The 51,750-nt window shown below is 59.1% G+C and carries 39 protein-coding genes and 1 tRNA gene; 11 read left to right on the forward strand and 29 right to left on the reverse strand.

All coding sequences use genetic code 11. From position 1 onward, the window contains the following. Nucleotides 1-4: 4 nt before the first annotated feature. From AB9K37_RS03015 to AB9K37_RS03055, 9 genes are all read right to left on the reverse strand, one after another. On the reverse strand, nucleotides 5-1,021 hold the full coding sequence (locus AB9K37_RS03015) for a DUF6538 domain-containing protein (RefSeq protein WP_369835488.1): 1,017 nt from the start codon (nucleotides 1,019-1,021) through the stop codon (nucleotides 5-7). A gap of 389 nt (nucleotides 1,022-1,410) precedes the next feature. Continuing rightward, a complete protein-coding gene (locus AB9K37_RS03020) occupies nucleotides 1,411-4,518 on the reverse strand; it encodes a type III restriction-modification system endonuclease (protein WP_369835489.1) in 3,108 nt (1,035 codons plus the stop codon). 8 nt (nucleotides 4,519-4,526) lie between these two features. Next, on the reverse strand, nucleotides 4,527-6,452 hold the full coding sequence (locus AB9K37_RS03025; protein ID WP_369835490.1) for a site-specific DNA-methyltransferase: 1,926 nt from the start codon (nucleotides 6,450-6,452) through the stop codon (nucleotides 4,527-4,529). Nucleotides 6,453-6,462: 10 nt separating this feature from the next. Continuing rightward, complete coding sequence (locus AB9K37_RS03030) at nucleotides 6,463-7,209, reverse strand: DUF4391 domain-containing protein (protein ID WP_369835491.1); 747 nt, start codon at nucleotides 7,207-7,209, stop codon at nucleotides 6,463-6,465. Nucleotides 7,210-7,212: 3 nt separating this feature from the next. Further along, on the reverse strand, nucleotides 7,213-10,476 hold the full coding sequence (locus AB9K37_RS03035; protein WP_369835492.1) for a helicase-related protein: 3,264 nt from the start codon (nucleotides 10,474-10,476) through the stop codon (nucleotides 7,213-7,215). A gap of 888 nt (nucleotides 10,477-11,364) precedes the next feature. Beyond that, on the reverse strand, nucleotides 11,365-11,571 hold the full coding sequence (locus AB9K37_RS03040) for a hypothetical protein (protein ID WP_369835493.1): 207 nt from the start codon (nucleotides 11,569-11,571) through the stop codon (nucleotides 11,365-11,367). A 17-nt stretch (nucleotides 11,572-11,588) separates the two neighbouring features. Next, the gene (locus tag AB9K37_RS03045; protein ID WP_369835494.1) at nucleotides 11,589-11,927 is read right to left on the reverse strand and encodes a hypothetical protein; all 339 of its coding nucleotides are present in this window, start codon (nucleotides 11,925-11,927) and stop codon (nucleotides 11,589-11,591) included. A 1,164-nt stretch (nucleotides 11,928-13,091) separates the two neighbouring features. Further along, nucleotides 13,092-13,454, reverse strand: coding sequence for a hypothetical protein (locus AB9K37_RS03050; protein WP_369835495.1), 363 nt, complete (start codon nucleotides 13,452-13,454; stop codon nucleotides 13,092-13,094). Nucleotides 13,455-13,884: 430 nt separating this feature from the next. Further along, complete coding sequence (locus AB9K37_RS03055) at nucleotides 13,885-14,046, reverse strand: ribbon-helix-helix protein, CopG family (protein ID WP_369835496.1); 162 nt, start codon at nucleotides 14,044-14,046, stop codon at nucleotides 13,885-13,887. 125 nt (nucleotides 14,047-14,171) lie between these two features. On the opposite strand from AB9K37_RS03055, the gene AB9K37_RS03060 reads away from it, so the two are divergent. The 3 genes from AB9K37_RS03060 to AB9K37_RS03070 all read left to right on the forward strand — a co-directional run bounded on the left by AB9K37_RS03060 (nucleotide 14,172) and on the right by AB9K37_RS03070 (nucleotide 17,881). Further along, a complete protein-coding gene (locus AB9K37_RS03060) occupies nucleotides 14,172-14,693 on the forward strand; it encodes a hypothetical protein (protein WP_369835497.1) in 522 nt (173 codons plus the stop codon). A gap of 121 nt (nucleotides 14,694-14,814) precedes the next feature. Then, nucleotides 14,815-15,762, forward strand: coding sequence for a hypothetical protein (locus AB9K37_RS03065; RefSeq protein WP_369835498.1), 948 nt, complete (start codon nucleotides 14,815-14,817; stop codon nucleotides 15,760-15,762). A gap of 76 nt (nucleotides 15,763-15,838) precedes the next feature. Continuing rightward, the gene (locus AB9K37_RS03070) at nucleotides 15,839-17,881 is read left to right on the forward strand and encodes an AAA family ATPase (protein WP_369835499.1); all 2,043 of its coding nucleotides are present in this window, start codon (nucleotides 15,839-15,841) and stop codon (nucleotides 17,879-17,881) included. Nucleotides 17,882-17,920: 39 nt separating this feature from the next. On the opposite strand, the gene AB9K37_RS03075 is transcribed toward AB9K37_RS03070, so the two are convergent. The 5 genes from AB9K37_RS03075 to AB9K37_RS03095 form a co-directional block, all read right to left on the reverse strand. Next, nucleotides 17,921-18,700, reverse strand: a complete 780-nt coding sequence (locus AB9K37_RS03075; protein ID WP_369835500.1) for a hypothetical protein — start codon at nucleotides 18,698-18,700, stop codon at nucleotides 17,921-17,923. Between the two features lie 284 nt (nucleotides 18,701-18,984). Then, nucleotides 18,985-20,964, reverse strand: a complete 1,980-nt coding sequence (locus AB9K37_RS03080) for a hypothetical protein (RefSeq protein WP_369835521.1) — start codon at nucleotides 20,962-20,964, stop codon at nucleotides 18,985-18,987. After that, on the reverse strand, nucleotides 20,891-21,118 hold the full coding sequence (locus AB9K37_RS03085; protein ID WP_369835523.1) for a hypothetical protein: 228 nt from the start codon (nucleotides 21,116-21,118) through the stop codon (nucleotides 20,891-20,893). The genes AB9K37_RS03080 and AB9K37_RS03085 overlap by 74 nt, the downstream gene beginning before the upstream one ends. A 60-nt stretch (nucleotides 21,119-21,178) precedes the next feature. Beyond that, nucleotides 21,179-21,253: transfer RNA gene (locus AB9K37_RS03090), tRNA-Gln, on the reverse strand. Between the two features lie 86 nt (nucleotides 21,254-21,339). Next, nucleotides 21,340-21,873 (reverse strand): SH3 domain-containing protein, encoded by a 534-nt coding sequence (locus AB9K37_RS03095; RefSeq protein ID WP_369835501.1) that lies wholly within the window; start codon nucleotides 21,871-21,873, stop codon nucleotides 21,340-21,342. Nucleotides 21,874-21,971: 98 nt separating this feature from the next. Between AB9K37_RS03095 and AB9K37_RS03100 the strand changes: the two genes are divergently transcribed. Next, complete coding sequence (locus AB9K37_RS03100) at nucleotides 21,972-22,958, forward strand: 2-hydroxyacid dehydrogenase (RefSeq protein ID WP_369835502.1); 987 nt, start codon at nucleotides 21,972-21,974, stop codon at nucleotides 22,956-22,958. A gap of 78 nt (nucleotides 22,959-23,036) precedes the next feature. Here AB9K37_RS03100 and panB read toward each other — a convergent pair whose 3' ends face one another. After that, on the reverse strand, nucleotides 23,037-23,846 hold the full coding sequence (gene panB / locus AB9K37_RS03105; protein ID WP_369835503.1) for a 3-methyl-2-oxobutanoate hydroxymethyltransferase: 810 nt from the start codon (nucleotides 23,844-23,846) through the stop codon (nucleotides 23,037-23,039). Continuing rightward, the gene (panC, locus tag AB9K37_RS03110) at nucleotides 23,843-24,688 is read right to left on the reverse strand and encodes a pantoate--beta-alanine ligase (protein WP_369835504.1); all 846 of its coding nucleotides are present in this window, start codon (nucleotides 24,686-24,688) and stop codon (nucleotides 23,843-23,845) included. The genes panB and panC overlap by 4 nt, the downstream gene beginning before the upstream one ends. Before the next feature lie 178 nt (nucleotides 24,689-24,866). Here panC and AB9K37_RS03115 point away from each other — a divergent pair, with 178 nt between their 5' ends. Next, nucleotides 24,867-27,368: an FAD-dependent oxidoreductase gene (locus AB9K37_RS03115; protein ID WP_369835505.1), complete on the forward strand. Its 2,502-nt coding sequence runs from the start codon at nucleotides 24,867-24,869 to the stop codon at nucleotides 27,366-27,368. A 73-nt stretch (nucleotides 27,369-27,441) separates the two neighbouring features. Here AB9K37_RS03115 and AB9K37_RS03120 read toward each other — a convergent pair whose 3' ends face one another. The 10 genes from AB9K37_RS03120 to xdhA all read right to left on the reverse strand — a co-directional run bounded on the left by AB9K37_RS03120 (nucleotide 27,442) and on the right by xdhA (nucleotide 38,796). Then, on the reverse strand, nucleotides 27,442-27,873 hold the full coding sequence (locus AB9K37_RS03120; RefSeq protein WP_369835506.1) for an EF-hand domain-containing protein: 432 nt from the start codon (nucleotides 27,871-27,873) through the stop codon (nucleotides 27,442-27,444). 65 nt (nucleotides 27,874-27,938) lie between these two features. Further along, entirely contained in the window at nucleotides 27,939-28,280 is a 342-nt protein-coding gene (locus AB9K37_RS03125; protein WP_072707643.1) for a carboxymuconolactone decarboxylase family protein, read from the reverse strand. A 68-nt stretch (nucleotides 28,281-28,348) separates the two neighbouring features. Beyond that, nucleotides 28,349-29,479, reverse strand: a complete 1,131-nt coding sequence (locus tag AB9K37_RS03130) for an NAD(P)/FAD-dependent oxidoreductase (RefSeq protein WP_369835507.1) — start codon at nucleotides 29,477-29,479, stop codon at nucleotides 28,349-28,351. A gap of 121 nt (nucleotides 29,480-29,600) precedes the next feature. Next, nucleotides 29,601-30,683 carry a BMP family ABC transporter substrate-binding protein gene (locus AB9K37_RS03135; protein ID WP_369835508.1) on the reverse strand — a complete coding sequence of 361 codons (1,083 nt, stop codon included), beginning with the start codon at nucleotides 30,681-30,683 and terminating at the stop codon, nucleotides 29,601-29,603. Nucleotides 30,684-30,718: 35 nt separating this feature from the next. Continuing rightward, a complete protein-coding gene (locus AB9K37_RS03140) occupies nucleotides 30,719-31,639 on the reverse strand; it encodes an ABC transporter permease (RefSeq protein WP_369835509.1) in 921 nt (306 codons plus the stop codon). Next, nucleotides 31,639-32,721 carry an ABC transporter permease gene (locus AB9K37_RS03145; protein WP_369835510.1) on the reverse strand — a complete coding sequence of 361 codons (1,083 nt, stop codon included), beginning with the start codon at nucleotides 32,719-32,721 and terminating at the stop codon, nucleotides 31,639-31,641. The genes AB9K37_RS03140 and AB9K37_RS03145 overlap by 1 nt, the downstream gene beginning before the upstream one ends. Further along, the gene (locus AB9K37_RS03150; protein WP_369835511.1) at nucleotides 32,714-34,234 is read right to left on the reverse strand and encodes an ABC transporter ATP-binding protein; all 1,521 of its coding nucleotides are present in this window, start codon (nucleotides 34,232-34,234) and stop codon (nucleotides 32,714-32,716) included. Before AB9K37_RS03150 ends, AB9K37_RS03145 begins: the two co-directional genes overlap by 8 nt. Then, nucleotides 34,216-35,133, reverse strand: a complete 918-nt coding sequence (gene xdhC / locus AB9K37_RS03155; RefSeq protein ID WP_369835512.1) for a xanthine dehydrogenase accessory protein XdhC — start codon at nucleotides 35,131-35,133, stop codon at nucleotides 34,216-34,218. Before xdhC ends, AB9K37_RS03150 begins: the two co-directional genes overlap by 19 nt. Continuing rightward, complete coding sequence (gene xdhB / locus AB9K37_RS03160; protein ID WP_369835513.1) at nucleotides 35,126-37,438, reverse strand: xanthine dehydrogenase molybdopterin binding subunit; 2,313 nt, start codon at nucleotides 37,436-37,438, stop codon at nucleotides 35,126-35,128. The genes xdhC and xdhB overlap by 8 nt, the downstream gene beginning before the upstream one ends. Continuing rightward, nucleotides 37,435-38,796 carry a xanthine dehydrogenase small subunit gene (xdhA, locus tag AB9K37_RS03165; protein ID WP_369835514.1) on the reverse strand — a complete coding sequence of 454 codons (1,362 nt, stop codon included), beginning with the start codon at nucleotides 38,794-38,796 and terminating at the stop codon, nucleotides 37,435-37,437. The genes xdhB and xdhA overlap by 4 nt, the downstream gene beginning before the upstream one ends. A 276-nt stretch (nucleotides 38,797-39,072) precedes the next feature. Here xdhA and dnaE point away from each other — a divergent pair, with 276 nt between their 5' ends. Then, on the forward strand, nucleotides 39,073-42,588 hold the full coding sequence (dnaE, locus tag AB9K37_RS03170; protein WP_369835515.1) for a DNA polymerase III subunit alpha: 3,516 nt from the start codon (nucleotides 39,073-39,075) through the stop codon (nucleotides 42,586-42,588). 102 nt (nucleotides 42,589-42,690) lie between these two features. Here dnaE and AB9K37_RS03175 read toward each other — a convergent pair whose 3' ends face one another. Further along, entirely contained in the window at nucleotides 42,691-42,897 is a 207-nt protein-coding gene (locus AB9K37_RS03175) for a SlyX family protein (RefSeq protein WP_369835516.1), read from the reverse strand. Nucleotides 42,898-43,005: 108 nt separating this feature from the next. On the opposite strand from AB9K37_RS03175, the gene hisS reads away from it, so the two are divergent. The 3 genes from hisS to hisG are packed head-to-tail and all read left to right on the forward strand — an operon-like array spanning nucleotide 43,006 to nucleotide 46,279. Next, on the forward strand, nucleotides 43,006-44,502 hold the full coding sequence (hisS, locus tag AB9K37_RS03180; protein ID WP_369835517.1) for a histidine--tRNA ligase: 1,497 nt from the start codon (nucleotides 43,006-43,008) through the stop codon (nucleotides 44,500-44,502). Continuing rightward, nucleotides 44,499-45,584 carry an ATP phosphoribosyltransferase regulatory subunit gene (locus AB9K37_RS03185; RefSeq protein WP_369835518.1) on the forward strand — a complete coding sequence of 362 codons (1,086 nt, stop codon included), beginning with the start codon at nucleotides 44,499-44,501 and terminating at the stop codon, nucleotides 45,582-45,584. Before hisS ends, AB9K37_RS03185 begins: the two co-directional genes overlap by 4 nt. Next, nucleotides 45,581-46,279 (forward strand): ATP phosphoribosyltransferase, encoded by a 699-nt coding sequence (gene hisG / locus AB9K37_RS03190; protein WP_369835519.1) that lies wholly within the window; start codon nucleotides 45,581-45,583, stop codon nucleotides 46,277-46,279. The genes AB9K37_RS03185 and hisG overlap by 4 nt, the downstream gene beginning before the upstream one ends. A gap of 33 nt (nucleotides 46,280-46,312) precedes the next feature. Here the strand turns inward: hisG and AB9K37_RS03195 are convergent, their stop codons facing one another. Then, a complete protein-coding gene (locus tag AB9K37_RS03195) occupies nucleotides 46,313-46,744 on the reverse strand; it encodes a DUF1489 family protein (protein ID WP_072707615.1) in 432 nt (143 codons plus the stop codon). Nucleotides 46,745-47,116: 372 nt separating this feature from the next. On the opposite strand from AB9K37_RS03195, the gene AB9K37_RS03200 reads away from it, so the two are divergent. Next, entirely contained in the window at nucleotides 47,117-49,378 is a 2,262-nt protein-coding gene (locus AB9K37_RS03200) for an adenosylcobalamin-dependent ribonucleoside-diphosphate reductase (RefSeq protein ID WP_369835520.1), read from the forward strand. 303 nt (nucleotides 49,379-49,681) lie between these two features. Here the strand turns inward: AB9K37_RS03200 and AB9K37_RS03205 are convergent, their stop codons facing one another. After that, the gene (locus AB9K37_RS03205) at nucleotides 49,682-51,454 is read right to left on the reverse strand and encodes a TniQ family protein (RefSeq protein ID WP_369835522.1); all 1,773 of its coding nucleotides are present in this window, start codon (nucleotides 51,452-51,454) and stop codon (nucleotides 49,682-49,684) included. On the opposite strand from AB9K37_RS03205, the gene AB9K37_RS03210 reads away from it, so the two are divergent. After that, on the forward strand, nucleotides 51,387-51,539 hold the full coding sequence (locus AB9K37_RS03210; protein WP_369835524.1) for a hypothetical protein: 153 nt from the start codon (nucleotides 51,387-51,389) through the stop codon (nucleotides 51,537-51,539). The two genes, AB9K37_RS03205 and AB9K37_RS03210, sit on opposite strands and share 68 nt — an antisense overlap. Nucleotides 51,540-51,750: the final 211 nt, after the last annotated feature.

Here is a 51,750-nt window from a genome sequence, read left to right on the forward strand (position 1 = left end):
AACCTCACAGAATTGGCCTGACGGCCAATGCGCCTTGGACCGGGCTTGCTATATGAGGGCCGCACGCTCCAAGGCGCTCGCCCCAAACTGGCCGACTTTTGCTCCGCCACAATGGCCGAATTTTACTCCGCCGTTGACAATTTATCCCGGACCTCGATTTGCGGGGTCGGTGTCTGGTCTGGGAAAGTCTCTGCTTTTGTGGAGAAAACGGAACTGGCGAAAATGCTATCGCAGAGGCTTGTTCGCTTTCTTTGGCAGCCTCGAGCAGTTCCTTGAAACGCGTCTCGAAAGAACTGTGCGTTTGTAGATGCGCTACCGCTTTCGACATGAGCTCGAGTTGACGAAGTTCTGTCGCGGTAATGCCGTCAACGTCTTCTAGACCAAGGAGCTGTTCTGCCAGTGCTGCAAGCGAATTAACGCGTCGATTTCCAAACCGACCAAAACCCGGCGTGTACTTGAAGTACTCTTGCTTCAGCAGGTCGAGATGGACTTGTCCTTCCTCCAGTTCGGCTCTGCCAAAATTGCATTGACGGAGTTCGTCATCAAGGTCGATGTCAAAATGCACATCTTCGCCGTGCTGTGCTAGTAGGCGAAAGGCGTGGCCGCGCAGACGATCCAGTGCGCGATTATGCAGGTAATGAGTCTTTGCCAGGAGGGATGCGTCATCGCGCGGAGCTGTGCTACCATGAGAGATGGCGCGCAGCTGGTGCAGGAGTTCATTCTGGTATTGCGTGCGCGCTTTTACCCACTGGATTTTCTGTTCCGTCGTCAGGTGTCGTTGTTCGAGCGTTGTAAAGAGCCTCTCACTCGTAAAGTTCAACAAATGCGCCAGAGATCTCGCTTGCCTTGGGCAAGACGTTCCGAGCGACACCTGAAAGTATGCATTACCCAACTGAAATTTCTGATTCCTTTGCAAAATTTTCTGCTGGCATCGGACAATTGTGCGTAAAGCCGCCGACGGCACACGGCGTCGCCAAGAATAACTTGCACCACGACGGAGTAGATTTGGGGCGAGAGACATTTTGTTTGCTCCTGTTGGAGCGGAACGGGTCTGTGTGACAGTCCTGTGATACACCTGCGTGTACATCACATAAGACGGTCGGTGCAAAACCGTTTCAGAACAAAATGTTACGAAATTTTGTGGCTGGGGTGGTAGGATACCCACCGACACTTGCCAAAATTCGAAACCGCAATCTTTTCAGACGGTTATACGCAGACTACACATTCCTCAGTGATGATATGTGTGAACTCTTGTGTAAACAGGACTACATCGCCAAGCTGCAGACGTCCAGATGATATCCCGCCTCTTCAACAGGGCCTCGCGGAGGGTGAAGGCCTTCCGATGGCGCCGCCCTTCGGTACAGTGGTCGGGCAGCAAGCTGCCCGACATCCGACATCGAGATGCCGGCATCACGAGACCAGGTCCATCAAAGTCGCGTAGTCTGTAACGACATCATACTTCGCCCTGTCTCCGGCTATATCTTTCGATATCTCTGCGAAGAACTTTCGGGCGCATTCGATCTTGGTCTTCTCGATCTCGCGTAACTTCATGCTGGACATCGAGCCCTTGGTCTCCGCAACGAAGTAGATGTGCCGGACACTCCCGTTTCTGAATGAAATCGCCCAGTCAGGATTGTAGTCGCCGACCGGGGTCGGGATGAGGAATCCGCGAGGAAGCTTGGCGTAGACAATGACTTCGTTGCTCACGTCCAGTTCCTCTACGAATTTGCGCTCCACGTCGGAATCCGTGATCGCGTAGTCGTAGACATGGTTCTTCAGCTTTGCCGACGCACGCGAAAAATCTTGTCCCGTCTGGTTCGCCGTGAAGATGTCGACTTCGTACCGTTCATCCACTTCATCATAGGCCAGGCGTTCAATCACCATGGCAGCCTTTTGTTCGGCGATGATGCGAGACGCCTCGGAAATGAAGTGCTCCGGGTTCTGGGCGAACTGCCCAAAGACCGCCGGTGTCATCTGCCGAAGAACACGGGCGGTTGTATCTCTGGTCAGCTGGGCACCTTCAGCCACCTTGCCCACCAGATCGTATTTCACCAAGGAGTGGACGGATTTGCCCTCTTCGGTCTCCGTCTTGGTGACCGAGAAGCCAGTGCCACCCCGCAGTTGGCCATCCGTCAGCCCATCATTCTGAACACCGGTCTGCACGGTGTAACGCAATGGCGTCACCTTGAGGCGGTCGAGTGCGCTGACGCATTTCGTAGTGAGCTCTTCGCTGTCGAAATCCACCTTGTAGACAGCCTTGCGGTTGATCCGCGACCACAGATCCTGAAAGGCCTTCTTGTCAAAGTTGTCCTTGTTGAAAGGATTTGATTTCGGCTTCCGACCGTCATCGACCTTCGGCAACTGAGATTCGCTGAAGACGCTGTCGATAAGTTTGAAAATCTGTTCGGCGTGAGGCCTCAGTTCTTCCGGCAGCTCGACAAGGGACCCAGACGATTTCGCGTCGTGGTATTCGCTTGATACCTGGTCTGCATCGTCCGTGTAGTCGTTCTTGACCAAGTACCGATAAATCTGTTTTGCCATGGCTGGCGTGACTTCGATGGGCCCTTCATAAGTCTCAATCTGTTTTCCAGTGAAGAAGGCCTGCGTTGCCTGACGCGGACGCATGGACAGGGTCTCTGCGATCTCCTTCTGCAGCCCTCCCACGAAATCCTTGTAGCTCTCGCTGGCGACAACCGTGAGCACGTTCACGTCGTGGACCACGGACGGGTGGTCCATGCGATCTCCATGTTGATCGACGCTCAACCGCAGGCCGCGCCCGACTTCCTGCCGACGGGAGATCATGTTTTCGCTGTGTTTCAACATGCACATCACAAACACGTTCGGATTGTCCCAGCCTTCGCGCAGGGCAGAATGCGAAAAGATGAAGCGCGTTGGCTCGTCGAAGGAGAGCAGCCGTTCCTTGTCCTTGAGGATCAGATCGTAGGCATCCACATCATCGGAATCGACCGACCTCGCCCCAACCGCCGGGTTCTTAAGACGGTTCGTCTTCTTGTCGATGGAGAAATACCCGTTGTGCGTGGTCGCGGGATCGATGCCGCGGAGGTATTTGCGATAGTCCTCGTCGTCGATCTCAAGGCTCGTCAGGTAGTCGTCCTTCAGCAGCTGATACTCTTCTTCGAATACCCGGGCATACTCGCCCTTCTCGTCACCCTGACCGTAGTCCCGGTACTTCACCACTTCATCTATGAAGAAAAGCGACAGGACCTTGATACCACGGGCGTAGAGCTGCTTTTCCTTGTCCAGGTGTGCCTTGATCGTCTCCCGAATCTGGATGCGGCGGATATCGCGCTCGGACACATCCCCACTGGCTTCGCCGGACTGCAGTTTTTCGCCGTTCGTGAACTCGACAAAATCGTTGTGGGCATCGATCTGGCTGACGGTAAATCCCCGATACTGATCTAGCTCACCCGACAAGGTGTATAGGTCACCCCCAAACTCGACACGGCGCCACTGTCTTTTGATTTCGCCGGACTTCAGTTTGACTTCCAGCTCGATCCGCGCAACTGGCGCCTTGCCAGAGCCGCGTATCTCGACCCCTTCGAGGAACAGGTATGCATTCGTGCCTGCCAGCCCGCGCGTCTGGATCCCACGAACGGCAATCTTCTTCACCAGCTTCTGATTGTATGCATCCAACGCATCCAGACGATGGACCCGATTGTGTTGCGTCCGATGAGTTGCCGAATAGCGCAGGATGAAGAGAGGGTTGAACTGCGGCAGGGCCGCCATCGTGGCCTTGCCCTCCATCTTTTGCGGCTCGTCCAGGATCAGAATGGGACGGTTCGCAGCGATCACGTCGATTGGCTTGCGCGACTGAAAGTCGTCGAGTTCTTCGTAGATGCGCCGATTATCCTTTCCACGCGCGTTGAACGCCTGGATGTTGATGATCATCACGTTGATCCCGGCATCCGAGGAGAAGCTCTCCAACTCGTGCAGGCGTTTCGAGTTATAGATAAAGAACCGCGCCTTCTTACCGTAGCTCTCCGTGAAATGCTCTGCGGTGATCTGCAGGGATTTCTGGACCCCCTCCCGGATGGCGATCGACGGCACCATGATGATGAACTTCGACCAGCCGTACCGCTTGTTCATCTCGAAGATCGTCTTGATGTAGCAGTAGGTCTTGCCCGTGCCGGTCTCCATCTCGACATCCAGATGTACTTTGGTCGCGGCGAGGGCTTCCTTCTTGTACGCGGCCTTGACCGGGATACGCGCGCCCTTGTTGTCGAAGGTCGTGAAATCCGTCAGCGTCTCCGTCGCGGGCAGGTTCTGCCGTCGCTGGACTTTCTGGATATTCTCCAAGATCTGTAGATCGGTCAGCGCCAGATCCGCGTTCTTGAACCCTTCGTATTCCGACGCCGCGCGAAGCTGCTGCCCCTTCTTCTCAACACCTGGGTCGATGCGAAAAGACAGCCCGGTCGACATGGGTTGCCCCTCGAAGCAATCGACCACATCGTTGACCGCGTTCGTCTGGTAAGGCTGAACCTTGAACTTGAGCTTCATGGTCTGCCTCAGATTGCTTTGACGTCTGTGGTGGGAGACATTTGGCGGAAGATCTGCTCGACGTTGATCTTCACCGCGTCAGAGACAAAGCCGTTGTCGCGGAAGACGACCCGCAGGGGTTCGTGGCCCGCCAGCGTTTTCACCATCTCCTCGGTGATGCCCTTGTCGAAGCAGGCGATCAGGGCGTTGTCATCGACGAAGAAGACGGTCTTGCCCATCACCTCCTCGCGGCGGATGGGCAGCGTCAGATCCACGCCCCAATCGACCAGCACCTGGAACAGCAGGTCCTCGGGGGTGCGGTCCGGCTTCACGTTGTCAACCATGTCGAGCAGGTCGGCCTGGTTCAGCTCGTCCGGGCGGTAATAGACGTCCTTCATGTTCGAGGTGTCGACCTTGAGCACCCGGAAACCGACATCGCGGTTCCAGTCGGGATGGCAGTCGCCGGCGAGGATTTTCTTGCCAGCACGGCGAATGCGTTCTTTCGCTATTTCTGCGACGGTTCCCGGAACGCCCAGTTCTTTGCAAAACTTCGCAGCGACCTTGGAGCTGAGAGCCCCCTCATCCAGGGGTTGATCTATCTGAATTTGAATGAACGATCTGCGGCCACCATCCTTGGCATTTTGCGCAAAAACTGCATGGGCAGTTGAGCTTGATCCCGCGAAGAAATCCAAGATCAACCCATCTTTTTCTTCAAAAGTAACAAGCTCAACAAGTCGCCGGATCAACTCGGAAGGCTTAGCAAATGGAAACACCTGGGAGTTACCGAAAATATCAACAATCTCATTGGTACCATGCTGCCCATAAACGCCATCTATAATGGAAAAGAACTTTGAGGCTCGCACATCTCCACCGCTCTCTTTCAAGTATTGCTTTGACGAAATAGACCAACTTCCTCCTTTGGCCCTCTGGAAGTAAACCTCTCCAGCATCAAGAGCGCTCTGCATACGCTCCCGGCTCCACCTCCACTGCCGTTTCGGCCAAATGTCTGAACCATCTGGCGCCTTAACTGAAAAGTTCAGGTTCGGCCTATCTTCAAAGCTCTTCATCGCCTCAAGGGGGTGAGTACGAAAAGGACCCTTTTCTTCGAAAAATTCGTCTTGGTTGGTGTAGTACCTTTCAACTTGCGCGTCTGTCAAAGGCACATACATGTTGGCAACAGATTCAATATCCCGAGCATACATCAGTATATACTCATGAATGGAGACCAGGTGTTTTTCCTTGGCTCCACCTCCGTATCTCTTCTTCCATATTATGTTGTCGATAAAGTTATCAGCCCCGAAAACTTCGTCGCAAACCTTGCGCAGGTTATGAATTTCATTATCGTCGGCACTTATCAGGATCAGACCATCAGAGGACATCAAAGATCGAGCAATTCTCAAACGCGGGTATATCATTGATAGCCAGTCGGAGTGGAAACGCCCATTATTATCCGTGTTTGCAACCAATCGGTTTCCCGCCTCATCAATCTGCATCGATCGCCGAAGGAACTCACTCGAACCCTGAGAGAAATCATCTTCATACACGAAATCCGATCCTGTATTATACGGAGGATCAATGTAGATCATTTTGACCGCCCCTAAGAGTCCATCCTGTATCAACTTCAAGGCCGTAAGATTATCGCCTTCGATAAATAGATTCTTAGTGTCATCGAATCGAAAGCTCTCTGCTTCCTTTGGGCGAACAGTTTTTGCTTCCGGTCCTTGCCCTGTTGCCATCGCTTCCCGTTTCCCAGGCCAATCCAACCGATACCGCTCTTGCGGTCCTTCGACGATATGGTCGCTCAGCTCCTGACGCAGCGCATCGAAATCCACCGCCAGACGCAGCCCGCCTGTCGCCTCGTCCCGTGCCTCGGTCACACAACCGGGGAACAGATCGCGGATCTTCGCGATGTTGTCTTGGCTCAGGTCGGGGCTGTGCATCTTCAGTTTGTCCATGCTCGGTCTCTCACTCATCTGTCTGGGCAACCCGGCCACCCGCCGTCAGCCGCGCCAGTTCCTGTTTGGCTGCGCGCAATTCGGCGTTGATGCCGACGCGCCTGTTGAATTGTTTTTCACGCCCCAGCCGCGCTTTGATCCGCGCGACCTCCCGCGTCTGCCGCTCGATCGCCTCGGTCTGTGCGATGCGCTCTTCCAGCGTGACCCGTGCCTCCGGCTCCGGCCCGGCAAAGCCCGTCTGGGCCTTCTCGCCGTAGCCCGGCACCAGCTGCGCCGTCCGCCCCGCGACCAAGGGTTCGAGAAGCCGCTCGTACAGCGCACCCATGGTCAGCGCAACCGGCAGGGGCTCGCGCGCCGTATCCTCCAGCTGCCAGGCCGACTGGAAATATTCGCGCACCATCCAGCGCGTCCCGTCCGCCCCGCCGGCCTTCTTGTAGGCCCCCGCCGTGCGGATGCGCCCGCCATGGACCAGCTCGAAGATCAGCGGAAAGGGAATGGCCTTGTCGATGGACCGCAGCACCAGCATATCCGGCGTCGCGGTGCGCAAGGTGATGCGAAAGACCTGCACCTCTGCCACCTGCTTGGTCGCCGGCAGGTTCACCGTCTCGGGCGCCAGCTTGTGCGACCAGACGATCTGATCCACCTCACGCACAAAGAGATCCTTGAGCTGCGTGTTGGCCCCGGCGTGTTCGTAGATCTTGTTCTTCGGGATCACCCGGCCAAAGGCCGCCGCCCTTGGCCAGTCGTACAGCGTCATGACTCATCCTCCCTCGATCACAAGGAAAGCGATCAGCTCGAAATCGTCCAGTCCCTTGATCGTGTGGGTAAGCGCCGTGGTGCGGCCGCCACCGAACAGGCTGTCGATGTCCTTGTCTTCCTTCACCTCGATCATGGACCGGATGGCCCCGGAGAGCAGGTCGGAATAGCGGCTCATGTCGCGCCCGTCCCCTGTGCGAGCGTTGAAGACCTGGCAGACATCGCGGATCGGTTCCATCCGCCCCTTGCAGCTGCTGCGGATCAGGTCGAGCAGGCGCTTCACCTCGGTATGATCCGCGACGATCTGTTCGTTGTCGTCGATGTAGACGAGGTAATAGGGGTGCAGGCGGTTCTGCTGATTGACGTTGACGCTGTCGTGGATGTTCTTCAGCGCAAAGATCACGCCGGGATGCAGGCCGCGTTCAGGCTGGGCGGGCACCACCGCGTGCATGCCGAAAGGCACGTTGTGCAGATCGCCATGCTCCTTGACGTAGTTGAGCAGATCCATGCGGAAGTCATTCAGCCCGAGGTCGGTGATGGAGATGCCGGCCTTTACATCCTCCAGCTCGATCACTTCGTCCTGCAGGCGCTTCAGCTGCTCCTTGCGGTAGGCGATGTCGCTGGATTTGGCGGTCAGAACGTTGTCGTCCCCGGTCGCGGTGATGTCCGAGATCACCATGCGGTTCTCTACCCGCTCCTTGAGATTGATATACTCGTCGAGCGTGATGTCCGGCCAGTAGTTCACCAGCTGGATCTGGCTGTTGGGCGACCCGATCCGGTCGACCCGCCCGAACCGTTGGATGATCCGCACCGGGTTCCAGTGGATGTCGTAATTGATCAGGAAATCGCAATCCTGAAGGTTCTGACCTTCCGAGATACAGTCCGTACCGACAAGGATGTCGATTTCGTCCTTCTCATCCGGGAGGACGACCGCCTTCTCCTTGGATCGCGGGGAAAACAGCGTCAGGACGCTCTGGAAATCATGGGATTTCTTCAGGGTGGTCTTCGGGGAGTCCGAGCCTGTCACCTTGCCCACATGCAGGTCCAGCCCGCGGGCGAAGGGCCCCAGATTTTCGTAAAGGTAATTCGCTGTGTCGGCGAAGGCGGTGAAGATGAGAACCTTGCGGTTGCCCGGGTTGAGGGGGGCATTCACCTTCTGTCGGATAAGGTCGAGCAGGTGCTGTAGCTTTGCGTCATCTGCCGGCGCCACCTTGTCCATCGAGGCAATCAGTTCCTCAATGATCAACAGATCCCCAGAGAGGTCATTCTTCCATGATGGCAGGTCCATATCGGCAAGGCTGATCTGGACCTTCTTGCCAACCGTGAATTCGTCGAGGCCTGACAGATCGTCGTCTTCAGGATCGAAATCGGTGTCCGCCAGATAGTCGCGTACGCCTTCACCGCGCCCGGTCTTCTCGAATTCAGAAATAGCGTCGAGGGTGCGCGAGATATTCCCCGCCAAGGCCCTCAGGGTCAGGCGGAAGGCTGCCACGGAGCTTTCCAGCCGTTTCAGAAGGTTGGTCGTCATCAGGGCCTGCAAGCTCTGCTCACGGTCCGCCTGCCGCAGTTTCCCGCGCCCGCCCTCGGTCTGGGTATCGTAGATCTCTTCGTACTTCCTGAGGCGGCTGGTCAGGATGTAGCTAATCGGGGCATAAACCGCGAGCTTCAGAACCGACAGCTGGGTGAAGATATCGTTGAACCCCATCACATCGGGCCGGTCGGTGATGGGGCAATGGAACGACAGGGGTTTCCGCCGCTGTGGAAACTTCCCGATGTCCTTGGTGTCGTAGAAGGTCTCGATGTGCTTGCGCGACCGTGCAATGGTGACCGCGTCCAGCAGCTCGAAGAAATCAAAATCAAGCCCACGCAGGATGGACGCTGCAGTACGCTCTTCCGGCGGGAGGGTGGACCAGTCGTTGAAGGCCTTCTGCGCGCGACGGAAAATCTCCTCAATACTGGCCTCGGTTTTCAGGCTTTTGCTCAGCGCATCGGACTGCCCTTCATACGCCAAGGCAAGCTGGTTGCGCAGGTCCGTGAAGCGGTTGTTCACCGGTGTCGCGGACAGCATCAGAACCTTGGTCTTCACTCCCGCGCGGATGACCTTATTCATGAGTTTCTGGTATCTGGTCTCGCGGTCCTTATAGACGTCGTTGTTCCGGAAGTTGTGGGATTCATCGATAACCACCAAGTCGAAGTTGCCCCAGTTCAGACGGTTCAGAGGTATCCCGAAGGACTCGCCGGAAGTACGGGACAGGTCTGTGTGGCATAGGACCTGGTAGTTGAACCGATCCCTCTCGAAGATGTTCGTCGTAAGGTTCGAATTGTAATTCCGCCAATTGTCGGCAAGCTTCTTCGGGCAAAGCACCAGGACAGAACGGTTCCTCAACTCGTAATATTTGATCACCGCCAGCGCGGTGAAGGTCTTACCGAGGCCAACCGAGTCTGCCAGAATGCAACCGTTGTAGGTCTCGAGCTTGTTGATAATCCCGGTCGCGGCGTCGCGCTGGTAATTGAACAGCTTCTTCCAGACCAAGCTATCCTGATAGCCAGTCAGATCGTTGGGCAAGACGTCCTCATCAACGGCATCAAGGAAGTCATGAAAGATATTGTATAGCATCATGAAGTAGATGCGCTCGGGCGAATTCTCCTGATAGACTGACTCGATGTGCTCGCAAATGGCAGCGGTCACATCCTCCACCTTGTCCGCATCGGACCAGATTTGGTCGAACAGTTGCAAGTAGACCCGCGCCATCGCAGGCTCGTCGGTCCGCGTGACGAAATTCGAAACGGCATCCCCTTGCTGGTAGCCAAGATCAACAGCCGTAAAGCCGCTGATCGGCATATACGCGACCTCCGCGTCAGCGCCCGAAACATGCACGAATTGCTGCATTGGGGCCTTGGTCGTATTGGACTTGAACCGCGCCTTCTTACGGATCCAGTCCGCACACTCCCGGGCGACAGCACGCTGGGTCATCTTGTTCCGCAGCTGGATCTCGAACTCGGTCCCGTACAGCCCGCTTTCGCGCCGCGCCTTGGGAATGAAGAACTCCCGGCGCTCCTTGCGCAACCGGTCTGTTACCTCGGTGGGCACAAACGTTGGTGCCGTGAAGATGAATTCAAGGCTTTCAACCCTGGATAGCTCGGCCTTCAGAGCTTCGAACGCGTAGATCGAGAAGCACGATGCTGCAATCCGCAGACGAGTACCACGTCCGACGGAAGCTTTAAGGTCATCCCCTAACAAATGTGAGGTGTTATCGATGATCTGCAAAGGTGCCTCCCAGTCCAGAATTCTTTAAGCACAAATGATCGGGTCGGCGGGAGGCTCCATGCTTGTAGGTACTTTCGCCACATAAGAAATCCCAATCAGAAGCCACCGTGTCGACCACATGCATCAGGATTAACCTTAAAGTAGCTTGCCTATCCAACTTCATTTCCGCTCCGCGTCCTCATTCACCAAACCAACTCCTCGACTGACTGGGCAACACCAATCATTCAGCCGGATCCGCGAACTGCGAGCTAGCCAACGCCCACCGTGAACGGCAACACATCCTGCGATTGCACCCTTAACGGCTTCACGTCGAACGGTATCGGCAGCGTTTTGCGAGAGCAACATGGTTTCTCTGCTTTATCAATATATTGCGAGACACGCATAGCATGAGCGCCTTTCCAAGATTGGAAAGTGCAGCTCTTGGAAAGCGAAATGAAGATATTCAGGATTCGCATTGGCCGGACTCGACAATGCAACGCCCGGCCAATGCGACCCCACCAGAGTGGGGAATGCCAAGATCACTTTCGCGATCTGTAGCTATGCCCAAGCATTCCCACCTCTGTGGGAAAATGGGCGAACCCCAATACAGCCAGTGCCGTACCACGGTACATCCCCATCCGAAGTGGGGAATTTGAACACCGCACTTGCGGCGGATCTCACGTCTTCGACCATCGCAACCCGATGACCCCGGCGCCTTGATCTCAACCTCTCATGCCCATCTGGATGGGACTTCATAACAAGAAGCCGAGAAGGACAAAGGCGCTCCAACAAAGCCCACATATGCCCTTGTTCGGTCAACGCAATAGTAGCAAGGAACATTTTCACAAAAAATCTCGTCGACCGAAGGAAATGTCATGAGGCCCCTGTATAGGGGCACCGTGCCGGCAGTCAGATCGTGAAGCGCATGTCGTCATTCCCGCCGTCCTCGGCATTTTGCGAAAGCTGCCTTTCGATTTCGGCCTGCCATATGGCATCTGGATGACCTCGAGCGATGGGAATCCAGATTTCGCGCCCAGACACGTGGACCATGATCCCCTCGACATCACCCGCGTCGGTTCGCCACGCCAGACTGTGCTCACCGAGCCTGGCCCACACCAGTCGTCCGACTTCCCTCAGCCACCGTCCCCTGCTCCAGCGGGCGGCTGAAATAGCAGATCCAGCCGCTGCTCGAGCCCGTGCTGGCGGTCGATCAACTCCTCCAGCAGGTATGCGATGCGTGCCTCGACCAGCGCCAAGTCGGAGCGAGACGGGACGTCTGCGATCCTCGGAACTGCCTCCGTCAGGCTCCCCGCCGCTGACGTCATTGCACGTTCGATCTGGGAGATCTCCATCAGGAATTGGTCGAGCCGATCCGCCAGCGGATGGCCGTCCCGATCCAACATGCGGCGCAGAAGGTCGATCAACGTCTCGATCCGAGAGAGGAGAAGCGGGTCTTGGGTTTTGTCGCTCATTGAGGCTTTCCAGCTTTGTTGCGATGGCGCGCAGGGCACCAGTCGGGATTGTCAGAAGGGCGTTAACCAGCGACAGAGACTGGACTGCCAGTCGGGCACGCGTGAACATTCGGTCGAGTAGGCGTTCCAAGCGCTCGCGCGGTGGCAGAGCGCGACTTGGCCCCGCCAGAATGTTCGCGGGAGTTGGCGGATCGATCCATGTCCAGGTACCGAGCTGCCGGTTGGATGCCCACCGCCGGGCGATGGCGTCCTCGAGCCGTCGGGGTGCCTTCATGATCTCCGTTTGACGCGCCACCACTGCGTCAAACGGATCCACGGCATCATCTTCGCCACCACGCAAAACAGCTCCGGTGAAGGTCACATGTCGGCCTTCTCCATGCAGCGGTCCGCATGTGATCCCGCGCCGGCTTTCACTGGTCACTTTCCAGCCGTAATCAGCCAACCCAGCATTCAGCCGCGCGACGATCCCGGCGCGGTCGCCATGCGTTTCGCGCGCAGCTGTCCGACACAGCCGCCACGCCTGAAACCATGGCGCGCCCAGATCAAAATCCGGGGACACCCCGGCTCGGCGGGCACGAAGGATTTCTGCTGTTTCCGCGACCACCCAATCGGGGGCAGACAGCCACTGGCGGCGCATGGGATCGCGAGGGTCAGCCCATCCGAAGTGGTCATTGATGACATCGATGACCGAGTCCCAATCAGCCCTACTCCCGGACGTCGGCGGATGAGGGTTCCAGGCATGGAGCCGCGCACCGGGCTCCCCAACAGCGCGCGGGAAAACAATGCTCACCTCTGCCCTCCCGGTATGCGTCTGAGCCGAAACCAGCACCGGCGGTCTTGCCCGGTTCGGAAGCCCACTGAACGCAAACTCGATGCACAGCCTGGCAGCGACGTGCAGGCGCTCGTGGACATCATGGTCCCAACACCGAAACCGCTCGACGCAGACATCGTCAGGAGACAGGCTGAGGGTGGCGACTGCGTAACGACACCGAAATGGGAGAGCATCGGTGTATCGAACGACCAACTCAGGCTCACCCAGAAGCACTTCGGGGGCCGGATCACGGATCACCAGATGCTGCTGCCCACCAATCGGTTTCCAGACCTCCGGACCTGTCAGATAATCGATGGCAGTCCGAGCGCTGTTCTTTCCATGGGGTGACCATGTCAGCAGCATGAGCTTGCTTCGCCACTGTCGTGTAGCCCCGTTATGGTCACCATGAATGCTTCGAGCAATGCAGCGACGTCGTGGAGACCTGACGCCACTCCTGCCGCATCGATGTCGCTGACTTGCGTTTCTCGATCCGCGATTTCGGACAGCAAAGCGTGGCAGGCAGTCAACAGTCGAATGGCGCCGCCCAACCGCTCATCCGGCGCCGGGGCCTTCACCGGCAGCGCCGCCTGAACGACATATGCGGAGACCGACTGCTCTGCTTTCGCGGCGGCCGCCTGCACACTGGACCATTCCTCATCGGTTGCATGAATGCGGCGCCCTTTTGTTGGGGCGTCGCGATTCCGTCGATGGCTCATCTCATTTTCCTTTCCCGCGGGCCCGTCCAAGGAGCCTTGCTGTATCCAGCGCCCGGCACATTGCCGAAACGCAGGATCAGCATTGCAAGAATGAGGAATGACGCCACCGCCGCATGGACGCCGACTGGGGATATCAACGGAGGCGCTTCAGGCAATCAGAGGAGCATTGCCCATGTTTTACTGGGATTCTCTCCATGGTTTCCCCTTGCCCGACCGAAAAGAAAAATGACCACCGTATCAAACGCAGGTCAGCCCGTCGCCTTTTGACGAAGGTCGGACATATGATTTTTCAATGATATCTCGTATGCGGAATCAGGGCTCAACGCCGATCATACCGTGTTTCACTCGATACCGGTGAGGACACCGAGCGCACGATCAACCATGATCGAGATGGAAGTATCGTGATCAGCAAAGGCGCTGCAGGCGTTTGTTACTCGTGCTGATCCAGCCATTCCGCCAGCATCCGCCGGATCATTTCGGGCCTCGATGGCAGGTCGGGCGCTTGCCGACGTGCTTCGTCAATTCGAGCGATCAACTCAGCACTCATCCGAACCATCTGCGGTTCCATGACATCTTTTTTTTGCGCGGACATGAAGAAATCCTCCGTGAAGGCTTGCGGTTTCATGTAATCTCGATTACATTGTGGATGCGGAGAGGTCAAGCGCGCCAACGCTCGATCCCCTCCTGACCACAACAAACCTGGATAAGAGGTTCACCATGGCTAATGCCGTTGCTACCACGCGCACCGCGCGAACGAAATCCGTGCCGGACTACACCGCCCACATTTTGCGGCGCTGTTTCGTCCAGCTCCTTGAGCGCATCGACACCGCCGTGGCCGCAGAGCGCGAACTCACTTGGGCCGCCGATGGGCAGCCCGGTGGGATGTGCGACCCGGCCGTTGCCACCCACCTTCGCGATGCCGAGAATGCTTGGGACGCCGTCACTGATTGCCTGGCCGCCACTACGGCCGCGGCAACCAGCGCGCCCGAGACCTGTGTTCTGCGGGCGATGACCTTCTGCTTGCGGGCCGTGATGTCGAGCGAATCCGCGTCCGAATTCGACCGGGAGATTTCAGCTGCACGTCGACTGATCGCCGAGACATGCGTCCTCCCCAATGCATCCGTGGCAGATCGCGACTTCTACCAGGTTCTGCAGGCCGTCGCTGCACGACTCGACGCGCTGGACAACCTCGACTTGTATCGTGCCGGCGCGTCCGAAGCAGGCTTCGACCTCAACTGACGCAAGTCCGGGCGGTCCGGTATTTTCCAACGACCGCCCGCACTCCGCCAACGTTTCTCCGATTTTGCCAGGACGTCGCTGTCGTCGACTCCGTTGATCATTTCATTCCAGGAATTGCCCCATGCCAATCGTACACTTTTCACGGCGCTCTCGCCGTGCGCCGACCCATGTCCCCGACCAAGATATCGATCAGCGACCTCCCCGAAATTCATGGCCTCTCCTCTCGCGCGAGAAAGGCTACACCTATTTCGGGCGTGACCGCCGTGACCGTGGAAAGGTCTATCTACGCTGCATGTCCTGCCACGCTATTATGACCGTCCATGCACATGTCCTCAGAACCGCTCAGCCCGAATGCACGTCATGCTACCTGTCCGACTTGGCAACGGAAGCCAGTGCAGCCGGTCTCGAGCTGATCAGACCCTGCCCGACAGACAGCCACCGCGCCATCTACCGGGCACCATGTGGCCATGAGGTGTCACGCCAGCGGGGCCGCATCCAGCAGATCGCGTCCGGGCGGGCTGCCCTACGCTGCGAGATCTGTCTCGAAAAACGGTATGCAGAGGAGGCGCGGGCGCAGGGGTGGACCCTGCTCGGCAAAGCGTCGAACGGCAGGCTGGGATATCGACAGTATCGACACGATTGCGGACACCAGCAGGATATCAGCGTCGGTAATATGTTGTCGGGTCGGTTCTCCTGCAACTCTTGCTCGCCAAACTGGTCAGCCGAACCGAGCTTCGTCTATCTCGACCTATTTGAATTGCCAGATGGACGAGGCGAATACCTGAAGGTCGGCATGAGCCGTCGCCCCTTGTCACGGCTGCGGCATCAGTTCGCTCTCACTGATGGGATCCGCGCAAAGGTGCTCGAGAAAGTAGGCCTGAAAACCGGTGCCACCGCTCTCAGAGAAGAAAAGCGGATGCACAAGGTTATGCGGACGGAGCATCCCGAGTGGGTGGTCTGCGCCACTGAACTCGACTGGATTGGGGTGTCGTCGGAGATCTATCGGATCGACGCCTTGCCCCGCATTCGCGCGCTCCTCGCAGACCTGAGAGTTCGCACCACCCCTTAAAGTCCTTATGCATCGCTGTTCCCCGTCGGCACCGCCTGAGGAGACCTCGATATTTGCTCGAACAGGAGCACAATTCATGCCCCAAATCACCCCACAAATTCGGCTTATGCGCGCCGTCCTGCGCGACTTGGTCGTGGCCGACGACACAAAGACCTCCATCACCAAACTCGAGAAAAAGAACACGCATCAACCAGTCGGAACTATGCTGATGGCAGCACGTTTCATCAGCACACTGGAAAAGCCAGACTCGGCGCGCGACTTGGCTGCCCCGATGACAGTCACCGCGCTCATTCACAATGACTCCAACCTGCGCGGTCATTTCATGTCCGCATCGGAAGCGATCCTCGTAGCACTATCCGACCAGGTTGGTGTCGACCTCATGACAGATCTCAGCGTCATTGCCCTGGAGCTATCTGACCGTAGGGACCGGACGTACCGGAATGAGCGCTTCCAACACGATCTGGATGATGCACTGGTCCGCGGTAAGAGCGTCCTCACAATTGTCGGCGCTCCAACGGAACTTTCAGACGCTGCACGGGCGCTTTTGACACGTTCTTACGATTTACCCCCGATCGACGGCCGCATGATCGCAGAGGTCATGCGCGCGCTCGGACGCGCGCCTTCTCGGAAGCTCGCAGCATGTCTGACCGAACGAGATGCCGCAATCGGATCCCTCCCGGCCGCCATTGTCATCGCGGCCTTGCGCCTCGCCGATCCAGGGAGAACGGTTCGTGTGATCCTCGATGCCATCGATCGTCTGAATGCACCCGCGCGGCATGGAATGAGCCTGGAAGATCTCCACTTGACCAAGGAAATCGCAGCGCATTTCCGCGGTATTGTTGCAGACATCGAGCAATGGAGAGAAGGCAAGCTCGCATGGGAGGACGTTTCGTGCAGCACTTTACTGTATGGCCCTCCGGGCAACGGCAAGACCTCATTGGCGTTGGCGCTCGCGGGATCCGCCGGGCTGCATTACGTCAGTGGCTCATATGCCGAGGCACAAGCCGCTGGATCCCTGTCGCATTACCTTGGGGCTATGGAGAAGCGCGCAGCAGAGGCCATTGGAAACGCTCCGAGCCTGTTCTTTGTGGATGAACTGGATTCCCTGCCGGATCGTGCAAGAAATCATGCTCACAACGACGCGTACATGACCAGTGTCGTGAATCACGCGCTGGAGCTGTTCACGCGGTTGCACCGAACACCCGGTGTCGTTCTGCTCGCTGCAAGCAACCATGTGTCGAACATTGATCCGGCGCTCATCCGCGCTGGTCGTCTTGATACCCACGTTTATGTTGGACCTCCCGATCGAGCAGGTATCGAAGCGATCCTGCGCAAGCGCCTGTCATCGTCTGGAGGCACGCTCGATCTGCGGGCAGCCAGCCGACGGCTCGTCGGCATGTCAGGTGCGGATGTCGCAACCACCGCTACGAAAGCAATTGCAATCGCGCGACGTGCAGGTCGTCTGCTTACCAATGACGACCTAGAGAAAGCCATCAACCGGCCTGTATCAGCGGGTTTCGAAGAACAAATCAGGCGAATTGCGATTCACGAGGCCGGCCATGCAGTGGTCCGCGCTGCTGTTGGCCTGCGGCTGCCGGAAAGCGCGGTGCTTTCCACCGAGACGTCGCATGTCTCATCTCCAGCACCATCAACGCTTCGCCTCCTTGAAGCCGAGCAGGTGACGGCAACAATGCTTGGTGGCCGCGCTGCCGAATTGCTGGTTATGGGGGACGCTTCATCTGGCGCGGAGACTGATATCGCGCAAGCAACACGTCTGGCCCTGTTCTCGGAAACACGCATCTGTGTAGGCACCTTGATGCCGATCTATCTCCCGTATCCCCCCGATCAGCCCGAAACCTGGCCGCCGGAATTGCAAACTGTAGTCCGGAAACGCATGGCTGACGCGCAGAAGCTCGCGCTGCGTGCGGTGCAAGTGAACATCGATGTCGTTCGCGCTGTCGCGGATGCCTTGGTGCGCGAGCGTGAACTCGATGCCGAGCAACTCGAGGAGTTGCTGCGACCTGTCTCCTACGTTCCGCCCGCTTCGGCCACGGCTCCGACCCCACTCGTAGCCCCCCACCTCGGCACTCCCGATGCAGGTCCGGATGCGTCGACCTAGGACTACGCGTCAATGCCTGAACGTTTCCGCCGACCTGTTCTACGCCGGCGCTTGCGGCTTTTCAGTCCGGCGCGTCTTGGCAGGCTCCTCCGGCACCAAACTTACAAGCCTCTCGATGAGGTCATCGATGCGCTTCGCATCGTGATCCCTTTGGCGCCTGGAATCCAGAAGCCGCTCCTCCAACGCGGCTTCGCGCTGCTCGGCCCCCAAGGCGCGTTCCATCAGGTTCTCGACCCTCCTTTCCAGTTTCGCAATTTCACTTCGCGACGCGCTCGAAAGATCGGCATAGCGTGCTTCGGTTGCACCCCTCTGGTCTTCGGCTTTTGCCTTCGCGCTTTCCGCCCGCTCGACCCGCTCTTTCATTTCCGACAGTTTCAGTTCGAGCCCCTGAACCTTGGCCTTCATCTCTGCGTCAGCACGGGTCTGCTCGTCGCGCTCAGCCACGAGCGCCGCCTTCTCTTTCTCCCAGCTTTCTTCCCGGGCACGCAGGTCGGCACGAAACTCTTCCTCGTGCTCATCAAACCGCCGATTCAGCCGTTCGATCTCGCGAACGAGGATGGCCTCTTGGATTCCCGCGCTCTCCTGCGCCATCTTCCAGACCTTCAAGGCTGACTGGAGCGCGTTCTTGACGTATTCGTCCGGCAGATTCTCAATCTCCGCCAGATCGCTTTCGCGCCGCGTCCAGAGCCCCAGATAGGGCGCGACATACCCATGCCTTCCCACATCAAGCCTGTCCTGCACCTTCCGCACCGAAGGGGCGACGCCCTCAGCCTGCATGGTCTCTGCGGCTGCAAACACAGTTTCGATTTCTACCGTCATTATCTCTACCTCTTCAGGATTTCTCCGAAGCTATGCCGCCTGGAGCGGCCTTTCGCCCCTTGGGGCCGAGAGAGATGTGGATAACTTCCGTTCGGCTACATCTGTGGTAGCCGCGTGCCGAGCCGGTCGCAAATGCGCAACTGTTGCTACAGTTGCAACAGGGCGAACCGTTGCGCATGGCAGCGGCCCCTCCAGCAGATCGCAGCCACACAACGAAAAAACCCCGGCTGCGGAGGCAGCCGGGGCGCGTTGGTTCATCAGAGACTTGCTTTTCAGAAGAGCGATCAGAACAGACGCGGCAGCGTCAGGATGGCCTGATACAAGGGTCCGAGGGGCTTCTCGGCACGGCGGTATGTCGCCAGGTTCACGTCCCTTGGCTTGTGACCCAGCACATCAAGCCGATCCAGGTCGGGAATGGCCAAGGTACTGCCGTCATCTTGCCGAAGATTGGCGAAGTGGTCGTTCACGTAATGCCGGAAACCATGACAGGACAGTTTACGTGGATTGCCGTTCAACGCCTTATCCAAGGACGTCCGCAACATGTAATCTAGTACGTCCCCAAATTTAGGATCATGGGCGTCCTTGTCCTCTGTGACGACATGAGCGAGATGGCGAATGTTCTCCGGTACCGCCTGTGGGAAAAGGGCAACCCACTCCCGCTGTCGTGCAGCTTCGACGAATTCGGCAAAACCCAATTCCATGAGGTGGGGATGAAGCGGGATTCGCCGACGCCCGGCGGCGTTCTTGAGGCCTCGAAGGTGATTGGGCCGAATATGCACGAAGGGAATGCCGTCTGCGAAACCGAAGTCATCCACGAGCAGACCGGCAATCTCGGCACGCCGGGCACCTGTGTACCCCAACAAGAGGTTTACCCAGTAGTGATGGTCTTGGAGCACCAAGGATCCCGGCTTATGCCTGTTGCCCTTCGACGAGCACCCTTGCCATAGGGAATGTCCGAACAACGCCTGCATCTCATCAAGAGTGAAGGGTTCGCGCTTCTCGTCATCTGAACGGTCATCAACCGGCACCAGACCGTGCTTGTTCGCAATGAAGTCGGTCACGGTCCCTTCTGATCGCGCGTGGTCGAGCAATGCCATGAGAGTGTCCACGTGGCGCTGGATGGTCGAGGGTTTCATTCCGCAAGGCTTACCCAACCCCCTGGCTTCCTCCATGATCTCATGGCTCGTCATGTCGAATTCCGACTTTCGCTTCCAGTACTTCGGGGGCATCCGGGTTTCGAGCAACTTGGAAAACCTGTCGAGGTGGTGCTGCCGGATGTCGGGCATCCTCTGGAGTCCGGTCAGGTACATGAACAGCGTGACGGATTTCAACTTCTGCTCTTTGGTGTCTTCCTGAGCGGTAGACCGCCAGATCATCCGGACGGCAGTCCCGGCAATGTCATCGCCGAAGCTGCGCTCGACGACAACATTCTCTGCGGACCCGTCGAACTCCTCGTCCTTCGGCTGCAGGCGCGCCGCATCGAACTGCGCGAGGATTGCGGTCCCGGTCATCTTCCCTTCGATCAAGGAGACGCCCGGTGTGAGGATTGGTTGTGCAGAGGGCGATGCCTGCTGCATAGCAATGGTCGTGGGCTGAGGGGCTACCGAGACCGTGGGCATTACCTGTTCGACAGATGGTGCGGTGACCGCCGAGCCGCCGACAGCTTCCTGCATCAGACCACGGAGCAAGGAAACGGCGGCGTCACGGGCACCTTCGGCATTGTGCAGCGGGACGGTCTCCGCGGCTTCGTGTGATGCCATGCGCGCTTCGATTGCCGCCCACCGCAACTGGAGAACATCAAGCTGCGTCAGGGCACGCCCGACCTGCGCCCGCTTCTGGATTTCGGCGTTGAAGCCGGGCGAGATGAACTCGCGGAACATCCCCGCCTGGATCTCTTGCGCCAGCGCCCTCTCATCCTCTTCCAGAAGGTTCAGCCGCTCCGGGGCCATCTCCTCCCGCAGCCCGTCCTCGACCAGTCCGCGCAGCACAAAGGTTTCCAGACGATTCCGCTGGGCCTTCTCCGCCGTCAAACTCCCATCCATGCGCTCGACCATGCGCGTACGACGCACCGACGACACACAACGGCTGAGCTCGGCCTTGAAAAAGGCCGCCACATCCGCTTCGGGCAAGTCGATATGAAGGTCGTCGTCGAGCATCCGGTCCATGTGTGCAGTCAGTTGCACGCATAACCTAATCGCTGCCGCGCGATCCGTCGTCCCCAAGGAGACCATCACCGGCACATGAGGTGTGGATAACCTCGGGATGCGACGTCGGAAATAGAACCGTCCGCGTCTGGCGCAGAGGTACGGGGTGGTGACCATGACGACCGTCCTTCAAGTCGGTCATCACTTCGGAACTATCGGCGCCCACGTTAAAGGTCTGTGTGACCCCGTGTGTAAACGCTTGTGTAACCTGCACCTCAGCCCTACCGAGCCGGTTGGGCCAACCTACTGAAATCACTGCGACTTTCGGAGATATTGGCTGGGGTGGTAGGATTCGAACCTACGGTGCGCGGTACCAAAAACCGGTGCCTTACCACTTGGCTACACCCCAGTAGCAGTGTGTGGCGGTGTTTACTCAAAGCCGTTGGGGGCCGCAAGGGGGGTGAAGTAAAAAAATCACCCCAATTTCGATTTTTCTCAATCGAAGACTTCGTCCGCTTTGACGCCCCAGATTCCAGCCTTGGGAGTCCAGCCGCGGTAGTCTGCAACGCGCAACTCGCACCACGTGGGAATGCACTCGACGATTTGGGCTATCACCCCCTTTTCCAGTCGTGCGATCTCTGTCGAGCGCAAGTCGGGGCTGGCAAAAAGGCTGACCGTCTCTTCGCTCACGAGGGCCGTGCGGCGACCCGAGAGCAGGGCGTAGTGAATCCAACCGCCAGCGCCATCATGGTCGCGAATGCGGCGCCAGTGTCCGTATTCCGCTGTGACTTCAACGGGCAAGTCCTTGCGCTTGAACTCCCAATCGACGCGGTGTGTTTGGCTGGGGCCGCGGCGCACGTTGGCTTTGGACGATTTGATCGAGACAAAGCGGGGGAGGGGTAGGTTGGTGACGGGGCCGCGCGCCTCTTCCTCGGGCGCGGGTTGTGCGTCTTGGGCGAAGATGGGGGTATTGGTCAGGAGAGCGGCGATTAGAGCCGCGCCAAGGAGTGGAAATCCGCGAAAGGTCATCTGCTCTTTGTCTTTTTTCAGTGGGGTTCTTGTGCTGGCCCGTATCATGGGACACTCTGCCAGCAACAGCGCGATATGGAAAGATGCGGAGGTTCCGAATGCCATCAGAGCGTTTGAAAGTTGTTGTGACGCGACGCCTGCCAGAAGCAGTCGAAACGCGGATGAAAGAACTTTTCAATGTAACTTTGCGTGAGAACGATCAGCAGATGAGTCGCGAGGAATTGGTCGCGGCCATGAAGGATGCGGATGTTCTGGTGCCGACACTGACCGATACTTTGGATTCGTCGGTGTTGTCGTCAGCGGGCGATCGGCTGAAGCTGATTGCAAACTACGGGGCGGGCATTGACCATATCGACGTTCATACCGCGCGTCAGCGAGGCATTCTGGTGTCGAATACCCCCGGCGTGGTTACCGAAGATACGGCGGACATGACGATCGCGCTGATTCTGGCAGTCACGCGCCGTATTCCCGAAGGTCTGGCGACCATGCAGTCTGGGGATTGGGCCGGTTGGGCGCCGACGGCCCTGCTCGGGGGCCGCGTAGGTGGCCGCCGCTTGGGTATTCTGGGAATGGGCCGGATCGGTCAGGCGGTTGCGCGGCGGGCCAAGGCATTTGGCATGCAGGTGCACTACCACAATCGTCGCCGCTTGCGCCCCGAGATCGAGGACGAGCTGGAGGCGACCTACTGGGAGAGCCTCGATCAGATGGTGGCACGGATGGACATCATCTCGATCAACTGTCCGCACACGCCCGCGACATTCCACCTGATGAATGCGCGGCGCTTGAAGTTGATGAAACCGAATGCGGTGATCGTGAACACTTCGCGGGGCGAAGTGATCGATGAGAATGCTCTGACGCGGATGCTGCGCGCGGGCGAAATTTCAGGCGCGGGTCTGGATGTGTTTGAGCATGGCCACCAGATTAACCCGCGTTTGCGCGAGCTGAACAACGTGGTGCTACTGCCGCACATGGGCTCGGCGACGATCGAGGGGCGTTTGGAAATGGGCGAGAAGGTCTTGCTGAACGTCAAAACCTTTGCCGATGGACATCGTCCACCGGATCTGGTGGTGCCGGCAATGCTCTGATCTGCGTGTGCCGGGCGCTGGCACAGGTGGGTATTTATACCAAGAAAGAGGGGGCCGCTGTGGCCCCCTTGTTCGTTCTTAGCGGTAGACTTCGTCTTCAGTGGGGAAGGCGCGGGATTTCACGTCCGCTGCGTAGTCGCTGACCGCCTGTTCGATCATCGGACCAAGCTGGCCGTAGACCTTTACGAATTTCGGGGTCCACGGGTTCAGACCCAGCATGTCCTCGAGCACCAGAATCTGACCGTCGCACTCGGCGCTGGCTCCAATGCCGATGGTGGGGATGTCGATCTGTTTTGTGATCCTTGCCGCCAGTGGTTCGACCATGCCCTCGAGCACAATGGCAAAGGCGCCGGCTTCGGAGACGGCCTTGGCGTCTTCTTCGTGCAAGGGCCAGCTGTCCTCATCGCGGCCTTGAGTTTTAAAGCCCCCAAGAACGTGGCTCGATTGCGGCGTCAGGCCGATATGAGCCATCACGGGGATGCCGCGTTCGGTCAGGAAGCGGATGGTTTCTGCCATGCGCTTACCGCCCTCGAGTTTTACTGCGCCGCAGCCCGTTTCCTTCATGATGCGGGCCGCGTTGCGGAAGGCGATGTTGGGGCTTTCTTCATAAGTCCCGAAGGGCATGTCGACGACGATCAGCGCCTTTTGGGTGCCACGCACCACAGCTTTGCCGTGCATGATCATCAGGTCGAGCGGAACGCCAACGGTCGATTCCATGCCGTGCATCACCATGCCAAGGCTGTCGCCCACCAGAATGAAATCAGCGTGCTTGTCGACGATAGCGGCGGTGTGCGCGTGATAGCTGGTCAGCGAGACGATCGGCTCGCCCCCTTTGCGCTGTGCAATCTGGGGGACAGTGGTGCGGCGGACCTGTTTCTGTGCGCTCATGGCGTAACTTCCTTCTGATCGATCAGCATGACGCCACCAACCTCGACCGAGATCATGATGGCGGTCAGTCCGGTCAGGGGACCGGAAATGTCTGCGAGTGTCTCGGCCGCGACGATATCACAGCCCACGAGTTTTGCACGGGGCTCCGCGCCGATGGTCTCCCCTATGATTTGGTGTAGCTCCGCGACAGTGGCACCGGTTTTAGCGGCGGCGCCTGCGGCGGCCAGAGACTTGCTGAGAACCACAGCAGCGGCACGATCTTCGGGCGAGAGCCGGACGTTGCGGCTGGACATGGCCAGACCGTCGGATTCGCGAACTGTGGCTTGGCCGACAATCTGAATGGGCATGTGCAGGTCGCGGACCATCCGGCGGATGACCTGCAGCTGCTGGTAGTCCTTTTCGCCGAAAATCGCGGCATCCGGCTGGATGATGTTAAAGAACTTGGTGACCACAGTGGTCACGCCGCGGAAATGACCGGGGCGTACCGCTCCGTGCAGCATGTTCGCCAGTTTGGTCGTCTCGACAATGGTTTCCGCGCCCTCGGGATAAATCTCTGATGCATCGGGTAAGAAAACGGCGTCAACGCCTTCGGCCCGTAGCATGGCCAGGTCGCGGTCGGTGTCGCGCGGGTATTTGGCCAAATCGTCGGGATTTTCGAACTGGGTCGGGTTCACGAAGATCCAGACCACCACGCGGTCGCCCTCGGCCCGCGCACGACGCACCAGAGTCATATGACCCTCGTGCAGGTAGCCCATGGTCGGCACCAGCGCGACTCGGTCTCCGGCCTGTTTGTAGCCGGCAACAGTCCCGCGAATCTGGGCAATTGTGGTGCAGATTTCCAATTTGGGCCCCTCCCTTTGGCGTCATAGGGCTTCTATCTTTCTGCGGGGGCAAGAACAACGACTGTATCATGCGACGTTGCGGTCGGTTTTATGCCGCAAAATGTCGGCTGGACCCTGCGGCAGAACATACGATCTGAATAGATAGAGCGAAAGAATTCTGCCCGCAGGGAGTCCCTTGATGAAAACCCAAGTCAAAGCGCTGGTTGTCGGTGGTGGTGCCATCGGTGCATCCGTAGCCTATCACCTGGCCAAAGCCGGTTGGGACGATGTCGTCCTGATGGAACGCGACGAGTTGACCGCCGGCTCGACCTGGCATGCCGCCGGTCTGCTGCCCCTGTTCAATATGAGCTACGCGGTCAGCCACATCCACCAGTACTCGGTAGAGTTCTACAAATCGCTCGAAGAAGAAACCGGCCTGAACGCGGGTTTCTCGATCGTGGGCAACCTGCGTATGGCCCGCACCCAAGAGCGTATGGACGAATATATGCTCTATGCCTCGACCGCCGAGACTGTGGGCGTTCCCTACGAATTCATGACCCCCGAGCAGATCAAAGACCGTTGGCCGCTGGTCAATGTCGAAGGACTGGTTGGCGCGATCTACCACCCCACCGACGGTTACATTAACCCTGCGGACGTCACGCAGGCGATGGCCAAGGGTGCCCGTCAGCGCGGCGTCGAGGTCTACCGCAAGTGTCAGGTGGACGACTACGAATGGACTGGCACCGAGTGGATCGTGCGCGGCACCATCATGGTCGAAAAGGGCGGCAACCTTGTCCCCGGCGAAGAAAAGTTCGAAATCCGCGCCGAGCACGTTGTCACCTGCACGGGCAACCACGCACAGCGCACGGCCAAGATGCTGGGCATCAAGATGCCCGCCATCCCCGTTGAGCACCAATTCATAGTGACCGAGCCCGATCCCGCGCTGGTCGAATACCGCAAGGACCACCCCGAGCACCCCGTTCTGCGTGACGCCGATGCAAAGTGGTACGTCCGCGAAGAGCGCGGCGGCTGGATCCTTGGCCCCTATGAGCGTGGCGCGCCCGCATGCTTCGAATACGGTGTGCCTGACAGCTTCCGCGCGGACCTGTTCCCGCTGGATTTGGAGCGCATCGAAGAAGAATACATGGCGATGATCGAGCGTATTCCTTCGACCGAAGAAGTGGGTCTGAAAGACGACTTCAACGGCCCGATCTGCTATACGCCCGATGGCAACCCGCTGGTTGGCCCCGCACCCGGTCTGCGCAACATGTGGCTGGCCGAAGGCTTCAGCTTTGGCATCACCGCGGCAGGCGGCACAGGCTACTATCTGGCTCAGATGATGGTTGCTGGCGAAGCCGAGATCGACATGGCGTCGCTGGACCCCAAGCGTTTCGGACAGAAGTGGATGACCACCGAATACGGCGCGCGCAAGAACGAAGAAGCTTACGAGCACGTCTACATCCTGCACCAGCCCGATGAAGAGCGTGAAGCGTGCCGCCCCCTGCGCACCGGTCCCGCCTATGAACGCCAGAAGGCCCGCGGCGCACAGTTCGGCTGCGTGAACGGCTTCGAGCGTCCCAACTACTACGGCCCACTAGATGCGCCTGATAACTTCGATCACGAGGCCCGCAGCTTCCGCCGTGGCGGCTGGTGGCAGTACGCCGTCGAAGAAGCCAAAGCGATCCGAGAGGGCGTTGGCGTTGTCGACGCGACCGCCTTCACCAAACACCTTGTCAAAGGCCCCGGCGCGACCGCGTTCCTTGACTGGTTCACCTGTAACAAGCTGCCCAAGACCGGCCGCATCAACCTGACCTACGCGCTGACCAAACTGGGCACCGTACGCACCGAATACACCATCGTCCGCCTGAAGGATGACGAGTACTATCTGGTGTCCGCAGGCGCTTGGCACGAGTACGATCAGGACTTCCTGATGAAGGCTGCCGAGGACATGGAAGCCGAGTTCGGCCGCATCGACATTCAGGATGTGACCACCCAGTGGGGCGTTTTCGCCATCGCCGGCCCCAAGTCGCGTGATCTTCTGAAAAAGATCATCAAGGACGCAGACCCCGAGACTGCCCTGTCGAACAAGCGCTTCCCGTGGCTGTCGGCGCGCCAGATCGAACTGGGTATGTGCCCCGTGAATGCGATCCGCGTGGCTTACACCGGTGAGCTGGGCTGGGAGCTACACCACCCGATCGAAATGCAGAACTACCTGTTTGACCTGCTGGAAAAAGCGGGCGCAGAGTTCGACATGAAGTGGGTCGGTGCCCGTGCACAGAACTGGCTGCGTCAGGAGAAATCCTACCGCGCGTTCGGCAACGAACTGGGCCGCGACGCGACCCCGCTCGAAGCAGACCTGCCGCGCTTTGTGGACATGTCCAAGGAGTTCCACGGTAAAGCCCCGATGGAAGCGACCGGCATCCGCAACAAGTGCGTGACTGTTCTGATCGACGGACCCGAAGATGCCGATCCGTGGGGCCGCGAGGCACTGTACATCGACGGTACCAAGATCGGTCGTCTGACCTCGGGCGGCTACTCGGTCGCGTTCGGCAAGTCGATCGGCATGGGCTACGTGAAGCCAGAGCATGCTGTCCCCGGCACCAAGGTGCAGGTGAAGATGTTCAACCAGCTGTTCGACGGCGAGATTGTGGTCGACAGCCCCTACGACAGCAAAAACGAAACTATCCGCAAGGACGGTTAAATTCTCTAATCCCCCAGGGAAAAAGCCGCGCAGGGTGCCCCTTGCGCGGCTGTTTAAGTTGGTGAACGGCTCGTTATTTGCGGTCGAAGTCGGCGCTGGTGACGACGCCGTCCCCGTTTCGGTCCATTTGGCCGATCCATGCTTCGGTCCGGCCAACGAACTCGTCTTGACTGACACGGCCATCACCATCGGTATCATTGAATGCCAGATGCATCCCGCCTTCGGCATTCTTCATCGCGCCGTTGCCATGGCCGCCTTGGCCTTCCATGTCGTTTTTCCGGGCTTCGTCAAAAAGCTTGTATTCTTCACCATCGATGTAGCCGTCTTCGTCCGCGTCAAAGCTGTAGAAGACATCGCCCCGACGCTCTTGGGCTTCGGCCAGCGTGACTTGACCGTCGCCGTCGAGATCCCAGTTCTCGATGAAGTGCGAGCCGGGGACGCCGTTTTCGGCCAGCGCCACAGAGGCGGCGAACATCAGGGGCAGGGCCAGCTGGATGGGTTTCATGGAATGTCCTTTCTTGCTTTGCTGCATCTTAAACGCAGGAAAATATATATTCCGTCTATGGAATATTAATTTTTCTCGGTAAATGCGTCAAAACACTCCAGTGCCTTGGCGGCGTACATCATGGACGGTCCGCCGCCCATCTGGATGGTCATTCCCAGACAGTCCGCGACCTCCTCTCGGGTTGCGCCACATTTGATCAGCGCGTCCACGTGCAAGGTGATGCACGCTTCGCAGCGGGTTGCGACCGCAATCCCCAAAGCCACGAATTCCTTGGTTTTGAAATCCAGCGCACCATCCTGTTTGACGGCTTTGCTCAGGGTGCCAAAGCCTTTGGTTACGTCAGGGATGGCTTTGTTCAGGTTGCGGAGTTGGTCCTTGGTCGAGTCGATCTTGTCTTGCCAGCTCATGTATTCTGCCTTTCGCATATTTCAGCGACAGCAAAATCACTTAGCGAGCATAGGTGCCTTGATCGATATCAACCGCGCAGACGATCAGGTGAGACAGAAAAAACGGTCTCTGGGGGAAGCGACGAGGCGCGGCCAGTGATCCTGTCGGCAAGTAAATCGCTCAGGGCTGGGGCTGTCTGGAAGCCCGTTCCGCCTTGGCCAGCAAGCCAAATGAACGAAGGCAGCAGCGGGTCCGGACCGACCACCGGAGACCGGTCGGCAGCAAAAGTGCGCAGTCCCGCCCAAGTCCGGTTCACGCGGGACACTGACATCGTCGTCATGTCTTCGAACCGAGCGAGCCCGTTCGCCAAAACAGTCTCATCCGGAGAGGAGGCAGTGGGCATGACTGGGTCCTCTTCGGCGCAGGACAGAACTAGCCCATGTCCCGATGGGGTCGCATACCACCGCCCGCCTGCAGCTCGCACGTGGGGCCAGCGCCTTACATCGTAGCCGCTGGGGCTGGGCAGGTCGATCATCGAGCGGCGCAGACATGTCAGCCCCAAAGGTGGCAAGCCGGCATAGCCTGCCAATACGTCAGCCCACGCCCCAGCCGCATTGATCACATAGCGCGCTTGGACCACTCGGTCAGAACATCCAACCTCCCAGCCGCTGGACGTCTGGTACAGCCCCAAGACCTGCGCGTTTAACAGCAATTCGGCACCTTCGGCGCGTGCTTGATCTGAATAGCCTTTGATCAAAGCATGGGTGTCCAAATCAAGAGCGTCGCTGGACCATGCCGCCCGCGAGATGTGATGCTGATGCATCAATGGAAAATAGACGCCCGCGTCTTCCAAAGAAATGGGCGACATCGCGGCGGCCCGCATTTCGTAGTCAAAGTATTGCTCTTCGCCGCTCCGTCCCAACAGCAGCATCCCGCGCTTGTTCAGCACGCCACCATTGGCAAAATGCAGATGCGTGGCGCTGGCCGCCGTGAGCGTTCTGACTGCTCTGGTGCCGTGGTTTGGCAGGTACATTTCGGCAGAGCGGCCAGAGGAATGAAACGCCAGTTGTGGCGCTGCTTCGATAATCACCACCCGTCCCAAAGGCGCCAGCGCCGCAGCCGCAGACAGACCAGCGATGCCCCCGCCAATGATGGCGAAGTCATATATTGCCGGTTTCCGAGCGCCTCGCCGGAAAAGGTTTGAGATTAGGCCTGCCATCGACACCGCTATGTGCGCGTTTTTATCATTCTACCCCGACTCGGCCGAGTAAGTGTAAATTGCAATGAAAAAACCGCGCCCGAAAGGTCGAGCGCGGTCTCATTTTGCAATTTTTATCGGCTTATTGCGGGATTTCGCCGGTGATGCCTTCGACGTAGAAGTTCATGCCCGCCAAAGTGCCGTCATCTGCGGTTTCACCTTCGGCAAGCCACGCGCTGCCATCCTGTTTGTTCAGCGGACCGGTAAAGGGGCTGACCTCTCCCGACGCAATCGCGTCTTTCAGGGCCAGAGCTGCTTCTTTTACGTCTGCAGGAACAGCGTCGGTGATCTCGCCGATGCCAACCATGCCAGCGCCAATGCCATCCCAAGTGTTCGAGGTTTCCCACGTGCCATCAATGACAGCCTGAGTGCGTTCGATGTAGTAGGGGGCCCAGTTGTCGATGATCGACGAAACGCGCGGCATGGGTGCGTACTCGATCATGTCCGACGCTTGGCCAAAGGTGTAGACGTTGCCAGCTTCCTGAGCGGCTGCTTGGGGCGCGGTCGAGTCGGTGTGCTGCAGGATCACGTCTGCGCCCTGTTCGATCAAAACCTTGGCGGCGTCAGCCTCTTTGGCAGGGTCGAACCAAGTGTAGGCCCACACGATTTTGAATTCGACGTCGGGGTTTACCTTCTTGGCCTGAATGTAGGCGCTGTTGATGCCGCGGATCACTTCGGGGATCGGATAGGAGCCGATGTAGCCGATGATGTTCGACTCGGTCAGGTTGCCTGCGATCAGACCTTGAACCGCGCGGCCTTCGTAGAAACGGGCCGAGTAGACCGAAACGTTGTCAGCGGTTTTGTAGCCGGTGGCATGCTCGAACTTCACATCGGGGAACTTTGACGCGACGTTGATGGTCGGGTCCATGTAGCCGAACGAGGTGGTAAAGATCAGGTCCGCACCTTCTAGCGCCATCTGGGTCATCACACGTTCGGAGTCGGGGCCTTCGGGGACCGATTCCACGAACACGGTTTCGACCTGATCGCCAAAGTGCTCTTCGACGGCCAGACGGCCTTCGTTGTGTTCATAGGTCCAGCCGCCGTCGCCCACAGGACCGACATAGACAAAGCCGACTTTGGTTTTTTCGCCATGGCCTGCTGCCATTGCGCCGGTTGCAACGCCGAGCGCCATAGTGGCGGTGGCCAGATGCTTGATGAGTTTCATTCTCTTCAACTCCTGTTGGTGGTCTTTTTATGGCCTCAGTTCGAGGCGTGGAATGGGCGGCCCAAAGAGGCCGGAGCGCGGGAACGATCCGCGGACATGATAACCAACACAAGAATGGTTACCAGATAGGGGGACATTGCCAAATACTCTACCGGGATCGCGGCGCCAGCGGCCTGCAGGTTCAGTTGGAGCACATTGACCCCGCCAAACAGATAGGCGCCAAGGATCACGCGGCCCGGCTTCCAGCTGGCAAAAACGACAAGCGCGAGAGCGATCCAGCCGATGCCAGCGGTCATGCCCTCGGTCCACTGGGGGACACGGACGAGGCTCAGGTAGGCACCGCCGACACCCGCACAGGCCCCGCCAAACGCGATAGCGGCAAAGCGGATCAGGACGACCTTGTACCCCAAGGCATGGGCGGCATCATGGTTTTCGCCGACAGCGCGCAGGATCAGACCGGCCCGCGTGCGGTGCAGGAAGAACCAGATCGCAACGGCCAGAGCCAGCGCGAGGTAGACCATCATGTCATGGGTAAAGAGCACGCGCCCGACAAAGGGGATATCGGCCAGCATCCCAAGATCCAGCTTGGGTGTCGAGGGCGGCTTGATACCCACGTAGTCGCGGCCCAACAGCGCCGAGAGCCCGAGCCCAAAGAGCGTTAACGCGAGGCCTGATGCAACTTGGTTCGCCAGAAAGACTTGGGTCAGCAATGCAAACAGCAGGGACAGTAGCGCGCCCGCAATGGCGGCACACAGGAACCCTAGGGCAGGGGAGCCAGACTCAACCGCGATGATGAAACCAGCGACAGCACCAGTGATCATCATCCCCTCGACCCCGAGGTTCAGGACACCCGCGCGTTCCACGATCAGTTCACCCAGAGCGGCGAAGAGCAGCGGCGTCGCGGCGACCATCAGGCTGGCCAGCAGAAGGACAGGATTGATCGAAGACAGGTCCATCACGCGGCCTCCTTGGCTGTGGGGCGGAAGCGATAGTTGGTCAGTAGATCCATTGCGAGTAGGAAGAACAGCAGCATGCCTTGGAACACCTGAATAGCAGCCAGCGGCAGGCCCATCTGGCTCTGGGTGATTTCACCGCCGATATAGGTCAGTGCCATCAGAACGCCCGCCAGCAAGATGCCAATCGGATTCAATCGGCCAAGAAAGGCCACGATGATCGCGGTAAAGCCGTAGCCGACGTTGAAGTCGATGCTGACCTGCCCTGCGGGGCCTGCGATTTCAAACAGGCCCGCCATACCGGCTAGACTGCCCGAGATAGCCATGCAGATCAGAACCATGCGTGTCGGGTTCACGCCCGCGAATTTGGCTGCACGCGGTGCCATCCCCGACATGCGCAGGCTGAAGCCGAACATGTGACGGCTCAGGACGATATAGGCGAAAATCACTGCGATCAGCGCGGCAACCACACCCCAATGCATGCCCGTTCCAGAGATGATCTCGGCGTTGTGGGCGCTAGGATATTGCTGCAGGTTGCGCGATCCGGGGAAACCCATGCCCTCGGGGTTTTTCATCAGGCCCAAGGCCATCGAGGCCAGCAACTGCTCGGCCACGTAGACCAGCATCAGCGAAACGAGAATTTCGTTGGTGCCGAAGCGAACCTTGAGGAACGCGGGGATCAGCCCCCAAAGCGCGCCGCCAATCGCCCCTGCAATCACCATCAATGGCAGCAGAATGAACAGTTCCATGGGATAAAGCGCCAGCGCCAAGCCTGCGCCGCAAAGCGCGCCGATGATGTATTGTCCTTCGGCCCCGATGTTCCAAATGCCTGCGCGAAAGCCTAGGCTTAGGCCGATGGCAATCAGGATCAAAGGCGCGGCTTTGACCATCAGTTGGGGGCGGTAGTAAAACGCATATTCGCCAAACAGCGGTTCGTAGAAGATCTTTTCCAGCGCCAAGAATGGGTTCACCCCCAGCACCGCAAAGAGCGCGCCGCCAAACACCATGGTCAGCAGGACCGCCACGACGGGCGCCCCCCAGTTCCATTTGGCCGAGGGGATCGGGCGTTTTTCAATCTTAAACATGGGCGGCCTCCATGCCATGTGCGCCACCCATCATCAGACCGATTTCTTCGATCGTCAGGCCTGCGGCGGGGCGGGCTTGGGTCAGGCGCCCTTCGTTCAGGGCGGCAAAGCGGTCGCTGATTTCCATAAGTTCGTCAAGGTCTTGGCTGATGCATACAATTGCGGCACCTTCGGCGGCCAAGTCCAGAAGGGCCTGACGGATCGCGGCGGCTGCACTCGCATCCACACCCCAAGTGGGCTGGTTCACGACCAGAACATGGGGCGCTTGCAGGACCTCTCGGCCAATGACGAATTTCTGCAGGTTCCCGCCCGATAGCGCCCGCGCGGCCACATGCGGCCCGGGCGTGCGGACGTCAAACTGATGAATGATCCGCTCGGCATACCCTTTGGCGGCGGCCCAGTTGATCCAGCCTCTTTTGGCGAGCGCTTGACGGGTCACACCGGTCAGTAGGGCATTCTCGGTCAGGCTCATGTCCGGCACGGCAGCGTGTCCCAAACGCTCTTCGGGGGCGGCGAGCAGGCCGAGACGCCGACGCGCTGTCGGTCCAAGATTGCCGACCGGCTTGCCATTCAAACGAACCTGCTCCGCAGCGCAAAGCCGTTCGCCAGAAAGGGCTGCTAGGAGTTCGTCCTGACCGTTGCCCGCGACGCCGCCAATTCCAAGAACCTCGCCCTTGTGCAGGGTCAGGGTGATGTCACGAAGACTGGTGCCAAAGGCTTGGGCCGGCGGCAGGTTCAGCCCGCTGACATGAAGAGCCACTTCGCTAGAGGACACATCAGCCGCCCGCTTTGGCGGCTTCAGGCTAGTGCCGACCATCATCTCAGCCAATTCGGCCGCGGTTTTCTGGGCAGGAATGCAGGTCGCGACCTTCTTGCCCAAGCGCAGAATGGTCGCGTTGTCACAGAGCGAGCGGATTTCTTCGAGCTTGTGCGAAATATAGAGGATCGCTGTCCCTTCGGCTGACAGCTTGCGCAGGGTCTTGAATAGGATCTCGACCTCTTGGGGGGTTAGAACGCTGGTCGGTTCGTCCATGATCAAGAGTTTAGGGTCTTGCAGCAGGCAGCGAATAATCTCGACGCGCTGCCTTTCGCCTGCGGACAGATCGCCCACGGTTCTGTGCGGATCCAGAGGCAAGCCGTAGGCGTCCGAAACGGTGCGGATTTTGGTTGCCAGCTCGCCTTGGGGCGGTGGGTTATCCATGCCCAACGCCACATTTTCGGCCACAGACAGCGCGTCGAACAGCGAGAAATGCTGGAACACCATCGCAACGCCTGCTGCACGGGCTGCATTCGGGCTGGCAGGCACAAAAGGAGCACCATTCAAGGTCATCTTACCGCTGTCCGGAGAGACCAACCCGTAGATCATTTTGACCAGTGTGGACTTGCCCGCCCCGTTTTCGCCAAGCAGGGCGTGAACTTCGCCCTGCTGGATGTCGAAGCTCACGTCGTCATTCGCGACGACTCCAGGATAGGCCTTGGTCAGCCCAGAGAGTGTTAAGAGTGGCGTGCCCACTGCGTCCCATCCCCGCTTGTTATTTCATCATTTGGTGAATTCAGTAGCGCAGCAGCCACCCCAACGGCAATGGCTTGCGGGTGTTTGCCCAATGCGGGATTTCCAATTGGGCAAGTGATGCGCGAAATCTGGTCCTGCGAGTGCCCCAAGGTCATCAGCCGCTTCTGGAACCGAGCCCATTTGGTGTCCGACCCGATCAGCCCGCAGAACCCGAATCCCCGCGTGAGCAGCGCGTGACACAGCGCGAAGTCGATCTCGTGGCTGTAGGTCAGGATCAGGTGCATGGCCTCTGTGGGGGCATGCATGGCTAACCGGTCAGGCTGGGCGGCGATAGCAGTCTCAATACCAGCGGGGCAGGTCTCGGGGAAACGGTCCGCGGCCGTGTCGATCCACGTGATCGCAAAGTCCGGCAGTGGGGACATCGTGTGCACGATCGCGCGCCCCACATGGCCCGCGCCCCAGATCCACAAAGGTGTGCGCGTAGGAGCGAGCGTTTCGGCAAACCAGCCAAAGTGCAGACCTTCGCAGCTGGGCGGTGTACCGTCTGAAACACCAGGCAAAGGGCGTGCCCACAGTCCGTCGCTGGGCAATGTCGCCAATCGCGTTGCGTCAAAGATTTCCGTCAGGACCCGCACCGATCCGCCACAGCATTGGCCCAAGGCCGGTCCCAACGGGTACAGACGTGCAATATCCCGACCGTCGATCAAGCTTTGGCGGGCGGCGGCAGCGGCATCGAACTCAAGCCGCCCGCCCCCGATCGTGCCGCTTTGTCCCTCTGGCCAGACCAGCATTTCTGTGCCCGCCCCGCGCGGGACAGAGCCGCGCGCCTCTAGGATGACGACGCGCGCCACGGTGCCATGTGCTGCGACAGCGGCTTCGAGGGCTGCCCGATCAAGCATGACCGCGCACCCTTTGCACTGCGGCCAAAACTCGTTCTGGCGTCGCAGGTGCATCCAGCGCAGGGTAGCCTGTACCACAGGACGCCACGGCATCAGACAGGGCCATCAATACAGAGACCCCAAGGCAGAAGGGCGGTTCGCCCACGGCCTTGGATCGGTGAATGGTCGCCTCGGGGTTGTCGCTTTCGTACAAGGCGACATTGAACACCTGCGGCCGATCCGAGGCAGCAGGAATCTTGTAGGTCGACGGGGCATGGGTGCGCAGACGTCCTTGATCATCCCACACCAGTTCTTCGGTGGTCAGCCAGCCGGCCCCTTGGACAAACCCGCCTTCGATTTGGCCAATGTCCAGCGCAGGGTTCAGGCTGCGCCCTGCATCGTGCAGGATATCGGTCCGCAAAATGCGATACTCGCCAGTCAGCGTGTCTACCACCACTTCGGAGCATGCCGCCCCATAGGCGAAGTAATAGAAGGGGCGGCCTTCGCCCTTGATCCGGTCCCATTGAATGTCGGGTGTCTTGTAAAAGCCTGTCGCCGACAGGCTGACGCGCCCCTCGTAACATTCCTTGGCCGCGGCCGAGAACGTTAGTGTGTCGCCACCCACATGCACCACGCCGCCTTCAAATTGTACTGCACTGGCCGTGGTCTGACGAACAGAAGCCAAGTGCTCAGCCATCCGGTCCCGTACCGCCTCGCAGGCAGCAAGGACAGCCATACCATTCAGATCCGACCCCGAAGATGCCGCCGTGGCCGAAGTGTTCGGCACCTTGGATGTGTCCGTCGCGGTCAATCGGACTTGATCGAGCGAAATACCAAACGTGCTGGCGGCCACTTGCGCGACCTTCTGATAGAGCCCTTGCCCCATCTCGGTCCCGCCGTGGTTCAAGGCGACGGAGCCATCTTGGTAGACATGCACCAAGGCACCTGCTTGGTTCAGATGGGTCAGCGTGAACGAGATTCCGAATTTCACCGGCGTCATCGCGAGCCCGCGCTTCAAAATAGGGTTCTTTGCGTTCCACGCCGCAACCGCCGCGCGCCGCTCAGCGTAGTCACATCCCGTCGCCAAGTCGGAAGTCAGCCCATGCAGGATGAAGTCGCTGACCTCTTGTCCATAAGGTGTCACCTGTTTCGTCTTGGCAGGCAGCCCACCCTCTGGGCTCTCCATCTCGGCGTAGTAGTTGACCTCGCGCACCTCTAGCGGGTCCAATCCCAACTGGTGTGCGATCTGATCCATTACCCGCTCGACACCCACCAGACCTTGCGGGCCACCAAAGCCTCGGAACGCGGTCGCGCTTTGGGTGTTGGTGCGCAGGCGGTGGCTCTCGATGCGGACGTTTTCGAGCAGGTAGGCATTATCCGCATGCAGCATCGCGCGGTCTGCCACCGGCAGGCTCAAATCCTGCGCCCATCCGCACCGCGTGTAGTGAATGAAATCGATCCCAAGCACGCGGCCATCATCGTCAAACCCGACCTCGTAAGAGATGCGGAAGTCATGACGCTTGCCCGTGATCACCATGTCATCGTCACGGTCATAGCGCATTTTGCAGGGCTTGCCGGTCATAGACGCGGCGATCGCGCAAGAGACGGCCAGCGCGTTGCCTTGGCTCTCTTTGCCCCCAAAGCCGCCGCCCATGCGGCGCACTTCGACTTTGACCCCATGCATTGGCAGGCCCAAGGCGTCCGCAACCTTGTGCTGGATTTCACTGGGGTGCTGGGTCGACGAATGCACGACCACATCGCCATCATCTTGGGGCAGGGCAAGCGCGGCCTGACCCTCTAGGTAAAAGTGTTCTTGTCCACCCATGTCGATGACGCCTTCGGCCCGATGGGGACTGTTGCCAATCGCGCTCTGGGCATCGCCGCGGCTGTAGATGCGCGGACCTTCTTCGAAACGGCTGTTTGCGGCCATCGCCTCTTCGATCGTAAAGATCGGGGGCAGGGGGCTGTAGTCAACCTTCGCCAGCGTTGCGGCCTTGCGCGCTGCTGTGTGGCTCGTGGCGACGACCAGAAAGATGGGCTGCCCGACGTAGTGCACAGTATCGGTGGCCAAAAGCGGCTCGTCATGTATCGAAGGCGAGACGTCATTCTCGAACGGGAGGTCTGCGGCGGTGAGCACAGCAATCACGCCGTCTGCCGCACGTACAGCGCTCAGGTCCATCGCGGTGATTGTGCCGTGCGCCTCGGTCGATTGACCGAAGGCCAGATGCAAACAGCCAGCAGGTGTCGGAATGTCGTCTACGTAGCGCGCCGCGCCCGTGACGTGCAGCCGCGCGCTGTCGTGCGGAGAGGGACGGTTGACGCTCATGGCTGGACCTCCAGCACGCTGGTCAGGGTGCCTTGGCTCTCGGCGAAATAACGGGTCAGCAAGTTGCGCGCCACGGTCAGGCGGTAGTCTGCACTGGCCCGCATATCGCTGAGCGGAGAGAAATCCTGCGCCCACGCGTCATGGGCGGCGGTGATGGTCTCTGTCGTCCATGGCTGCCCAATCAGGGCGGTTTCCACGTGGCTCGCCCGCTTTGGCGTGCCGGCCATGCCACCAAAGGCGATAAGCGCGGTGGTGACCGCGCCGTCCGAAACGCTGATGTTGAACGCGCCACACAGCGCAGAGATGTCCTGATCAAACCGCTTGGAGATTTTGTAGACCTTCAGCCCCTTGGCATTCAGCGGAATGGTAACGCCTTCGACAAATTCGCCTTGTGCGCAATCTTGTTGCCCATATTCGATAAAGAAATCTTCGAGAGGTAGGGTGCGCCGTGTATCGCCATGCCTCAGATGCAAGGTCGCGCCAAGGGCGATCAAGGCAGGCGGGCTGTCCCCGATCGGCGATCCATTGGCGATGTTTCCGCCAAGCGTCGCGGCAGAGCGGACTTGGGTCGACCCGTAGCGCCGCAGCATCTCTGCAAAGGATGGGTAGTGCGGGGCAATGGCCTCGCGCAGTGTCCCGATCGTGACACCTGCACCGACATACATCTGGTCGTCGCTGATGCTTATCTGCCTGAGGTCTTCGCAGGCGTGCAGGAACACGACAGGTCCAAGGTCTCTCATCTGCTTGGTGACCCAAAGCCCTACATCGGTCCCGCCCGCGATGATCTGCGTGTTCGGCTGCGCGGTGAGGATGGCGGCGAGCTCATCACCGGATGTGGGCAGCGCCGAATTGGGCAAGTTGTCCAAGGCTGCCTTGTCCGCAGCCACCCATGTGGGGACGGGAGCGGAGGCGGCCGCTTCGGCGGCGCGGATGATCGGAGCATAGCCTGTACAGCGGCAGAGGTTGCCTGCTAGCCGGTCATTGAAATCGGTTGCGCCTGTCGCGTGGGCTGTGGCCATCGACGCAATGAAACCGGGGGTGCAGAAACCGCACTGGCTGCCGTGTTTTTCGACCATTTCCCGTTGCACAGGATGCAGGGTGCCATCGTCGGCGCGGATGCCTTCGACCGTGCGAATGGCTTTGCCCGCGATCTGGGGCATAAACAGAATGCAGGCATTCAAAGCGCGAATGCCTTGATCGTCTTGCACCATCACGGTGCAGGCGCCGCAGTCGCCCTCGTTGCAGCCTTCTTTGGTGCCAGTCAGGTGTTGTGTAAGTCGTAGCCAGTCGAGCAGAGTCTCGGTCTCCGAGGTCTCTGCGGTCACGGTCTCTCCGTTCAGAAGAAACGTGGTTTTCATAGTGATACTAAATGCCGCTTTACCATGGCTGGCCGTGCTGGCGAGACTTCGATGCGGCGTAGAAGTCACGCGGGCTTTCACTCAGGAAACCTCATAGAGCTAGGGTTTGACAAGGGCGTTGGTGCGAAACTGCGCTTTTTTCCTGCGAATGCCTTTGGATTGGGCGGTGTGTAGGGGGCGCTGCCCCCGTCCGCCTGCGGCGGCCTCCCCCGGGGTATTTGCTGCCAAGAAAGAGGAGGGGTTTTCGCGGTGCGGGGGCAGAGGTAGTGTCGCAGCATGAGCACTGATCCCCGATTCATTCACCTGCGCGTCCACACCGAATATTCGCTTCTGGAAGGAGCGGTGACGGTCAAGAAGCTGCCTGGCCTCTGTGCCGATGCGGGGATGCCCGCTGTTGCAGTTACGGATACCAATAACAACTTCTGCGCGTTGGAGTTTTCCGAATACGCTAAGGGGGCGGGGGTTCAGCCGATCTTGGGCTGTCAGGTGTCTGTGCGGTATGTGGAGCCTGCGGTGGGCGAGCGTCCGCGGATGCCTGCGCCGGTGGTTCTGCTGGCGCAGAATGAAGCGGGCTACATGAATATGATGAAGCTCAACTCTGCGCTGTATTTCAAGCGGGACGGGGAGCCGCCGCAGGTTACTTTGGAAGAGTTGGAAACGTATTCGGGCGATCTGATTTGCTTGACCGGTGGGCCGGACGGGCCTGTGGGGATGCTCTTGCAACAGGGGCAGCGGCCAGCGGCCGAAGCGTTGATGCAGCGGTTCTCGGGCATGTTTGGCGATCGGCTCTATGTGGAGTTGCAGCGTCATCCGGCTGAGGATGGATTGCCCCAGAACGAACGGCAGAGCGAGCGTGGGCTGATTGAGATGGCCTATGCGATGGATCTGCCTTTGGTGGCGACCAACGATGTCTACTTTCCCAAACCAGAGATTTACGAGGCCCATGACGCTTTGATCTGTATCGCCGAAGGGTCTTATGTGGATCAGGCCGAGGCGCGGCGGCGGTTGACGCGCGAGCACTATTTCAAGTCGCCGCAGGAGATGGCGACCCTGTTTGCCGATCTGCCCGAGGCCTTGGAGAACACCATCGAGATCGCCAAGCGATGCGCCTACAAGGCGGAGAAGCGCGCGCCCATTCTGCCCAAGTTCGCTGACGATGAGGTCGAGGAACTGCGCCGTCAGGCGTGGGAAGGTTTGGACAAGCGTCTGGCGGTGATTGAGGCTGTCGCGGACCGGTCCGAATACGAAGCGCGTCTGAAATTCGAGCTGGATATCATCGAGGGGATGGGTTTCCCCGGATACTTCCTGATCGTTGCGGATTTCATCAAATGGGCCAAGGAACATGACATTCCCGTCGGTCCTGGGCGTGGTTCGGGTGCGGGTTCGCTGGTGGCCTATGTTCTGACGATCACCGACCTTGATCCCCTACGCTATAGCTTGCTGTTCGAACGCTTTCTGAACCCGGAACGTGTATCGATGCCGGACTTCGACATCGACTTCTGCATGGATCGCCGCGAAGAAGTCATCCAGTACGTGCAAGAGAAGTACGGACGGGACAAGGTCGCGCAGATTATTACGTTCGGTGCTCTGCTGTCCAAGGCTGCGGTGCGCGACGTGGGCCGTGTCTTGCAAATGCCTTATGGGCAGGTGGACCGCCTGTCCAAGATGATCCCTGTTGAGGGGGTCAAGCCTGTGTCGATCAAACAGGCCCTGATGGACGAACCCCGCCTGCGTGAGGAAGCGCGGAGCGAGCCCGTGGTGGACCGGCTATTAACCTATGGCCAGCAGATTGAGGGGCTGCTTAGGAACGCATCGACCCACGCGGCGGGTGTTGTGATTGGCGACCGTCCGCTGGACGAGCTGGTGCCGCTCTATCAGGATCCGCGGTCAGACATGCCTGCGACCCAATTCAACATGAAGTGGGTGGAACAGGCCGGTCTGGTCAAATTCGACTTCTTGGGTCTGAAAACGCTGACCGTGATCCAGAACGCCATCAACCTGATCCACAAGGGCGGGCGCGATCTGCATGTGGGGCCGGATGGCACGCAGCTGTATGTTCCTGCCGAGGGAGCCGAGAATCAGATTAACGCGATCCCGTTGGATGACGAGCGAACCTACAAGCTTTATGCTGATGCGAAGACGGTCGCTGTGTTCCAAGTGGAAAGCTCGGGCATGATGGATGCGCTCAAGCGCATGAAGCCCACCTGTATTGAAGACATCGTTGCGCTTGTGGCCCTGTATCGTCCCGGCCCAATGGAGAACATCCCCGTCTATTGCGAGGTGAAGCACGGGCTGCGACCTCTGGAATCCATCCACCCGACCATTGACCACATCCTTGCCGAAACGCAGGGCATCATCGTTTATCAGGAACAGGTGATGCAGATCGCGCAGGTCATGGCGGGCTATAGCCTTGGCGGCGCGGACTTGCTCCGCCGCGCGATGGGTAAAAAGATCAAAGAGGCGATGGACGCCGAACGCCCCAAGTTCACCGAAGGGGCCAAGAAGAACGGCGTCGACGACAAGAAAGCAGGCGAGGTTTTCGACCTGCTGGAGAAGTTCGCGAACTACGGCTTCAACAAATCCCACGCGGCGGCCTATGCGGTGGTGTCCTATCAGACCGCTTGGCTGAAGGCGAACCACCCGGTCGAGTTCATGGCTGGCGTCATGAACTGCGATTCCCACCTGACCGAAAAGCTGGCCGTTTATGCTGATGAAGTGCGCAAGGCCAAGGAAAAGGGCGGTCTGGGGATCGAGATCGTGCCGCCTTGTGTGAACCGGTCGCTGGCGACATTCGATGTGGCGGATGGCAAGCTGGTTTACGCTTTGGGCGCGCTGAAAAACGTGGGCGAAGACGCGATGCGTATGATCGAGCGGGCGCGGGATGGGCAGCCGTTCAAGACGCTGTTCGATTTCGCGCGCCGGGTGGATCTGAAGCGTGTGGGCAAGCGGCCCTTGGAGATGCTGGCGCGCGCAGGGGCCTTTGATCAGCTGGATTCAAATCGCGCACGGGTGTTCGATAGCCTTGATAGCTTGGTGCAGTATTCTGCGGCCATCCACGAGCAGCGCGCGTCCAATCAAGTATCACTGTTTGGGGATGCGGGCGACGACCTGCCCGAACCGCGCCTGTCGAAACGCAACGACTGGCTTCCCGCTGAACGCTTGGCCGAGGAATTCCGCGCCATCGGTTTCTACCTGTCTGGCCACCCGCTGGACGACTACCGCGGCGTGCTGAAGCGCAAAAAGGTGATGACCTTTGACGAACTCAGTCGCAAGGTCCAAGAAGGCCCGCAGATCGCCAAATTGGCCGGCGTCGTCGCCTCGCGTCAGGAGCGTAAATCGGCCAAGGGCAACCGTTTTGCCTTTGTCCAGATGAGCGACCCGACTGGCCAATTCGAAGTCACGCTCTTTTCCGAAGCTTTGGAGAAGTCACGCGAGTTTTTGGACAGTGGCACAAATGTGGTCTGCACGGTCGAGGCCACTTACGAATCGGAGCAGGTGAAACTGCTGGGCCGGAGCATCGCGCCTTTGGATACGATGGTGGCGGATGCGGGGTCTGCGGGTCTGCGAATCTATGTGGATACCCCAGAGGCTTTGCCGATGATGGCGGCCTTGCTGGAGGATGCGGTCAAAGCTGCCCCCCGCGCCGCCAAAGGGCCGATCTATTGCTGCCTGCTTTCGGACGATCTGCCCGGCGAGGTCGAGATCGATCTGGGCGCGCAGTTCCCGGTCAGCCCGCAGATCAAAGGCGCGCTCAAGAGCATGAACGGGATATTGGAAGTCGAAGAAATCTGATCGCGCGGCGCGCCTTTGGCAGCCTGCCAATAGTGAGTATTTAGGGCAAAAAGAAGCTAAGCTCTCTGCTTTGTCCAAATACTCACGGCGCAACGGCAGCCGTTAGTAGTGCGGTGGCCGCTCGTCGCCGACGATTTCGGCGGCCCCGTCTGCATATTCCCGCGCAGCCTCGCGTTCCATGAGCAATTGCACGCGGCGGGTCAGTAGTGCGATTTCTGTTTCTTGCCGCGCGACGATGTCTGACATGTCATCCACGGATTTCAGCAGATGCGCCACGCGCTCTTCGAGTTGGTTGATCCGGTTTTCCATGCTGTTTTCCTTGCGCGTCGTTTTGGCTTTGTCACGTGCCGCCGCTTGCCCCCGCGGCGTTCAAACGCTACACCCCGCCGCGAAAAGACCCCTATCTGGAGTGTTCCCATGGCCAAAGTCAAGAAACAGCCCCGGCCAAAGGCCGAAACCCCCAAAGGCTTTCGTGACTATTTCGGCCATGAAGTCACCGAGCGTCAGGAAATGCTGCGCCAGATCGCCGAGGTCTACAGCCACTATGGTTTTGATGCTTTGGAGACCAGCGCGGTAGAATCCGTCGAGGCGCTGGGGAAATTCCTGCCTGACGTGGATCGCCCGAACGAAGGCGTGTTTGGTTGGGAAGAGGATGACAGCGGCTGGGTTGCCCTGCGCTATGACATGACTGCGCCTTTGGCCCGCGTCTATGCGCAGTTCCGCAACGATCTGCCGACCCCCTATCGCCGCTATGCGATGGGCCCCGTCTGGCGCAACGAAAAGCCTGGCCCCGGCCGCTTCCGCCAGTTCTACCAGTGCGATGCGGATACCGTGGGCGCGCCCTCGGTTGCGGCAGATGCCGAGATTTGCGCGATGCTGTCGGATACCTTGGAGCGCGTGGGCATTCCCCGCGGCGACTACATCGTGCGCATCAACAACCGCAAGGTTCTGAACGGCGTCATGGAAGTGGCGGGCGTTCTGGACCCCAGCGACGAAACCAAATTCGAAGCCGAGCGTGGCATCGTGCTGCGTGCCATCGACAAGCTCGACCGCTTGGGCGAGGAGGGCGTGCGAGCTTTGCTGGGTGAGGGCCGCAAGGACGAAAGCGGTGACTTTACCAAGGGTGCTGGACTGGTTGACGCGCAGGCCGACGTGGTCATGGGCTTCATGGATGCCCGCCGCGACACCGGTGCCGAAACGTTGGCGCGTCTGCGCGAACTGGTTGGCGAGAGCAAGATCGGCTCCGAAGGGGTGGACGAACTCGCTGAGATCGCGACCCTTCTGGGTGCCCAAGGCTATGGCCCCGACCGTATCATCATCGACCCCTCGGTCGTGCGCGGTTTGGGGTATTACACCGGTCCCGTATACGAGGCCGAACTGACCTTTGAAATTTTCGACGAAAAGGGCCGCAAGCGCCAATTCGGCTCGGTGGCTGGTGGTGGCCGTTATGACGATCTGGTGAAGCGTTTCACTGGTCAGGCAGTCCCTGCGACTGGTGTCTCGATCGGTGTGGACCGTCTGCTGGCCGCTCTGCGCGCCAAGGGCCGCATTGGTCAGGACAGCGCCCGAGGCCCCGTGGTCGTGACCGTGATGGATAAGGCCCGTATGGCCGACTACCAGCTGATGGTGCGCGAGCTTCGCGAGGCTGGCATCCGCGCCGAGGTGTATCTGGGAAACCCCAAGAACTTTGGCAACCAGCTGAAGTATGCGGACAAGCGCAACAGCCCCGTGGCCGTCATCGAAGGCGAAGACGAGGCTGAGCGCGGCGTCATCCAGATCAAGGACCTGATCCTTGGTGCCAAGATCGCCGAAGAGGCGACCTTGGAGGAATGGAAAGACCGTCCGTCGCAGTACGAAGTGGCCCGTGGTGATCTGGTCGCCAAGGTGCGCGAAATTCTGGATCTGTACAAATGATAGACCGTAGCGCCCCCCGCAAACTGGCGGCCGAACTGCGTGCGCAGTTCGAAGCCCAAGGCGCGGTGTCTGTAGAGCCGCCGTTCCTGCTGCCTGCGGACAAACTGCTCGACCTTTATGGCGAGGATATTCGCGGCCGTGCCTATGTGACCTCGGACCCTGCGCGGGGCGAGATGTTCATGCGTCCAGACTTCACCGTGCCTGTGGTCGAAATGCACATGGCCCAAGGCGCAGAACCTGCCCGCTACACCTATGCAGGCGAGGTTTTCCGCCGTCAGGAAGAGAACCCTGACCGCGCCATCGAATACCTGCAAGTCGGGTACGAGGTCTTTGACCGCGCCGATCCTGTCGGAGCCGAGGCCGAGGTGTTCGCCCGCATTGCGACTGCCCTGAAGCCAATGGGGCTGAAGGCCGTGACCGGCGACATCGGCCTGCTGCGCGCTGCGATTGAGGGGCTTGAGACCACCGAGCGTCGCAAGGCCGCCTTGCTGCGCCACATCTGGCATCCCCGCCGGTTCCGCGCTTTGCTCGACCGTTTTTCGGGCCGTGCGCCTGTGCCTGCCGCGCGTGCTGCGCTCTTGAGCGCTGCTGATCCACTTGCGCATGCGGGCCCTATGATTGGCCTGCGCTCTGCTGCCGAAATCGAGGGCCGCATCGCCGCGCTGAAAGAGGACGCCGCAACCGCGCCCATCTCTGAGCGCGAACTCGAATTGATCGAAGCGCTACTGGATGTGCGCGAAACCGTGCCTTTCGCGTTGGAGCAACTACGTGATCTGGCGGTCGATCTGCCCGCGATCAATGACGCTGTGGGCCGCATGGCGGCCCGTAGCGCGGCGCTTGAGAAACTAGGTGTCTCGCTGGAGACACTTGAGTTCGAGGCGACCTATGGCCGGACTTCGATGGAATATTACGACGGTTTCGTCTTTGGCCTAATCGCCGAGGATCGCCCCGATCTGCCCCCCGTGGCGACGGGCGGGCGCTATGATGCGCTGACCTCGAAACTGGGGCAGGGGCGTGAAATTCCGGCGGTCGGTGGCGTGATCCGTCCTGGACTGGTTCTGGACCTCGGAGGTCTGTCATGACGATCAAAATCGGTGTGCCTTCGAAGGGCCGTTTGATGGAAAAGACCTTTGACTGGTTCGCAGAGCGGGGCGTGTCCCTGTCGCGCGCGGGCTCTGAACGCGAATATGCGGGCAAGGTCGAAGGGATCGAAGGCGTGGAACTGGTCCTACTGTCTGCGGGCGAGATTCCCCGTGAACTGGCGGCGGGCCGCATCCATCTGGGTGTGACCGGGCAGGACTTGATCCGCGAAAAGCTGTCCCAATGGGACCAGCGGGTTGAGGAACTGGCAGAACTGGGTTTTGGTCAGGCAGACCTGATCATTGCGGTGCCGCAGGTTTGGGTCGATGTGGATACGTTGGAAGATCTGGATGCAGTGTCTGCGGCCTTCCGCGCCGAACATGGCTTCCGCCTGCGGATCGCCACGAAATACCACCGCTTGGTGCGCGAGTACCTGAAGGAGCACGGTGTCGCGGATTACCAGCTAGTCGACAGCCAAGGCGCGACCGAGGGCACGATCAAGAACCTGACCGCCGAGGCCGTGGCTGACATCACCAGCTCTGGCGAGACGCTGCGCGCTAACCACCTGAAGATTCTGTCGGATGCCTTGGTGCTGCGCTCTCAGGCGACACTGTTCAAAGCGCGCGGTTTGAAGCTGAGCGACGAGGATCGCGCCATACGCACCGAGCTACTAAAGCAGTTGGGTGTCTGGAATTGATCTGACATGGGGCGCTGCGGCGCCCCTTTGCTTTTAGATGACCCCGATATCCGCGAGGGCGGCTGACAGCTCTGGCGGGAGATTGTCTTCGCTCTCGCGCCCTTTGCGTAGGTCTCGGGGGCTGTCTTCGGGCTTGAGGTATCGCCAGCCTTGGAACGGGCGGCGCGGGGCAGGTTCGGTGCGCTGAACCTCGTCGTCCAGCACGATCCCGCAGCGGCGGATGCCGTCGCCTGTATCGACCTCGTCCAGACCAATGATCCGCTGACGCGCCAGAATCACGCCCTTGAACACCCAGTAGAGCGATCCGCCGTTCAGAATTTCGGCTTCGCGTTTGGGCCACATGCGAGTGACGTGGCGAATCCGCCCGTCGGGCCCTTTGGCCCGCGGGTTCTTTTGCCAGTTTAGCAGATCTTCGACCTGTTCCGCGCCGACGCAGAGCTTCAGCAGATTGATGTATTCAGACATTGTTAACCACCTTGGATCGGTACTTAGCCGATTGTCAGGGGGGGACAAGACGCTTGCTGTGACTTTCCAGCAGAGAGTTTTCCACAGGCACTTGTGAATACCGCGCAACCTTAGGGAGAAATCCCTAATGGCCCGAATTAAAGGTGCAAGCAGAGGATGCCTTAACCCTCAGAAGGGAAGGCGTTTTTTCAATGTCTGCTAGATCACGCACCACACAGTCGAAAAAGGCATCCCCCTAAATGTAGGGATGTGGATAAATATTTATCCTATATATGGTGACAAAATGGCTGTTTTCGGCGATAAACGCGTTGACCAAACATGGCGTCTGCACTAGCTAGCGCCTCCGGACCATCACAAAAATTCGAGGCTGAAATGACCCGCTTTGCTGCCCCCATTGCCGAACAAATCTGGGATATGAAGTACCGTTTGAAACAGGCAGACGGGCAGCCGATTGATGGCACGGTCGAGGACACTTGGCGCCGAATCGCGACGAGCCTCGCGTCGGTCGAGAAAGACCCCGAGACTTGGGAAAAGAAATTCTACGGCGCGCTCGAGGATTTCAAATTCCTGCCCGCTGGCCGCATCACCGCAGGTGCCGGCACCGGCCGCACCGTGACCCTGTTCAACTGCTTTGTCATGGGCACGATCCCCGACAGCATGGCAGGTATCTTTGACATGCTGAAAGAGGCCGCGCTGACCATGCAGCAGGGCGGCGGCATCGGCTACGACTTCAGCACCATTCGCCCCCGTGGCGCGGATGTCAAAGGCGTGGCCGCAGACGCGTCGGGCCCGTTGTCGTTCATGGACGTTTGGGATGCGATGTGCCGCACCATCATGTCCGCAGGCAGCCGCCGCGGTGCGATGATGGCCACCATGCGCTGTGACCACCCCGATATCGAGGATTTCATCACCGCGAAGTCTGACGCAGCCCGCCTGCGTATGTTCAACGTGTCCGTTCTGGTCACTGACGCGTTCATGGAAGCGGTCAAGAACGACGGCAGCTGGGAGCTGAAGTTCGGCGACAAGGTTTACAAAACCGTCGAGGCCCGTGATCTGTGGAACAAGATCATGAAGTCGACCTATGACTACGCCGAGCCGGGCGTGATCTTTATCGACCGCATCAACACCATGAACAACCTCGGCTATTGCGAGAGCATTGCTGCGACCAACCCTTGCGGCGAACAGCCCTTGCCGCCCTATGGTGCGTGTCTGCTGGGTTCGATCAACATGGCCCGTCTGGTGGACAACGCGTTCGAGGACGGCGCTGTTCTGAATGAGGACAAGCTCGAAGAGCTGGTCGCTCTGGCTGTGCGCATGATGGACAACGTTGTTGATGCCAGCCGCTTCCCGCTGGAAGCGCAGGCCCGCGAAGCCGAGCAGAAGCGCCGCATTGGTCTGGGTGTCACCGGTCTGGCGGACGCGCTTTTGATGGTTGGCCTGAAATACGGCTCTGACGAAGCTGCAGCGCAGACTGAAAAGTGGATGAAGCTGATCGCTCGCGCGTCCTATTTGGCGTCGGTCGAGCTGGCCAAAGAAAAGGGCGCTTTCCCGCTGTTCGACGCCGAGGGCTACCTGTCCTCGGGCAACATGAAGCAGATGGACGAGGATGTCCGCGCCGAGATCGCAGAGCACGGCATCCGCAACGCGCTGCTGACCTCGATCGCGCCCACCGGCACCATCTCGCTGTATGCGGGCAATGTCAGCTCGGGCATCGAGCCGGTCTTTGCATACGCCTACAAGCGCAAGGTTCTGCAGAAAGATGGCAGCCGCACCGAAGAGGAAGTGGTCGATTACGCTGTTCAGATGTGGCGCGAAAAGAAAGGCAACGCAGAACTGCCCGACTACTTCGTGAACGCTCAGACGCTGGAGCCTTCGGCCCACGTGAAAATGCAGGCGGCAGCACAGAAATGGATCGACAGTTCGATCTCGAAAACCATTAACTGCCCTGAAGACATCAGCTTTGATGATTTCAAAGACGTCTACATGGCGGCATGGGATCAGGGCTGTAAGGGCTGCACCACCTACCGTCCGAACGACGTGACCGGGTCGGTCCTGTCCGTCAGCGAAGAGAGCGAGAAGGCCCCCGAGCAGGACGAAGGCGCAGATGTCGTCTACCTGTCCGAGCCTCTGGATCGTCCGCAGGCGCTGGAAGGCAACACCTACAAGCTGAAGTGGCCCGATAGCGAGCATGCAATCTACCTGACCATCAACGACGTGATCGTTGGCGGTCGCCGCCGTCCGTTCGAGGTCTTCATCAATTCCAAGAACATGGAGCACTTTGCCTGGACGGTTGCGCTGACCCGCATGATCTCGGCCGTGTTCCGCCGTGGCGGTGACATCACCTTTGTCGCCGAAGAGCTGAAAGCCGTGTTCGACCCCCGTGGCGGTGCGTGGATCCAAGGTAAGTACATCCCCTCCATCCTGGCGGCCATCGGCAGCGTGATCGAGCAGCACCTTGTCTCGATCGGCTTCATGGAAGGCGAAGGCATGGGCTTGAAGACCGACCCCAAAGCACAGGTCGTCAACCTGGACCAACCCAAGGGCAAAGCGTGCCCCAGCTGCGGCCAGTATTCGATGATGATGGTTGAGGGATGTATGACGTGTTCGTCATGTGGTCACAGCAAGTGTGGCTGACGAGCTTGGTCTGAGTGTTGTGAATCACCTCATCCGAGTTCCGGAAATCACCTCATCTGACTGCCGGATCGGGAGGCCCATGATCGAAAATGAATGTAAAACGAGGCCGCGCAAATGCGTGGCCTTTCGCTTTTTTAAGCGTTTTCAGATTGTTACGGAAGTGTCTGGTGACAGTCACCGCATGCCTTTTCCAGAAATCACACCAAAGATCTTCTAAGGACCGGATTCAGGGCGCGTTGAAGGAAACGAATAACGGCGCAGGATGATCCTGCGCCGTTCTTTTTTGCCCGTGATGTCAGATGCTTACCCGAGAATGCGATCTGTCGCATCCCGAAGATAGACATTCCCGAAAGCGCCGTGCTCGCCGGAGAAGGGTTTGATGCCTGCATCCCGCAGGTGTCGCACCAATGCTTGCCAGGGTGCCCCATGGGTTTGTGAAAGCAGCTTGGGTGTGGTGTAGCGCTCTCGGAAGACGGCAGCGTCTTCGGCCGTGAAGTAGGCCTGATCGACTTTGGTGATTGGGTTCCTCAGGAGCGTTGTCTGAACATGCCCCTCGTCGATCATGCGCTTCAGGATCGAGGGTTGACCGATGCCGACAGACTTCGCAAAGACTTCGATGCTCTGTGCGTCGACAGGATCGGGGCGGAGCACCGCCGCAACCTCGTCGTGATAGACGTGAACCGCAGCAAAGCCCTCGGCTTCCATGCGATTGCCCACACGCGTGATCCGGCCATCGCGGATGGCTTCGATGATTTCGACTGGTCGGATCTTTAGTCGTTGAGCTGCCTTGGAGAGATGCTCCCAGCCATGTTGCGCTTGCCGGAGTTGCTGTGCCCCTGTCAGGATACTGTCGAGAAACCGCTGACCTTGAGCCGGGTGCCAGACAGCTTTGACATCAGCAGCATCAAGATCCGGGACCAGAACACCATCCTCGACCAGCAGATTGAATTGGGAGCGCGTTGCGTTGATCGAGGCTGCCATATCCTTGGCAGTGATCAGCTCGGTCATGCTTTCCAGAATTGGTGCAGCTGACGTTGCATCGAAGACCTCCCATGCATCGGGCAAGCCATGCTCTGCGTCACGGACAATCCCAGCGGCGGCGAGGGTCTTGCGCAGTCGGCGTTGGTCCATTCCGGTTGCCTGTGCCGCGGTGCGTACGGAGTGAAGCCGCCGCACCTTCACTGGTTCTCCAAGCAGTTCGTCCCCGGGCCCCAAGGGCCAAGTGCTCAGCATGTGCGTGCGCAGTAGATCGCGGAACGGGGCGTAGTCGGGATGATCGTGGTAGTCGTAGGCAAGCCGCTCATAGAGCTTCGGAAAAATGGCTTTTGGCCCATCGTGTGGGACACCGGGTTTCCGTTGAAGTGCATCGAAGGTCGCGAGGATCTCGTCTTTGCCATGGCGCGCCACCTGAAAGCCCATCTCATAAAGGATGGGGCGATCCTCGGGCGTCATGCGGGACTGAGGAATATCCTCAAGGCGGAGCCGCGCACTTCCCAGTAGGTGGCAGAAATTACACGCAGCATGGAGCGAGAGGTCGTCGAGCCATGTTTCGGGGAATTCCGTAAGCGCCAGACGCGCTTCGAGCCATCGGTCGAAGGGCAGGAGCTTGCGCGGCGCTCCATCTAGGTTCCCAGCCAAAATGTCTGGGGCGAGATCTGTCAGCCGGGGCGCGGAATCGAACCTTTTCAAAGGGCTGGCTTCTCGCCACAGGGGAACGAGGGCGGTTTCATGGACGACGCAAACCGAGATATGCGGAACCAGCCAGTGGCCCCGCATCTTCATCGCGCCCGTTGTCTCGAAGTCTTCCCGAAGGCAGTGGGTGCAGCCCCGCATGACCGGAGTCTGCAGCGATTTGGTTGGGAAGGTATGGCCGCGGAAGGATCGGGTGCCGCTCCCGAATTGCTGAGGTGACCATTGCCTGACCTCCTCAGGGACAGGTTCCCCAAGCTCTTCAAGAGCTGATATTGCCTGATCCGTGTTCTGCAAAACCGCCGTGAGAGAGGTTCCCTTGTCCACGCAGAACGTGGCGGCATCTACCCAGAAATGGGCCGCGCGGCGGGAGATCCAGGACGCGATGGTCTCTCTTGTGGGCGATAAGTCGATCGGTGGCATTGTCGGCTGGCTTGCTGATGTTGTCGCTCAGATATGCCAGTTGCCCTGACATGCAAGGTATCTCTTCCATTGGGTGGCACAGTGAAACTTGTGATCCAACATCGTATTTTTCGGCCCACACCGGATGAGGTGGGTGGCTCCTGCTCCACCGGCATCGAATGTGCCAAAGTGCAGCTATCAATGACTGCTAGGAAAGGAGCCACTCAATGACAGTTAAGACAGTAGGCCTTGATCTGGCCAAGGATGTTTTTCAGGTTCAC

It is taken from the genome of Donghicola sp. XS_ASV15, assembly GCF_041224595.1.
Classification (GTDB): Bacteria; Pseudomonadota; Alphaproteobacteria; order Rhodobacterales; family Rhodobacteraceae; genus Donghicola.

What these genes read in the sequence shown, in the direction of transcription:
- AB9K37_RS03100 (WP_369835502.1), top strand. Translation starts at nt 21,972, where the DNA reads ATGCCATCAGAGCGTTTGAAAGTTGTTGTGACGCGACGCCTGCCAGAA.
- AB9K37_RS03115 (WP_369835505.1), top strand. Translation starts at nt 24,867, where the DNA reads ATGAAAACCCAAGTCAAAGCGCTGGTTGTCGGTGGTGGTGCCATCGGT.
- AB9K37_RS03015 (WP_369835488.1), bottom strand. Translation starts at nt 1,021, where the DNA reads ATGTCTCTCGCCCCAAATCTACTCCGTCGTGGTGCAAGTTATTCTTGG.
- AB9K37_RS03030 (WP_369835491.1), bottom strand. Translation starts at nt 7,209, where the DNA reads ATGACGCTGTACGACTGGCCAAGGGCGGCGGCCTTTGGCCGGGTGATC.
- hisG (WP_369835519.1), top strand. Translation starts at nt 45,581, where the DNA reads ATGACGATCAAAATCGGTGTGCCTTCGAAGGGCCGTTTGATGGAAAAG.
- hisS (WP_369835517.1), top strand. Translation starts at nt 43,006, where the DNA reads ATGGCCAAAGTCAAGAAACAGCCCCGGCCAAAGGCCGAAACCCCCAAA.
- xdhB (WP_369835513.1), bottom strand. Translation starts at nt 37,438, where the DNA reads ATGAGCGTCAACCGTCCCTCTCCGCACGACAGCGCGCGGCTGCACGTC.
- AB9K37_RS03045 (WP_369835494.1), bottom strand. Translation starts at nt 11,927, where the DNA reads ATGAGCGACAAAACCCAAGACCCGCTTCTCCTCTCTCGGATCGAGACG.
- AB9K37_RS03065 (WP_369835498.1), top strand. Translation starts at nt 14,815, where the DNA reads ATGCCAATCGTACACTTTTCACGGCGCTCTCGCCGTGCGCCGACCCAT.
- AB9K37_RS03055 (WP_369835496.1), bottom strand. Translation starts at nt 14,046, where the DNA reads ATGTCCGCGCAAAAAAAAGATGTCATGGAACCGCAGATGGTTCGGATG.
- AB9K37_RS03195 (WP_072707615.1), bottom strand. Translation starts at nt 46,744, where the DNA reads ATGTCTGAATACATCAATCTGCTGAAGCTCTGCGTCGGCGCGGAACAG.
- AB9K37_RS03130 (WP_369835507.1), bottom strand. Translation starts at nt 29,479, where the DNA reads ATGGCAGGCCTAATCTCAAACCTTTTCCGGCGAGGCGCTCGGAAACCG.
- xdhA (WP_369835514.1), bottom strand. Translation starts at nt 38,796, where the DNA reads ATGAAAACCACGTTTCTTCTGAACGGAGAGACCGTGACCGCAGAGACC.
- AB9K37_RS03175 (WP_369835516.1), bottom strand. Translation starts at nt 42,897, where the DNA reads ATGGAAAACCGGATCAACCAACTCGAAGAGCGCGTGGCGCATCTGCTG.
- AB9K37_RS03095 (WP_369835501.1), bottom strand. Translation starts at nt 21,873, where the DNA reads ATGACCTTTCGCGGATTTCCACTCCTTGGCGCGGCTCTAATCGCCGCT.
- AB9K37_RS03025 (WP_369835490.1), bottom strand. Translation starts at nt 6,452, where the DNA reads ATGGACAAACTGAAGATGCACAGCCCCGACCTGAGCCAAGACAACATC.
- AB9K37_RS03020 (WP_369835489.1), bottom strand. Translation starts at nt 4,518, where the DNA reads ATGAAGCTCAAGTTCAAGGTTCAGCCTTACCAGACGAACGCGGTCAAC.
- AB9K37_RS03145 (WP_369835510.1), bottom strand. Translation starts at nt 32,721, where the DNA reads ATGTTTAAGATTGAAAAACGCCCGATCCCCTCGGCCAAATGGAACTGG.
- AB9K37_RS03075 (WP_369835500.1), bottom strand. Translation starts at nt 18,700, where the DNA reads ATGACGGTAGAAATCGAAACTGTGTTTGCAGCCGCAGAGACCATGCAG.
- dnaE (WP_369835515.1), top strand. Translation starts at nt 39,073, where the DNA reads ATGAGCACTGATCCCCGATTCATTCACCTGCGCGTCCACACCGAATAT.
- xdhC (WP_369835512.1), bottom strand. Translation starts at nt 35,133, where the DNA reads ATGCTTGATCGGGCAGCCCTCGAAGCCGCTGTCGCAGCACATGGCACC.
- AB9K37_RS03050 (WP_369835495.1), bottom strand. Translation starts at nt 13,454, where the DNA reads ATGAGCCATCGACGGAATCGCGACGCCCCAACAAAAGGGCGCCGCATT.
- AB9K37_RS03135 (WP_369835508.1), bottom strand. Translation starts at nt 30,683, where the DNA reads ATGAAACTCATCAAGCATCTGGCCACCGCCACTATGGCGCTCGGCGTT.
- AB9K37_RS03125 (WP_072707643.1), bottom strand. Translation starts at nt 28,280, where the DNA reads ATGAGCTGGCAAGACAAGATCGACTCGACCAAGGACCAACTCCGCAAC.
- AB9K37_RS03185 (WP_369835518.1), top strand. Translation starts at nt 44,499, where the DNA reads ATGATAGACCGTAGCGCCCCCCGCAAACTGGCGGCCGAACTGCGTGCG.
- AB9K37_RS03200 (WP_369835520.1), top strand. Translation starts at nt 47,117, where the DNA reads ATGACCCGCTTTGCTGCCCCCATTGCCGAACAAATCTGGGATATGAAG.
- AB9K37_RS03060 (WP_369835497.1), top strand. Translation starts at nt 14,172, where the DNA reads ATGGCTAATGCCGTTGCTACCACGCGCACCGCGCGAACGAAATCCGTG.
- panB (WP_369835503.1), bottom strand. Translation starts at nt 23,846, where the DNA reads ATGAGCGCACAGAAACAGGTCCGCCGCACCACTGTCCCCCAGATTGCA.
- AB9K37_RS03140 (WP_369835509.1), bottom strand. Translation starts at nt 31,639, where the DNA reads ATGGACCTGTCTTCGATCAATCCTGTCCTTCTGCTGGCCAGCCTGATG.
- AB9K37_RS03070 (WP_369835499.1), top strand. Translation starts at nt 15,839, where the DNA reads ATGCCCCAAATCACCCCACAAATTCGGCTTATGCGCGCCGTCCTGCGC.
- AB9K37_RS03120 (WP_369835506.1), bottom strand. Translation starts at nt 27,873, where the DNA reads ATGAAACCCATCCAGCTGGCCCTGCCCCTGATGTTCGCCGCCTCTGTG.